We start from the raw sequence: 57245 nt of genomic DNA, 5'->3' as shown, positions 1-57245 counted from the left end.
TCCACCGGCACGCCCCAGGTCTGGGGCATGCGGCCACCGGAGGCGTTGAACAGGTCCTGCAGCGCCTGCGGCACCGAGGACGAGCCATGCATGACCAGATGCACGTTCGGCAGCCGGCTATGTATCTCCTCGATCACGTTCATGGCGAGGATGTCGCCGTCCGGCCGGCGCGAGAACTTGTAGGCGCCGTGCGAGGTGCCCATGGCGATGGCGAGGGCGTCGACCCGGGTCGCGGCGACGAAGTCCACCGCCTGGCCGGGATCGGTGAGGAGCTGGTCGCGGGAGAGCTCGCCCTCCGCGCCGTGCCCGTCCTCCTGCTCGCCGCCGCCATGCTCCAGCGAGCCGAGCACGCCGAGCTCGCCCTCGACCGAGGCGCCGACCCAGTGCGCGGCGTCGACCACGCGCCGGGTGATGGCGACGTTGTAGTCGTAGTCGGCCGGGGTCTTCGCGTCCTGCATGAGCGAGCCGTCCATCATCACCGAGGTGAAGCCGTGCTGGATCGCCGAGAGGCAGGTCGCCTCGTTGTTCCCGTGGTCCTGATGCATGCAGATCGGGATCGCGGGGTACATCTCGGTGAGCGCGTCGATCATGCGTGCCAGCATGATGTCGCCGGCATAGGAGCGCGCGCCGCGGCTCGCCTGCAGGATGACCGGGGCATCGACCGCGTCGGCGGCCTCCAGGATCGCGATGCCCTGCTCCATGTTGTTGATGTTGAAGGCGGGAACGCCGTAGCCATGCTCGGCCGCGTGGTCGAGAAGCTGGCGAAGGGTGATGCGGGCCATGGACGCGTCCTCCGTCTCAGGCGCAGGTCAGGAGGTCGCAGGTCGCGTCGACCACGGCCTCGGGCGTGATGTTGAAATGCGCGTAGAGCTCGCCCGCCGGCGCCGAGGCGCCGAAGCCGGTCATGCCGACGAAGCGCCCGCGATCGCCGATCCAGCGGTCCCAGCCGAGCCGGGCGGCGGCTTCCACCGCGACCCGCGGGGCGGTGCCGAGCACGGCGCGCCGGTAGGCCTCGCTCTGCTTCTCGAACAGCTCCCAGCACGGCATGGAGACCACCGCGGCATCGACGCCGCGGGCGGCGAGGAGATCGACCGCCTTGAAGGCGATCTCCACCTCCGAGCCGGTGGCGAGTAGCGTCACGTCCCGCCGGCGGCGCGGCTTCAGCGCGACATAGGCGCCGTAGCCCGTGAGGTTCTCCTCGCTGTAGGCGGTGCGGAAGGTCGGCAGGTTCTGCCGCGACAAGGCGAGCACCGAAGGCGTGCCCTCGCAGTGCAGCGCGAGTTGCCAGGCCTCCAGCGTCTCCACCGCGTCGGCGGGGCGGAACACGTTGATGTTCGGCGTCGCCCGCAGCATGGCGAGATGCTCGACCGGCTGGTGCGTCGGCCCGTCCTCGCCGAGGCCGATGGAATCGTGCGTCATCACATAGACGACGCGCTGGCCCATCAGCGCCGAGAGCCGCATCGCCCCGCGGGCATAGTCGGAGAACACCAGGAAGGTGCCGCCATAGGGAATGAAGCCGCGATGCAGGGCGAGCCCGTTCATCACCGCCGCCATGGCGTGCTCGCGGATGCCGTAATGCAAATAGCGCCCGCCATACGCGCCCGGCGCGACCGATCCGAGCCCCCTGGTGAGGGTCAGGTTCGAATGGGTGAGGTCGGCCGAGCCGCCAACGGTGAGCTCGCTCGCCTCGTTGACGACGCCGAGCACCATCTCGGAGGCCTTGCGGGTGGCGACCTTCGGCGCCTCCTCACCCAGCATGCGCTTGTAGGCGTCGAGCTTCTCGTCGAAATCCGCCGGCAGGTCGCCCTCGACCGCGGCCTCGAAAGCCGCGCGTTGGCCGGAGGCCGAAAGCCGCGCCTCCCAGGCCTCGCGGGCCGCCCGGCTGCGCGCGGCGACCTCGGCCCAGGCCGCGCGCAGTTCGTCCGGCACCTCGAAGGGCGGGTGGGTCCAGCCGAGCTTCTCGCGCGCGCCCTCGATCTCGGCGGCGCCGAGCGGGGCGCCGTGGGCGCTCTCTCGGCCGGCCTTGGTGGGGGCGCCGTAGCCGATGGTGGTGCGGCAGGCGATCAGCGTCGGGCGGTCGGAGCGGCGCGCCTCGGCGATGGCGTCGACCACCGCGTGATAGGCCAGCCCGTCGACCGCGATCACGTTCCAGCCGGCGGCGCGGAAGCGGGCGGGCTGATCGGTCGAGGTCGACAGCGCGGTCGAGCCGTCGATCGAGATCCCGTTGTCGTCCCACAGCACGATCAGCCGGGCGAGCTTCAGGTGGCCGGCAAGGTCGATCGCCTCGTGCGAGATGCCCTCCATCAGGCAGCCGTCGCCGGCGATGACATAGGTGTAGTGGTCGACCAGCTCGTCGCCGAAGCGCGCATTCATCATGCGCTCGGCGAGCGCCATGCCGACCGCGGTGGTCAGCCCCTGGCCGAGCGGCCCGGTCGTGGTCTCCACGCCCAACGTGTGGCCGTGCTCGGGATGGCCGGCGGTGACGGCGCCGAGCCGGCGGAACCGCTTCAGCTCTGCCGTCCCCATGTCGGCATAGCCGAGCAGGTGGTTGATCGCGTAGAGCAGCATCGAGCCGTGGCCGGCGGAGAGTATGAAGCGGTCGCGGTCGGCCCAGTCCGGCCGGCTGGGATCGATCTTCATGAAGCGCGTGAACAGCGCGGTGGCGGCGTCCGCCATGCCCATCGGCATGCCGGGATGGCCGGACTGCGCCTTCTCGACCGCGTCCATGGCGAGCGCGCGCAGCGCGTTGGCCATGCCGTCATGGGGCAGGTCGTCCGCCGTCAGGGGCGCGGGGCGGAGCGTCGGATCGGTGTGTCTCGTGAGCATGGTGTTCTCCCGGTTCACGCGGCGCGGCGCTTCTTCTCCACCAGGTGGAGGATCATCGGGGTGAGGATGAGCTGCATCGCGATGTCGAGCTTGCCGCCCGGGATCACGATGGAATTGGCGCGCGACATCCAGGAGCCCTGGATCATCGACAGCAGGTAGGGGAAGTCGATGCCGCGCGGGCTGCGGAAGCGGATGACGACGATCGATTCGTCCGCCGTCGGGATCCAGCGCGCGATGAACGGGTTCGAGGTGTCGACCGTCGGCACGCGCTGGAAGTTGATGTCGGTATAGGTGAACTGCGGGCAGATGTAGTTCACGTAGTCCGGCATGCGGCGCAGGATCGTGTCGGTCACCGCCTCGGTCGAATAGCCGCGGTGCGAGCGGTCGCGATGGATCTTCTGGATCCATTCGAGATTGATCACCGGCACCACGCCGATCTTCAGGTCCGCATAGCGCGCGACGTCGATGTTGCCGCTCACCACCGCGCCGTGCAGTCCCTCGTAGAACAGCAGGTCGGTCGGCGCCGGGATCTCCTCCCACGGCGTGAAGGTGCCCGGCTCGCCGCCATATTCGGCGGCTTCCTTGTCGTCGTGGACGTAGTGGCGGAACTTGCCCGTGCCGGTCTTGGCATAGGAGCGGAACGTCTCCTCCAGCTCCTCGAACAGGTTCGAATCGGGTCCGAAATGGCTGTAGTGGTGGTTGCCGCGCCCCGCTTCCTCGGCCATGACCTCGCGCATCGCGGCGCGGTCGTAGCGGTGGAAGGCGTCGCCCTCGATATAGGCGGCGACCACTTCCTCGCGGCGGAAGATCTGCTCGAAGATCCGCCGGACCGAGGTCGTGCCCGCTCCCGAGGAGCCGGTGACCGAGATGATGGGATGATGGATCGACATCGCCCGCTCCTCACGCGCGCAGCAGGCCGCGTCGCCCGAACAGGGGCGAGCGCTCGGGAAGGGCGGAGGCGTCGCGGTGATAGCGGGCGACCCGCTCCACCTCGCCGCGCGAGCCGAACACCAGCGGCACGCGCTGGTGCAGGCTCTCCGGCACGATGTCGAGAATGCGCTGCAGCCCGTCGGTCGCCGCGCCCTGCGCCTGCTCCATAAGGAAGGCGATCGGGTTGGCCTCGTAGACCAGCCGCAGCCGGCCCTGGCCGTAGCCGCGGCGGGCGTCGCCAGGGTAGAGATAGATGCCGCCGCGCACCAGGATGCGGTAGGCGTCGGCGACCATGGAGGCGACCCAGCGCGTGTTGAAGTCGCGGTCGCGCGGGCCCTCGCCGCCGGCGAGGCAGTCCTCGATGTAGCAGCGCACCGCGCGGTCCCAGTGGCGGGCGTTCGAGGCGTTGATCGCGTATTCGCCGGTCTCGGCCGGAACCTGGGCCTCGGCCTCGACCATGCGGAACTGGCCGAACGGGCGGTCCAGCACGAAGAGCTGCGTGCCCGCGCCGGTGGTGAGCGCCAGCGCGACATGCGGGCCGTAGAGCAGGAAGCCGGCGGCAAGCTGCTGGGTGCCCGGCTGCAGCAGCGCATCCGCCCCCGTATAGGGCAGGATGGTGAAGATGGTGCCGACGCTGAGATCGGTGTCGATGTTCGAGGAGCCGTCGAGCGGGTCGACCGCCACCGCCAGCGTGCCGGCGGGGTTCAGCTCGACCGGCTCGTCCATCTCCTCGGAGCCGAGCAGGGCGACCGGCGCGGAGGCGAGCGCATCGCGCACCAGCTCGTCCGCCACCAGGTCGAGCTCCTTCTGGCTGTCGCCGTCGGCGTGGAAGCCCCGCACCTCGGCGAGGCCGCCCGCGAGCGGACCGGCGGCCAGCAGCTCGGCGAGCGCGCGGCCGGCATCGGCAAGGGCGAGAACGGTGGTCGCGACGTCGCGACGCAACGCATCGGAACCGGCCCACCCGTCGAGGTGGTCCTGCAAGGTCCGGGATATCATGGCGTTTCCCCAGTTATGTGAGGGCTTGAGCCCTTGGCGTGTCGTTTCCGTTAGCCTTCGAGCGGGGGACCCGAAGCGGCGGACGCCTCTTGTTGTGCTTAATCTGCCTGAGTTGCTCGAATAAGGAAATTCGAATAATCTTTCTATGAAATTCAATTACATTGAAACGTAATGCCGCATGCGTAATGCCACCCTGAAGCAGCTGCGGGCGGTCGCCGCCATCGTCGAGACCGGCACGGTCACGGCGGCGGCGAAGAGGCTGAACGTCACCCCGCCCGCCGTGACCATGCAGGTGCAGCAGCTCGAGGAGCATCTCGGCCTGCCCCTGCTCGACCGCGCCGGCGACCGCTTCCAGCCCAGCGCCGCGGGCCGCGAGGTGCTGGCGGCCGTCGCCCGGATCGAGCAGGCCATGGCCGATTGCGGCGCCGCGCTCGACGCCATGCGCGGCCTCCGGGCCGGGCGCGTCGATGTCGGGCTGGTGTCGACCGCGAAATATTTCGCCCCGGCCGCGCTCGGCGCCTTCGCCCGCACCCATCCGGGCATCGACGTCTCGCTCACCGTCGGCAACCGCGAGGAGATGATCGCGGCGCTGCGCAGCGACGCCATCGACGTGGCCATCATGGGACGCCCGCCGCTCGACATCGAGGTCGACAAGACGCTGATCGGCGACCACCCGCACCTGATGATCGCGCCGGTGGACCATCCGCTGGTCGGGCGCCGGGTGGCGCCGAGCGCGCTCGCCAATGCGAGCTTCCTCAGCCGCGAGCCGGGCTCGGGCACGCGCGGGCTGATGGAGCGCTTCTTCCAGGAATCGGGCATCGAGCCGCGCATCGCCATGGAGATCGGCTCCAACGAGACCATCAAGCAGGCGGTGATGGCGGGGCTCGGCCTTGCCTTCATCTCCTCGCACACCATCGCCGCCGAGGTCGCCGACGGACGACTCGCCATACTCGACATCGAGGGCCTGCCGGTCGTGCGCCAATGGTTCGTGGTGAAGCGCACCGCCAAGCGCCTGACCCCGCCCGCCGCCGCGCTCGCCGAGTTCCTCGGCCGCCGCGGGTCGGAATTCCTGCCGGGCGTCTCGCCCGCCGCCCCCGCCCCGGCACGCGAGGCAAGCCCGATATGAGGCAGCCTCGCTCCCGCCGCGCGGGCGGCGTTTCTCGCGCGCTGGTCCTCGCCGCGCTTCTTCTCGGGATGGCGACGGGCATGCCGGGCGGCGCTTCGGCCGAGCCGGCGCTGCACCAGCCGGCCAATGTCGGCGACGCCAAGAATGCCGCGACGCGCTACCATGACGACGGAGGCTACGGGCGCGACATCGACGCGGTGACGAAGGCCGCCGGCCGCTGGATCGCACGCCGCGCCGGCGAGGTCGCCCGGCCCGCCATGGTGTTCGACATCGACGACACCGCGCTCAGCAACTGGCAGGTGATCGAGGACGACGATTACGGCCGCATCATCGGCGGCCCCTGCCCCGCCCTGCCGGAGCGCGCCTGCGGCTGGGCCGCGTGGGACCTGCGGGCCGGCACGCCGGCGATCGCGCAGACGCTGGCGCTCTACCGCGAGGCGAGGCGGCTCGGCATCGCCGTGTTCTTCATCACCGGGCGCGGGGAGAGCCAGCGCGGCGCGACGGTCCGCAACCTCGCCGCCACCGGGTTCGGCGGCTATGACGGGCTCGCCATGGTGCCGCGCGGCGCGCATTTCACCTCGGCCGCCGACTTCAAGGCGCCGCAGCGCGCGGCGATCGAAGCCAGGGGGTTCCGCATCATCGCCAATATCGGCGACCAGCCCTCCGACCTCGCGGGCGGCCATGCCGAGCGGCGCTTCCTGCTGCCGAACCCGTTCTACCGCATTCCCTGAGGCGGCTCAGCGCTGACCCGGCACCACGGTGATCGGCGTGGTGCGCGCGACGTGATGATGGTCCTGCGCCCGGTAGCGGATGACGGCGAGCGACTGCGCCAGCAGCTCGGCCTCGTCGACCAGCCCCATCTCCATCAGCAGGTCGAGCGCGGCGCGGGCCCAGCAATGATAATAGGCCTCGTCCGGATGGGCATGGAGCTCGCGGCTCAGCCGATCGGCGAAGTCGCGCCATTCGAACATGCCGCTCTTGTGCAGCTCCACCACCATGGCGAAGATCTGCGCTTCCCACGGGGCGGCGAAGGCTTCGGGCGCGTCGAGCTCGGGCAGGGCCATCGTCAGCGCTCCTCCGCGCCGGCCGGTTCGAGATAGCTGTCCCACAGGTCGATGAGCAGGCTGTCGCGGGCCGGGGCCTCCTCGCCCCACAATTCGCGCATCGTGAAGCGCACCGAGTAGCAATATTCCGGCGTGCTCTCGTCGCCGAGCGCGCGGCGGTCGGGAAGCGCGTACATGCCATGCACGCGCACGATCTCCCCGCGCTTGCCGCGGCAGTAGCGCGGCAGGCGGGTATGGGTGCGCGGATGGAGGTTGCGCGTCACCACCACCTGGCCGACCTCGTAGGGCGCGGGGTGAGGCGGCGGGTCGACGCGGGTGGTAGCGCCGACATCGAGCAGGCCGACGATCTCCTCGGGGCCGTAGGTCATGAGCGCGCCTCCGCACCCGTACCGGTACCCGCATCCATCCGCGCGATCTCGGCGCGGTATTCGGCCGGGCTGATCACGCCCTTCTCGACCATCAGCCGGGCGACCGCGAACCACCATTGCTCGTAATAGGAACGGGTGAGGTAGCGGGAGGGCTCGAGGCGCTCGCGCGACTGGCGGAAATCCTCGTCGGTGAACAGCCCGCCGACGATGGTCGCCATGAACAGCGCGCACATGCGCCGCTCCCACTCGCTCTTGAACACCGGCTCGGTGCCGTCATAGGCGTCCGGGATGATGCGCCCGAAGCCGTCGTCGCCGCCGCAGTCGTGCACCGAGTTCATGCCGCCCCTCCGGGAGTGAGGGCCTCGCTTACGCCGATCATGCTGTCGCGGGTGACGAGGGCGGCCAGCGCATCCTCGCTGAGCCCCTCCGTGCCGGGCGGGCGGCGCGGCAGGATCATGTAGCGGATCTCGGAATTGCTGTCCCAGACCCGGATTTCGGTCGTCTCGGGCAGGAAGGTGCCGAACTCCTCCAGCACCGAGCGCGGATCGCGCACCACCCGCGAGCGGTAGGGCATGCTCTTGTACCAGACCGGCGGCAGGCCCAGCACCGGCCAAGGATAGCAGGAACACAGCGTGCAGACGACGAGGTTATGGACGCTCTCGGTGTTCTCGATCACCACCATGTGCTCGCCCTGCGCGCCGCTGAAGCCGAGTTCGGCGATGGCGGCGGTGGCGTCGGTCAGCAGCCGCTGCTTGTAGGCGGGATCGGCCCAGGCCCGCGCGACCACGCGTGCGCCGTTTCGCGGGCCGACCTTGTGCTCGTAATAGTCGACCACGGCGTCCAGCGCCTGCGGGTCGATCAGCCCCTTGCGCGCCAGCAGTTCCTCCAGCGCCTTCACCCGCACGCCGATATCGACCGCGTCGATCGAGGTGAGCATCTCCTCGGCGGAGATGTCCCCCTCCGGCCCGTGATCATGATCGTGAGGGTAGTGATGGCCCGGCATGGCGTTTTCCCGTCGGTCGAGCGGCGACCCGCTCAGGTGGCTCCGGCACGGTGCCGAGGGAAACAAGATTCACGCCAATTCCGGCGCCCGGCAATGCCGCTCATAGGGAAAATTACGTAAATGTGCTGCCCTGCCAGCAGATAGGACGATTGGCCGCGCCGGCCGAAGCGCGCGACGGTATCATGTGATGTCCGCGCTGCCGGATTGCCCTAGCGACGCTCGCCGCCGGACTCGTTCCGTCTCACGCTACCCCGAGCATGAGACGGCCGTTCGGGTCAGTAGATGGGAAACCGCTCGCACAGCGCCCGCACCCGCGCGCCGATATCGGCGATCAGCGCGATGTCGGACGGTGCCCTGACGATATCGGCGATGAAGCCGCCGATCGCTTCGAATTCGGGCGCGCCGAAGCCGCGCGCCGTGCCGGCATTGCTCGACAGCCGCAGCCCGGAAGGAGCCTCCGGCGGGCGCGGATCGAACGGGATGAGGTTCTTGTTCACCGCGAGGCCGGCCTTCTCCAGCGCCTTGGAGGCGACGTCGCCGGTGACGCCGATGCCAGTCAGGTCGACCAGCATCAGCCCGCAATCGGTTCCCCCGCCGACCAGCCTCAGCCCGGCATCGGCGAGCCGCGCCGCCAGCACCCGGGCGTTCTCGAGCACGGCGCGGTTATAGGCGGCGAACTCCGGCCGCAGCGCCTCGCCGAAGCACGCCGCCTTGCCGGCCACTGCGTGCATCATCACCGAGCCCTGCACGCCGGGGAAGATGCCGTAATTGATGCGGTCCGACAGCGCCGCGTCGTTCCACAGCACGATGCCCCCGCGCGCGCCGCGCAGCGACTTGTAGGTGGTCGAGGTCACGACATGGGCATGCGGGAACGGGTGCGGGTAGAGGCCGGTCGCCACCAGCCCGGCGAAATGGGCCATGTCGACCATGAACAGCGCCTCCACCTCGTCCGCGATGGCGCGCATGCCGGCGAAGTCGAGTGCGTGCGGATAGGCCGAGCCGCCGGCGACGATCAGCCGGGGCCGGTGCGCCCGCGCCAGCTCGCGCAGCTGGTCGAGCTCGATCCGCTCGCTGGCGCGGGCGACCCCATAGCGCACGACGTGGTAGTCACGCCCGGTCAGCGTCGCGGGATGGCCGTGGCTGATATGCCCGCCCGCCGCCGTGTCCATCGACAGCAGCGTGTCGCCGAGCCCGAGCAGGCCGAGGAACACGCCGGCATTGGCGTTGGAGCCGGAATGCGGCTGGACGTTCGCAAAGGCGCAGCCGAACAGCGTCTTCGCCCGTTCCGCCGCCAGCGCCTCGATGGCGTCGGCGAATTCGGCGCCGCCATAGTAGCGGGCATGGGGCAGGCCCTCGACCGTCTTGTTGGTGAGCACCGAGCCCTGCGCCTCCAGCACGAGGCGCGAGACGATGTTTTCCGAGGCGATCAGCTCGATGCCGTGGCGCTGGCGCGCCAGCTCGCCGCCTATGGCGCGCGCGAGCTCGGGATCGGCCTCGAGGCCCTCGGTGAAATAGCCGGCATGGAGCGTCGACATGGGAAGGTCCGGACTGAAGGCCAGCGGGAGATCTCAGTCCGTCCGACCGCCGGCGGCGAATTCCGGCGCCCGATCCGCCGGCGGCGCCGGGCGCAGGGCGCGCCCTGACGCTCAGCCTCGCCGATCAGCTCTTCTTGCCGGACAGCCAGGACAGCAGCGGGTTGAGCGGGCCCTTGGACTTCGGCAGCGCGTCGACCACGATCATCTCGTCGATCTCGCCCTTCTTGAAGGCGGAGAGGAAGGTGTCGTAGTCGGCGACCGAGACGCAGCCGTTGGAATCGCCGCGCGGCCCGAGCATGTAGGTGTGCACCAGAAAGCCGTTGCGCCCGTACATCTTGCCATCGCCGACCGGAGTCATGCGCACGGCCTCGACGCCGTGGAACAGCTTCTCGCGCATGGTCAGCTTGTAGCGGTTGGGCGGCGTGGGCCCGCGCATCTTCACCGCGACGTGACGGGGATCGTCGAACTTGTCGCCATAGCCCGAATGCGCCTCGAGCTTGCGGCCGTCCGGCAGGTACACCTTGCCGGCCGAGATGTCGTAGATCGCATAGGTGTCGCCCGCGCGCGGCAGGCGGGTCGCGTCTTCCACCTCGGGCTTTGCCACATCAGGCTTGGCCGCCTGGGGCACCGGCGTGGCGAGATCGTCGGGCACCTCGTCTTCCGGCATCGGCGGCGGCAGCATGGCGACTTCGGCCGGCTGCTTGCGCTTGGGCGGGTTCGGGGCAAGGGTCAGCGTGTCCTCGGGCTCGTCGCCGGGCATGACGCGGCCGGCGAACATCGGCTTCGCCATCGGCAGCGGCACCGCGCTGACGGTCTCGACCACGGGCGCGCTCGCCGGCGGGGGCACCGGGGCGGCGGCCACCACGGCCGGCTGCGTCGGCGTGACCGAGGGATTGAACATCCAGCCGGTCGGCTGCGGAACTTCGCCGGAGGGATAGAAGTTACGGATATCGGTGACGGAGTAGACCGGCGCCGGCGGAGGAGCGTCCTTGACCTTCGCCATCACCGGCGGCGCCGCGGGCGTGAGCCGCAGCTCCGGGTCGACGCGGGCAGCGTCGGCCGGGGTGGGGAGGGACGTGGTCGAGACCCAGGCGACAGCCACCGCCATGGCGACGAAGCTGGCCGAGCCGACGAGGAACGTTCCGACGAAGCGCATGGACGTCTCTGCGTGAATCGCGATGCAGGCACGAACCGGATTCGCGGCGAAGAACCCGAACTGTACCGGCACTCACCGCATTCGAACAGGCCCTGCGCCCCGACATGATGTCGCCGGGCAACATGAGCCAACTCATACCGATTATTCCCGAATTGGGTAACATTTCCTTAATGCCGCCGCCAACCCCCGGCATGTACCTATCTTGCAAGGGCGAGAACCCTGCGGGAAGCAGGGTGGCGGCTGCCGCTTACCTTTTTCAGGCAAGCGCGGGCCGTTTCGTCGGCGGCGCCATGAAGGTCGGGGCGATGGGCCCGGGCACGTGGCGCGCGAGGATGGCGTCGATCGCCCGCTTCGCCTCGTCGTCGAGCGTCCAGCCTTCGACCTCGCCCGCCGGGTCGAGCTGGTGGGGATGGCGTGCGCCCCACAGGGCGATGGTCGGCCCCTGGTCGAGCACCCAGCGCACCGCCAGTGCCAGCACCGACCTGCCGTAGCGCTCGCGCGCCAGCGTCTTCAGCTCCTCGACGGCGGCGAGATAGTGGGCGAAGCGCTCGCCCCGGAACTTCGGGTCGACCTTGCGCAGGTCGTCGCCCTCGAAACGGGTCCCGGAATCCATGCGGCCCGACAGCAGCCCCCGGCACAGCGCACCGTAGCTCAGCACGGTGAGGGCGCTACGCGCCGCATAGGGCAGCACGTCGGCCTCGATCTCGCGCTCGAACAGATTGTAGGGCGGCTGCACGGTATCGAGCCGGGCCTCGGCGCGGAACGCATCCATCTGCGCGGGCGAATAGTTGCTCACCCCGATCGCGCGGATCTTGCCCTCGGCGCGCATCGCCTCGAGCACGCGCGCGGTCTCCTCGAACGGCGTCTCGAGGTCGGGCCAGTGCACCTGGTAGAGGTCGATCGTCTCGGTGCGCAGGCGCCGCAGCGAGTCCTCGAGCTCGAGACGCAGCCGCTCGGGCCGGCTGTCGCGCCACACCTTCCCGTCCTTCCAGGCGAGCCCGGCCTTGGTGGCGATCTGCGCCTTGTCGCGCAACCCGCCCTCGGCGAGCGCCTTGCCGACGATCTCCTCGGACCGGCCGAAGCCGTAGACCGGGGCGGTGTCGATCAGGGTGACGCCGCGCTCGACGGCGGAGCGGATGGTGGCGATGGCCTCCGCCTCGTCCGAGCCGCCCCACATCCAGCCGCCGATGGCCCATGTGCCGAGGCCGACGCGGGAGGTGCGGATGCCGGAGCTGCCGAGTTCGATCTGTTCCATGATGATGCTCCCGTTCTCGAGGGCCGCCGCACGGTCATACGCGCCGCGCTGCCGGCGACCTTGCCGGCGGCGTCCGAGCGCACATATGGGGCCGATGAGGCCGGCGACGAGAGGGACCGGCCGCCTCGCAGTTCATTGCGCGCCTCGCTCCGCCGGTCCCGGCCGGCGGAAGGCGAACGCCGACCGGCGAAGCCAGGCCGAATACGGTCCGGCTTCGTATTCGCCCGGCGGCGGTACCGGCCCGTCTGGCGTGTGGCATAAACGTCACTATATCTTGCTCGGTGGGCCCCAGGGCCTGCCCAGGAGATCCTCATGAAAAAGACTGACCCCCGCGCCTGGATGTGGTCGGAAGCGCTCGACATGCTGAACCGCGCCGAGCGCATGCACCGGCAGATGTTCCGTCCCGCCGACCTGCCCGACACGGCGCCGAGGCACCACCGCGCCCCGTGCTGGGAGCCGCCGGTCGACGTGCTGGAGACCGAGCGCGAGATCCTCGTGCTCGCCGCGCTGCCGGGCGTCGATCCCGAGCGCATGACGGTGGCGATCAAGAACGGCGTGCTCACCATTGCCGGCGAGCGCGTGCTTCCGGTCGAGTTCCACCGCGCCACCATCCATCGCATGGAGCTGCCGCAGGGCCGCTTCGAGCGTCAGCTCGCGCTGCCGCCCGGTCGCTACGAGGTCGCCCATCCGCGCGTCGTGAATGGCTGTCTGGCCATCGCGCTGCGCAAGGTTTGAAAGGGGGAGCACCATGAACCGCCCCGATGTCGAGACTTACGCGCCCCGCCGCATGGCTGATGCCGGCGGCAATGGCGGCGCGGCCACCAACGCCCCTGCCGGCGGCACCAACGGCTCCGTGCCCGAGGACCAGCTCATCATCCTGCCGGTGCGCAACTTCGTGCTGTTCCCCGGCGTCGTGATGCCGGTCGCGGTCGGCCGCCAGGTCTCCATCGCCGCCGCCCAGCAGGCGGTGCGCGAGGGCCGTCCCGTCGGCATGCTGATGCAGCGCGACCCGAGCGTCGAGGAGCCCGGCGCGCAGGATCTGCACCGCATGGGCGTGATCGCCAACATCCTGCGCTACGTCACCGCGCCGGACGGCACGCATCACCTCGTCTGCCAGGGCGAGCAGCGCTTTCATGTCGATCAGTTCGTGCGCGAGAAGCCCTTCATCACCGCCCGCGTCACGCGGGTCGAGGAGAGCGAGGAGAGCACCTCCGACATCGAGGCGCGCTTCGTCCACCTGCAGAACCAGGCCGGCGAGGTGCTGGAGCTGCTGCCGCAGGTGCCGCCCGAGCTGATGGCCGCGGTGCGCGGGGCGAACTCGCCCTCGGGCCTCGCCGACCTCGTCGCCGCCTATATGGACATCTCGCCGGACGAGAAGCAGGAGCTGCTCGAGACCGTCGACGTCGTCGCGCGCATGAACAAGGTCTCGCGCGTGCTGGCGCACCGCATCGAGGTGCTGCGCCTGTCGCAGGAGATCAGCCAGCAGACCAAGGCGTCGCTGGACGAGCGCCAGCGCGAGGTGCTGCTGCGCGAGCAGATGGCCGCGATCCAGAAGCAGCTCGGCGAGGACGAGGGCAACAGCCAGGAGATCTCCGACCTCGAAAAGGCGATCGAGGATGCCGGCATGCCGGACGACGTCGCCCAGATGGCCCGCAAGGAGCTGGGCCGGCTGCGCCGCATGTCCGAGGCGGGCCCCGAATACGGCATGATCCGCACCTATCTGGACTGGCTGATCGCCCTGCCCTGGAAGCTGCCGGACGAGGCGCCGATCGACATCGCCGAGGCGCGGCGGATCCTGGACGAGGACCATTTCGGCCTGCCCAAGATCAAGCAGCGCATCATCGAGTACCTCGCCGTGCGCAAGCTCGCGCCGAACGGCAAGGCGCCGATCCTGTGCTTCGCCGGTCCCCCGGGCGTCGGCAAGACCTCGCTCGGCCAGTCGATCGCCCGCGCGCTCGGCCGCAAGTTCGTGCGCGTGTCGCTCGGCGGCGTGCATGACGAGGCGGAGATCCGCGGCCACCGGCGCACCTATATCGGCGCGCTGCCGGGCAACATCATCCAGGGCATCCGCAAGGCGGGCACCCGCGACTGCGTGATGATGCTGGACGAGATCGACAAGATGGGCTCCGGCATCCAGGGCGACCCGTCGGCGGCGATGCTCGAGGTGCTCGATCCCGAGCAGAACGGGACGTTCCGGGACAATTATCTCGGCGTGCCGTTCGACCTCTCGCGCGTGGTGTTCATCGCCACCGCGAACATGCTCGACACCATCCCCGGGCCGCTGCGCGACCGCATGGAGATCATCAGCCTGTCCGGCTACACCGACTCGGAGAAGCTCGAGATCGCCAAGCGCTACCTGGTCCGCCGCCAGCTCGAGGCCAACGGCGTCGGCGCCGCGCAGGTCGAGGTCGAGGACGACGCCCTCAAGGCGATCATCCGCGCCTATACCCGCGAGGCCGGCGTGCGCAATCTCGAGCGCGAGATCGGCCGCGCCATCCGCCACGTCGCCGTCGGCATCGCCGAGGGCAGCGTGGAGCATGCGCGGATCGGCGTCGACGGGCTGTCCGAGCTGCTCGGCCCGCCCGTGTTCGAGGACGAGGTGGCGCTGCGCGTCTCGGTGCCGGGCGTGGCCACGGGCCTCGCCTGGACCCCGGTGGGCGGCGACATCCTCTTCATCGAGGCGACCCGGGTGCCGGGCCGTGGCGGCTTCATTCTCACCGGCCAGCTCGGCGACGTGATGAAGGAGAGCGCGCAGGCGGCGATGAGCCTCGTCAAGAGCCGCGCCGCCGAGCTCGGCATCGACCCGGAGCTGTTCGCGCGGACCGACGTGCACGTCCATGTGCCCGCCGGCGCGACGCCGAAGGACGGGCCGAGCGCGGGTGTCGCCATGTTCACCGCCCTGGTCTCGCTGCTCACCGGCCGCACGGTGCGCAAGGACACGGCAATGACCGGAGAGATCTCGCTGCGCGGCCTGGTGCTGCCGGTCGGCGGCATCAAGGAAAAGGTGGTGGCGGCCGCCCGCGCGGGGCTGACCCGCGTGATGCTGCCCGCCCGCAACCGGCGCGACTATGAGGACATTCCTCAGGACGCGCGCGACCGGCTGGAGTTCGTCTGGCTGGAGAAGGTGGACGACGCCATCGCCAACGCGCTGGAGCCGGCCACGCCGGAAACCGACGCCCCGCCGCTGCGCGCGGCGGTCTGATCGGCGCCAGCCGGGCTCGGCATTCGTCGGGCCTAGCGGCCGAAATCGGTATTGTCCTCGAGGCGGGCGGCCCGGGCTTTCCCGGTGCCGCCCGTCTCTCTTTTGCCCTTGCGTCATCTCCCCCGAACGGCGGGGGGTGACGCTGAGGCCAATCGCGGCTAGACCCTAGGGCGCTCCGGCGCGAAGCGGATTCCGTCCCGCGTCGGGAAAGCGCGTAAGAACAACGATCTGGACCATGCCCGGGGAACCCGTATTCGCCGCATGTGGCCCGGAGCCCGCCCGGCCCGGCATCCTCCGAGGCGGACGGCGATCGATCGGCGGGGGCTGGGGCTTGTTGGCGTTCGCAACGCATCTTCGGCGCGTTTCTCCCGCGCCCGCCCGGGGGGCCTGCGGGCGAGGGCTTCGCGCACCCGCCCAACGGCGGCGGCCGGCCGGCCACGAACGGGTCCGCGGCGCGTCATGAGCAGCTTCCTCGCCCATTACTGGCCGCACATCACGCTGGTGGCGAGCACCGCCATCGGCCTCGCCGCGGCGATCCATGCCGCCATGACCAAGGACGACGTGCGTGCCGCCATCGGCTGGGTCGGCGTCATCCTGCTGTCGCCGGTGGTCGGGGCGATCCTCTATCTGGTCGCCGGTATCAACCGGATCCGCCATTCGACCGCCGGCCGACGGCGCGCCAGCCAGCATCCGCGCCGGCGCCACGAGCCGCCGCCGGTCGCCATCGCGCTCTCGCCCAGCCTGTCGGCGATGAAGCGGCTCGGCGACCATCTCGGCAGCTTCCCGCTGGTCTCCGGCAATGCGGTGAACCTGCTCGACAGCGGCGACGCCGCCTATCCGCAGATGATCGCCGCCATCAACGCCGCCAAGCGCCATGTCGCGCTCTCGAGCTACATCTTCGACAACGACCCGGTCGGCGTCCTGGTGGCCGACGCGCTGGTCGCAGCGCACCGGCGCGGGGTCGCGGTGCGGGTGCTGATCGACGCCATCGGCGCGCGCTATTCGCGCCCCTCCATCGTCGGCCGGCTGCGCGAGGGCGAGGTGCCGACCCAGCTCTTCATGGGCAACCTGATCGGGCTCCGGCTGCCCTATGCGAATTTGCGCAGCCACCGCAAGATGCTGATCGTCGACGGCGCGACCGGCTTTACCGGCGGCATGAACATCCGCGCCCAGTTCACCAGCGAATACGGCAAGGACGACCCCGCGCGCGACACCCATTTCCGGATCGAGGGGCCCGCGGTCGAGCAGCTTCTCAGCGTGTTCGCGCAGGACTGGTCCTTCACCTGCGGCGAGAATCTCGACGGGCCGGCCTGGGCCGAGGCGCCGGCCGGGCCGCCGCGCGGGACGGTCGCGGTGCGCGTGGTGCCGTCCGGGCCCGACCACAACCTCGCCAACGCCCACTCGACCATCATGGGCGCGCTTTCCGTGGCGCAGAGCCGGGTGCACATCTGCTCGCCCTATTTTCTGCCCGACCAGCAGCTCATCGGCGCGCTGACGACGGCGGGACGGCGCGGGGTGGAGGTCGACATCGTCATCCCCTCCGCCAACAATCTGAAGCTGGTCGACTACGCCATGACCGCCCAGCTCGACCAGGTGATCGCCGGCAATTGCCGGGTCTGGCGGGCCGGCGGCATGTTCGACCATTCCAAGCTGATGGCGGTGGACGGGTGCTGGGCCTATGTCGGCTCGTCCAACCTCGACCCGCGCAGCCTGCGGCTGAATTTCGAGCTCGACCTCGAGCTCTACGACCCGGCCGTCGCGCTCGAGGTCGAGGCCCGCATCGCCCAGATGGCGCATGCGGGAAGCGCCGAGACGCTGGCGACGCTCGGCGCCCGGCCGTTCCTGCGGCGGCTGCGCAACCGCGCGATCTGGCTCGCCTCGCCCTATCTCTGAGCCGCCTGACGGGCCGCGAGAGTCGCTCCGCAAGGTGGTCCCGCCGGATGAGGCGCCGCGCGTGCGGGGAGCGTCGACAGCGTGGGTCACCCGGTCGCGCCCCCGGGGCCCTCTACCGAATCCCTTATTCGGGGCATGTCACGGCCGAGGATGCGGCACGCACTTGGCTCGCGCCACCACGACAGCGCAAAAACAAAAAGCCAGCCCCTCGCGGGGCTGGCTCAGGGAGACGCCGTTCAGCGGCCGTCTCGGGAGTGCGGAGCGGCGGAACGATCCACCGCCGGATCAGGCCGCAGCGGAAGCCGAGGTCGGAACTTCCGAGATCGTCTTCAGTACCTGCGAAGCGATGGCATAGGGGTCGCCCTGGGAGTTCGGGCGGCGATCCTCGAGGTAGCCCTTGTAGTCGTTCTTGATGAACGAGTGCGGGACGCGGATCGAGGCGCCGCGGTCGGCCACGCCGTAGCTGAACTTGTTCCAGGGCGCAGTCTCATGCTTGCCGGTGAGGCGCATGTGGTTGTCCGGGCCGTAGACGGCGATGTGGTCGTCGAGGTTCTTCTCGAAGGCCGCCATCAGGCCCTCGAAATACTCCTTGCCGCCGACTTCGCGCATGTACTTGGTCGAGAAGTTGCAGTGCATGCCCGAGCCGTTCCAGTCGGTGTCGCCGAGCGGCTTGCAGTGGAACTCGATGTCCACGCCGTACTTCTCGGTCAGGCGGAGCAGCAGGTAGCGGGCCATCCACACTTCGTCGGCCGCCTTCTTCGAGCCCTTCCCGAAGATCTGGAATTCCCACTGGCCCTTCGCGACTTCCGCGTTGATGCCCTCGTGGTTGATGCCGGCCTCGAGGCACTGCTCGAGGTGCTCCTCGACGATCTCGCGGGCGACGTTACCGACGTTCTTGAAGCCTACGCCGGTGTAGTACGGGCCCTGCGGGGCCGGATAGCCATGCTCGGGGAAGCCGAGCGGACGGCCGTCCTTGTAGAAGAAGTATTCCTGCTCGAAGCCGAACCAGGCGCCCTCGTCATCGAGGATGGTGGCGCGCGCATTGGTCGAGTGCGGGGTGACGCCGTCCGGCATCATCACTTCGCACATCACCAGGACGCCGTTCTTGCGGGCCGGGTCGGGATAGACCGCGACGGGCTTGAGCACGCAATCCGAGCTCCGGCCTTCCGCCTGCATGGTCGAGGAACCGTCGAAGCCCCACAGCGGCAGGTCCTCGAGCGAGGGGAAGCGATCGAACTCCTTGATCTGCGTCTTGCCGCGCAGATTCGGGACCGGCGTATAACCGTCGAGCCAAATATACTCGAGTTTGTACTTCGTCATTGCGTATCTCTCATAGCTTAATGACCGGGCGCCGAGGACCCTGTCGCTTTGCCGGCCGTGCGAGAAATGGTCGACCGCCAACGGCTGGCGATACACGCAAGCACGTAGCGTGCCAAAATTCATTACGAAATGCCGGCAATCCCGCGCGCGGGCCGCGAAGCGGCCGGCGGCCGGCCTCGGCGAGCCCTTGCGAACAGGTGATTCGCCAGCGATCCGGGACGTTTGACGGCGCCACAGTGCCCCGTCGGCGCTGCGGCGTTGCAGCACGCCATGCAACCAAAGGGCACCGCCGACCATTGCCGGACATCATGCGCCCGACGCCTTTGGCACTGCACAAAAACTGGACTGATTGTGATCCTAAAATAGGCATATTGCGCAAACGCCATGCAGGCTGTGCTATATTGCTTTTATTGCCTGACGCAGGAACGCGCAGGATGAGAGGAGTGACGAGGTATGAACACGAGCCATGAACGTGAGAGCGCGAAGATTTTCGCGTTCCCGGCCGGCGGCCGTGCCGGTCTCGCCGCGCGGCGCATAGAGAGCCGTCCGACCGCCGAGATCGCCCCCCGTGCCGACATCGCCTGGGGTGGAAGCTGGTATCACGAGGAAGCGGTACGCGACGAGCGCTCGCCCAAGCGCTGACGCGCATCGAAGCACAGGGTCCGGGAGCATCCGCTCCCGGCGTGACGAGGATCCGCGCACGGATCGCTGCCGAGGTCGGGTGAGAGCCCGGCCTTTCGTGTCTCTGGGGTCCGCCGCGTCCGCCCCGCCGAAATTGCCCCCGGCTCAGCCCCCGAACACCGACCAGCCCAGCCGCTGGGTCAGCGCCTCCAGCGCCAGCCGGCCGAGATGGGAGTTGCCGCTGGCGTCGAGCCCGGGCGACCACACCGCGATCGAGGCCCGGCCCGGCGCGATCGCCAGGATGCCGCCGCCCACCCCGCTCTTGCCCGGCAGGCCGACGCGATAGGCGAACTCGCCCGAGCCGTCATAGTGGCCGCAGGTGAGCATCACCGCATTGATCCGCCGCGCCCGCTCCGGCGACACCACCGACAGGCCGCTCTCGGGGTTGCGCCCGTTATGGGCGAGGAAGCGCCCGGCCATGGCGAGCTGGCGGCAGGACATGGCGATGGCGCAGTGGTGGAAATAGACGCCGAGCGTGTGGTCGACCGGATTTTCCAGGACACCGAACGACTTCATGTAGTTGGCGAGCGCGCGATTGCGAAAGCCCGTGCGCTGCTCGGACGCCGCCACCGCCTCGTCAATGAAGATCGAGGCGTCGTCGGCCAGGAACTGCATGAAGCGCACGATCTCGCCCAGCGCCTCGCGCGGCTGGTGGCCCGACAGGATGATGTCGGTCACCGCGATCGCCCCGGCATTGATGAAGGGATTGCGCGGGATGCCCTGCTCGGCCTCGAGCTGGACGATCGAGTTGAACGGACTGCCGGAGGGCTCGCGCCCGACCCGGCGCCACAGCCGGTCGCCGACCTTGCCGAGCGCCAGCGTCAGCGTGAACACCTTCGACACGCTCTGGATCGAGAACGGCAGGTCGCAGTCGCCGGCGGCCGCCACCTCGCCATCCGCGCCCACCACGGCTATGCCGAAGCTCGCGGGATCGGCGCGGGCCAGCTCGGGGATGTAGGTGGCGACGTCGCCGCGGTCGGGACGCGCGCGCATCTCCTCGGCGATTTCCTGGACGACACGTTGAAGATCGGGCACGGGCGGCACCTGCGGCTGCGGACGGGACGTCGATAGAGACGGTGCTGCAATAAAGCATGCGGGGTCCCAGCCGCCAGTGGTGCGGGCGAGATTGGCCCGGAGGGGTTGGGGCCCGATGGCTATTAGGTCGGCGGCTCAGGCCGTGGCGGGCGCCGCCGCCTCGGGCGCGCCAACGGGCCGGATCGCCAGCACCGCCTCGATGTCCGGCTCGTCGATCTGGTCCAGCCGCAGATGGCGCTCCGCATAGTCGCGCCACAGGCCGGAGGCGAGGAACAGGTCGAGCAGGTCGGGGTCGAGGTGATTGTCCCGCTTCATCGCCCCCATGATGCGGATCGCCTCGCTCAGCGTCTTCGCCTTGCGGTAGGGCCGGTCGGCGGCGGTCAGCGCCTCGAACACGTCGGCGATCGCCATCATCCGCGCCACCTCGCTCATCTGGTCGCGCCTCAGCGAGCGCGGATAGCCGGTGCCGTCCATGTGCTCGTGATGGGCGGCGGCATATTCGGGCACCCGGGTCAGCGGGCCGGAGAAGGGCAGCGCCTCCAGCATCACGATGGTGCGGGTGATGTGGCGGTTGATCTCGTAGCGCTCCTCGGCCGTCAGCGTGCCGCGGGCGATGGAGAGATTGTAGATCTCGCCGAGATTGAGCCGGTTCTCCGGCCGCGCCAGGGTGAAGCCGTGGCCGCGCTCCAGCGCGTCGAGCTGGTTCGGGAAATGGGCGATGACGTGGTGCGGCGCGTCGGACAGCAGCGGCTCCTCGGTCGGCAGGGACGGCTCGGGCCCGCGCGCGCGTCGCCCGCGCTCGACCGCCGACACGCCGAGCCGGTCGTCCAGCGTGCGCCGCCAGCGCCGCCCGGCGATGCGCTTCAGCCGCTCGATCTTCTCCGCCTCCATGAACTCGCCGCCCATGTTGCACTCGGCGACGAAGGCGAACTCCTCGTCGAGCTCGCGCCAGGTCCGGTCGCGCTCGGCGCGCAGGGCCGGTTCGTCGCCGCCCTCGGCGAGCCCCTTCCAGTAGGCGGTCTCGGCGGCGGATTTCAGCAGCTCGAACCGCATGCGGATCTCGTGGATGCGGTCGGTGATGGTCTCGAGCTTGGTCGCCTTGTCGATGACGTATTCGGCCGTGGTCAGCTTGCCGCAATCGTGCAGCCAGCTCGCGACATCCACCGCCTCCCACTCCTCGGGCGAGAGCGCGAAGCCGGCGAACGGCCCCTCGCGCGTCTCGCAGGCGGCGCGCACCAGGCCGAGCGTGAGCACCGGCACGCGCTGGCAGTGGCCATTGGTATAGGGCGACTTGGCGTCGATCGCCTGGGCGACCATGCGGATCACCGCGTCGAGCAGCGCCTTGCGCGACTTCAGCGCCAGCGTGGTCTCGATCGCCACCGCCGCATTGCCGGAGAGCGCGCGGGCGAGGTCGAGGCTGTCGTCCGACACCGTCTCCTCGAGCGCGGTGCGATGAAGCAGGGCGAGCCCGCCAATGGTCTCGTCGCCGCGGTCGAGCAAAGGGATGACGGAGCAGCGGAACACCTCGCCCGGCCCCAGCGTGACGCCTTCGGTGAGCTGGGCGAGCACCGGGTCGCCGCCGGTCTCCGTGGCCTCGAGATGAACCACGGTCCGGCGCGCCAGCGCATGCACCAACCGGCCGCCGAAGCCGACCGATCCCGCGCCGAACGGGCCGATGGTGGCGAAGGCGCCGAGCGGCTCGCCGCGGCGGTGGACGATGCCGATGAAGCTCTTGCAGCCATCCTCGCTGAGCAGGATCACCCCGGCCTGCGAATGGGTGAGATTGATGGTCTCCTCCAGCAGCCGCCGGACCAGCAGGTCGGGATCGCGTTCGGCCGAGAGCGCGCGGCCGATCTCGATGAAGCGCTGGATGGTGAGGCGCGCATTGCGGATGGCGCGCGAGAGCGTGTCGATCTCGGCCACCGAGGAATGGATCTCGTCCGGCGCGTCCTTGAAGTTGAAGGACTGGATCGCGTCCGCCTCATGGGCGATGGCGACCAGCGGCTGGCTCACCGCGCGCGCCGTGAGGCGGATCGCCACCACCACGAACAGGATCAGCGCCAGGCTGATCCAGCCGAGCGTCGCCACCAGGCTGCGCACGCCCGCCATCACCTCGTCATGGGGCATCGCCACCGCCATGCCGAAGGTCCAGGGGCCGACCGCGAGCGGGGCGACGTGGATCATCCAGCGCCTTCCGTGCTCGCTGAAGCTGTCGGCCTGCGTGCCTTCCAGATGCGCCCGCACCGCGGCCAGCATGAACGGCACCACCGGCGGCACCGGCCCTTCCGCCCGCCGCGCCGCCGGCCCGCTGCGCAGGCCCGAGGGCGTGGCAACGTTCGCGCTGCTCGCCGCGATCACCGCGCCGCTCTCGTCGGCGATCAGGATCTCCGAGGACGGGGTGCTCTTCATCCGCTTCAGCTCGCTCGACAGGTCGGCGAGGCTGAGGTCGATGCCGACCACGCCGCGCCCGCCGGCGAGGCGGTGGGCGATGGTCACGCCGGTCTCGGCGGTGGCGAAGAAGCGGTAGGGCTGGGTGAGGATCGGGCCCCCCTTCGCCATCGCCTCCATGTACCAGCCGCGCTGGCGCGGGTCGTAGCTGAAGCCGGGCCGGTCGAGCGTGCCGACCTTGCGCAGCGCGCCGTCGAGGAAGGTGAAGCCGGCCTCTGCCCCGCCGGGGCCGTTTGTCACGCTCTGCAGCAGATAGGCCGCGTCCGCCCGGGCGCCGAGATTGCGCCGGGCGATGTCGGAAGTCAGGTGACGCAGCAGGAGGAAGTCGCCATTGTCGTAGCCGACATAGATCGCGGATGTATAGGGCATCGTGTCCATGACGATGCGAAACCGCTCGATCAGTTCGCCGCGATCCTCGATCTCGGGCGAGCCGAGCTGCGGGTCGGCGGCGAAGAGCTGCGTCAGCAGATCGAGGCTGTTGAAGCTCTTGTCGATATGCGAGCGGCTCTCGCCGGCCATGCGAGCGAACAGCGTCCCGGTGGCGTCCTCCAGTATTGCCGCGGCGCGGTTGTTGACGAGGAACACGATTCCCGCCAACGCGAGCGTCACCGTGACGCCGAACACCAGCGCGAGGTGAGTATCAAGGCGCCTCTTCACCATGACGGGCGCCCTCCCTCGGGAGCTGTTCGCCAAATGGCGACCCGATACGTTTCGAATTAACGACGACGTTCGAACCAATACAAGCGTATTTCGCTACCCGCGCCGCCGGTGGACAGGATGATCGCGCCGGCATTCGACTTCCGGCGGGGATGCGCGGGGAAGGCCGATGTGCGATTTGTATCGCGCACGATCAAACCACGGGCAGAGGTGGGGGCGTACCTGGATGAGGGCACGGCGCGGGCGCGAGCAGGCCGGAGGTCGGCCGATGCGGGGCGGGCGGTGAGCGCCGCGGCCGCAGGCGTATCGCACGGCTCCACTGCGTGCCCGGATTCCCGGACCCTCGGGCGCGACGGGCTGGGCTGCGCGCAGGCTGCGCTCGGCCGCGACCAGGAGCTGCACGGCGCCGGCTTCGCCATCTACCGCAAGGCGCATGGTGCCCTGCATGGCGCCTCGAATGGCGCCCCGCATCCGGGCGCACCGGCCGGCGGGGCGACCGGCCGGGTCGAGACGCCGGCGAGCCGGCGCGGGCTGCTCGCGGGCGTGGCGCTGGCGGCCGGGCATCGCCGCCGCATCTTCGAGGGCAATCGCTCGGCCGCGGTCCAGTTCGACGAAGGAGCCTGCTATGTGCGCTCCTTCTCCGACCCCTATCGTGCGGATGTGGAGACCGGCTTCGACTTCTTCCTGCTGGAGCTGGCCCCCGCCGCGCTCGACCGGACCTTCGCCGAGCTCGACCTGCCGGCGGCCGAGGGGCTCGCCTGCCGCCCGGGCGAGAAGGACCCGGTGTTCGCCGCGCTCGCCGGCGCGCTGCTGCCCGCGCTCGAGCGGCCGGACCACGCCGCGCCGCTCTTCGTCGAGCAGGTCGTGTGCGCCATGCAGACCCATCTCGCCGCCCGCCATCACGGCCGGCCGCCGCGCTGCGGGCACTGTCTCGCCCCGCGCCGTCTCGCCCCGCGTCAGGTCGCCCGCGCCAAGGAGATGCTGCTGGCCGGCATGGACGGCACGGTCCTGATCGCCGACATCGCCGATGCCTGCGGCGTCTCGCGCAGCCATTTCATCCGTGGCTTCCGCGAGGCGACGGGCGCGACCCCGCATCACTGGCTGGTGGTGCAGCGCGTGGCCCGTGCGCTAGCGCTGCTCGCCCATTCGCGCCTGCCGCTCGCCGAGATCGCCGTCTCGTGCGGCTTCGCCGACCAGAGCCACATGACGCGGCTGGTCGCCCGCCTGACCGGGACCACGCCCGGCGCCTGGCGGGGACGGCACTGATGCCGGCAGGCGACGCCTGCGCCGCCACGGCGCACTTTTGTTCAATACGCCCGCGCGCCCGCGCGGCACACAGGTGCCCGCGCGTCCGAGCCATCTTCAGGGGGCTCCGACCCGGCCGATCTTCGCCCGCGCGCCCCGGGGTCCCTTGCCGGGGACGGTCCGCCACGGCGCGCCACCAAACCATGCCCCGCCACGGCGGGAACTTGCCGCAGCCTTACCTGCCCGCAGTTCGTCTCACCATGTGAAGGAACGCATCATGCCCAGCATCACCACCAAGGACGGCGTCGAGATCTTCTACAAGGACTGGGGTCCGAAGGACGCCACGCCGCTGGTCTTCCACCATGGCTGGCCGCTCTCCGCCGACGACTGGGACGCCCAGCTCCTGTTCTTCCTGGCCAAGGGCTACCGCGTCGTCGCCCATGACCGGCGCGGCCATGGCCGCTCGAGCCAGGTCTGGGACGGCCACGACATGGACCACTACGCCGCCGACGTCGCCGCCGTGATCGAGCATCTCGACCTCAAGGGCACGGTGAACATCGGCCACTCGACCGGCGGGGGCGAGGCGCTCCACTACACGGTGAAGCACGGCAAGGGGCGCGTCGCCAAGCTGGTGCTGATCGGCGCCGTGCCGCCGCTGATGCTGAAGACCGAGGCTAATCCGGGCGGCCTGCCGCTCGAGGTGTTCGACGGCTTCCGCGCCGCGCTCGCCGCCAACCGTGCGCAGTTCTTCCTCGACGTGCCGGCCGGCCCGTTCTACGGCTTCAACCGCGAGGGCGCGAAGGTCTCCCAGGGGGTCATCGAGAACTGGTGGCGCCAGGGTATGATGGGCGGCGCCAAGGCGCATTACGACGGCATCAAGGCCTTCTCCGAGACCGACTTCACCGAGGACCTGAAGGCGGTCGACGTGCCGACCCTCGTGATGCATGGCGACGACGACCAGATCGTGCCCTTCGCCGATTCCGCGCCGCTGTCGGCCAAGCTCGTCGCGGGCAGCGTGCTCAAGGTCTATGAGGGCTTCCCGCACGGCATGTGCACCACCCATGCCGAGGTGATCAACGCCGACCTGCTCGCCTTCATCGAGAGCTGACCCGGCTGCGCCGGCCGCCCGCCTTTCGCGGCGCGGCCGGCACTCGGCACTGGGCGCTCAGCGCCCGGCGGCGGCTTGGCCGACCGCCCAGTCGCAGAAGGCGGCGGCCAGCGCCGCCTTCTCGCCCGCCGGCGCGTAGCCGAGCCGGTAGTCCGGCCCGTGCACCCGCAGTTCCGGGAAGGGCTCGGCGAGGTCGCCGCGCTCGACCAGATCGGCCACCACCTCGATCGGCGCGGCGATCACCCCCTGCCCGGCCAGCGCCGCCTCCAGCGCGATGTAGAAATGGCCGAAGCGCGCTGCCCCGGCCGCGAGGTCGGCCGGCAGGCCGGCGGCCACCAGCCAGCGCGCGAGCTCGCCCGGGCGGGTGACGGATTCCAGCAGCCGAACCCCCTCGCGCGCGGCCGGCGCGCCGAGCCGCTGCATGAGACCGGGCCGTGCCGCGAGGTCTGGGCGCGCCATCAGCCCGATCTCCTCGCGCAGCAGGGCGAAGCTGCGCAGATCCCCCTGCAGCGCCTCGCCCCGCCGGATCACCACGTCGAACGGAATCCCCGACCAGTCCTCGCCCGTGTGCATCGGGCGCACCCGCACGTCGACCTCGCCGGCCTTCGCCTGGAAGTCCGGCAGGCGCGGCATCAGCCAGCGCATGGCGAAGGTGGCGGGGGCGATCACCTCCAGCACCTGCGGCACGGCCTGCGGCTGGAACGCCTCCGCCGCCGAGGCGACGAGGTCGAGCGCGGCGCCGGCGGCGCGGGCGAACTGGGCCGCGGCGGGCGTCGCCACCATGCGCCGGCGGTTGTTCTCGAACAGCGGCGTGCCGAACCAGCTCTCGATCGCCGCGAGCTGCTTGCTGACCGCACTGTGGGTGACGCCGAGCTCCTCCGCCGCCTCCGTCACCGAGCCGATGCGCGCCACCGCCTCGAACGCCACGAGCGCCTTGAGCGGCGGAAGGGTACGTCGCATGTCCTGTGTTCCGAAATCTCTTCTGTTCCAAAAGCTCACATAGTGACGGAACTAATATCGCTTTACTCACGCTCGCAATACTAAATAATAAAACACATAGAATAACTCACGATGCGTCGGCAAACCGATAAGCATACGCATTGTTTGCGACAGTTTAATTACGGAATCATCAGATGGATATGGCATTGCCCGGCGCCGGCGCGCCGCGCGAGGACGAGGTCGTGCGCGAGGAGGTGGTCGTGAACGGGCGCTGCTACCGGCGGCCGGCGCGCACCACGGTCGTGATCTGCTTCGACGGCTGCGATCCCGCCTATGTCGAGGCGGCCGCGCGGGCCGGCGTGACGCCGGCGCTGGAGCGGATGCGGCGCGAGGGCGTCGACGTGCTGGCCGAGGCGGCCATGCCGACCTTCACCAATCCCAACAACGTCTCGATCGTCTGCGGCGCGCCGCCGGCGGTGCACGGTGTCGCCGGCAATTTCTACCTCGACCGCGCCACCGGCGAGACGGTGATGATGCTCGACGCGGCGCTGATGCGCGCGCCCACCATCCTCGCCGGTCTGGCCGGCATCGGCGAGAAGGTCGCGGTCGTCACCGCCAAGGACAAGCTGCGCAAGGCGCTGGCCTTCGGGCTGGAAGGCATCGCCTTCTCCGCCGAGCGGGCCGAGGGCACCAGCGAGGCCGAGCACGGCATCGCCGACGCCGCGGGGCTGGTCGGCCTCGCCCGGCCGGACCAGTACTCGGCCGAGCTGTCGCTCTACGTGCTCGACGCCGGCATCCGCCTGATCGAGACCGGCCATGCCCGGCTGCTCTATCTCTCGCTGTCCGACTACGTGCAGCACAAATACCCGCCCGCAGCGCCCGAGGCGCTGGCCTTCATGGCGGCGGTGGATTCGCGCCTCGCCCGGCTGGCCAAGCTCGGCGCGGTGGTCGCCATCACCGCCGATCACGGCATGACCGACATGGCGAGGGCCGACGGCACGCCGCGCGTGACGTATCTGGGCGACGTGCTCGACGCCGCCTTCGGCGCCGGCGCGACCCGCGTCATCTGCCCGATCACCGATCCCTTCGTGCGCCACCACGGCGCGCTCGGCGGCTTCGTGCGGGTGCATATCCTGAAGGAGGGCATCGACCCGCAGGCGGTGCGCGCGGCCATCGCCCGCCAGGAGGGGGTCGAGCTGGTGCTCTCCGGCGCCGAGGCCGCCGCCCGCTTCGAGATGCCGGCCGACCGCGAGGCCGACTTCGTGGTGACCGGCACCGAAGGCACCGCGCTCGGCGCACGGGCCGAGGACCACGATGTCGGCCAGCTCGCCGGCGAGCGGCTGCGCTCGCATGGCAGCCTGCATGAGCAGCGCGTGCCCTTCATCCTTTCGCACCCGCTGACCCAGGATGGCGACACCGCGCACCTGCGCAACTTCGACATCTTCGATGTCGCGCTGAACCGGGTGGGCTGAGCGATGCGCCGCGCCGTCATCGTCATCCTCGACGGGCTCCGCCGCGACTTCGTGGACGAGCACCGCACGCCGGCCCTCGCGGCGCTGAGGGCGCGGGCCGAATACTTTCCCGGCTATCGATCAGCCTTTCCCTCGGCGACGCGGGTGGTCTCCTCGACGCTGGCGACCGGTTGCTGGCCTGCTCGCCACGGGCTCGCCGGCAACACCATGGCGCTGATCGAGGAAGGCCGGCTGGTGCGGCACGATGCCGGCCATCCCGACTTCCTGCAGCACAAAAGGAGCGTCACCGGCGCCTCGCTCGCCGTGCCGACACTGGCCCAGCGCGTGGCCCGGCAGGGCGGGGCGAAGACCGGCGGGGCGGTGATCTTCAACAATGTCTCGCCCGGCGCCGCCTATGCCCACGACCCGGACGGGCACGGACGGGTCTATCACCGCGCCGGCTCGTTCGGCCCGGGCCGGATGCCGCTCGCCGACGGGCTCGACGTGACGCTCGACGCCGGCGGCGACCGGATCATGACCCACCGCTTCGTCAACGAGGCGCTGGTGCCCGGCGGTCCCGCGCTGGCGGTGCTGTGGCTCGGCGAGCCCGACCATGTCCAGCATTCCGCCCCGCTCGGCTCGCCCGAGCATCTCGGCGTGCTGAAGGCGGCGGACGCCAATCTCGCCCGCGTGGTGACGGCGGTCGACGCGCTGCGCGCGGCCGGCGAGGACGTGCTGCTGATCGCCGGCTCCGACCACGGCCACGAGACGGTGAGCGGCATCGTCGACATCGAGGACGAGCTGGTCGCCGCCGGTCTGAAGGCCGCCCCCGATTCCGACGACGTGGTGGTGTGCGCCAACGGCACCGCGGCGCTCGTCTATCTCCATCCCAACCATGACGGCCGGCGCGACCGGCTCGGCGACTTCCTCGCCTCGCGCCCTTGGGCTGGGGCGGTGATGGACGCCGACACGCTGCCGAGCGTCGGCCAGGTCGCCGCCGGCGGTCTCGCCTTCGCCGTCTCGATGAAGGGCGACAACCGCCCCAACGCCTTCGGCGTGCCCGGCTCCTGCCTCGCGGTGAAGCCGCAGGGCGGCAAGGCCGACCGGCTCGGCTTCGGCCAGCATGGTGGGCTGAACGCCCATGAACAGGCCCCGGTGCTGGTCGTCGACGGCCCCGGCTTCGCTGCCGGCGGCAGGCGCGACGCGCCGGTCGCCGTGGTCGACATCGCGCCGACCGTGCTCACCCATCTCGGCCTGCCCGCCGCCGGCATGGACGGCGCCGCCCTGCAGCTTCCCGCCGTGCCGCGCATCCCCGCGCCGCCCGCGTCCCTCCCCACCTTGCTCCACTGCCCGGAGATCCGCTGATGACCACGCTACGCCTCAGCCGCCGTACCTTCCTCGCCGGCACCGCCGCCGCCGGCCTTGCCGGCAGCGTCAACGGCCTGCTGCCCGCCAGCGCCCACGCCGCGAACGCGCCGGCGCGGGGCGGCGTGCTGCGCTATGCGACGCTCGGCCTCGACACCTCCGACCCGCACCGCCACACCGGCTCCATCGCCGTGCAGCAGATCTATGCCGAGGCGCTGACCTCGATCAGCGACGACGGCTCGGTGAAGCCGTTCCTCGCCGAGAGCTTCGACATCTCGCCGGACGGCAAGACCTACACCTTCACGCTGCGCGAGGGCGTGAAATTCCACAATGGCGACGTGATGAACGCCGAGGACGTGGTCGCCAACGTCACCCGCGTGAAGGAAAAGGTTAAGGGCGGCTGGCTCGCCTCCGCCATGAAGCTGGTCGACGACGTCAAGGCGAGCGACGCCCGCACCGTCGTCATCACCATGCGCGAGCCCTACGCCCCGCTCGTCAACCTGATGAGCGAGCTGTGGATCCTCTCGCCCAGGTCCGAGGGCTGGGACGAGACCATCAAGACCCCGATCGGCACCGGCCCGTTCACCTTCGGCGAATGGCAGCCCAAGGTGAAGCTGACCGCGCCCGCCCACACCGCCTACTGGCAGAAGGGCATGCCCTACCTCGCCGCGATCGAGGCGGACCTGCGCGACGACGCCGACCGCCAGCTCGCCCTGCGCGCCGGCGAGATCGACATCGCCAGCGTGCCGGCCGACATCGCCAAGCAGCTCGCCAGCGACCCGAACCTGCGTGTCTCGCAGCTCAAGGATGCCGGCTGGTACTTCGTCGCCTTCAACAACCGCAAGCCCCGCGCGCCCTTCGACGACGTGCGCGTGCGCAAGGCGATCAGCTACGCGATCGACAAGGCGGCCTTCATCAACTTCGCCTCGGCCGGCACCGGCGTCGTCTCCAACCAGATGGTCGGCCCCGGCAACCTCTATTTCGACGAGGCGCTGTTCAAGGCCGACCCGCACGCCAAGGCCGACCTCGACAAGGCGAAGGCGCTGCTGAAGGAGGCCGGCGTCGACCCGTCCAAGGAGACCATCGAGTTCGTCTCCTGGCAGGAGAGCTACCCGCAGGTCGTGGTGCAGATGGTGCGCAAGCTCGGCTTCAAGGTGAACCATGTCGCGCTCGACGACATTGGCGCCCAGAAACGGCTCGGCCAGTACGACTGGGACATGAACTGCATGAGCTCGGGCCCGCGCGCCGACGTGTTCCTGCGCTATGTCCGCATGATGAGCGACGGCCCGAACCCGGTGCTGTGGGGCGGCGTGCAGGACGCGGACTACGACGCGCTGGTGAAGAAGGCGGTCGCCGAGACCGACCTCGCCACCCGCCGCCAGCTCTATCTCGACGCCTGGAAGATCGTGATGGACAAGTACTACGTCGTCGCGCTCGGCCTCGACGCCGACCAGATCGTCATCCGCAAGGACGTGCAGGGCTACGAGCCGGGCTTCACCTGGTCGCCGAACCGGGTGGATGGCGGCGTAGCCCAGACCTGGCTCGCGGGCAGGTCGTGACCCTCGCGCTGCCCTCCGAGGCACGCGGCACGGTGCGCCGGGGGATCTCCCCGCGCACCGCGCTCGCCGCGCTCGCGCTGGCGCTGATCGTCGCGCTGGCGCTCGCCGCGCCGCTGATCGCGCCGTTCGACCCGCTGGACCAGGACCTGCTGGCGCTGAACATGCCGCCGGGGCCGGCGCACTGGCTCGGCACCGACCATATGGGGCGCGACGTGTTCTCCCGCCTCGTCATGGGCGCGCGCACGACGCTGATCGTGGGTTTCGGCGGCGCGCTGGTCGCCTTCGCGCTCGGGGCCGGGTTCGGGCTCGTCGCGCTCTCCTTCGGGCGCTGGGCGGAAGCGGCGATGTTCGCCGTCATCGACCTTGTGCGCGCCCTGCCGGACGTGCTGCTGGCGCTGCTGCTCATCGTCGCGCTGGGGGCGGGCGCGGGGCCGGTGGTGATCGCGCTCGGCATCGCCTTCGCCCCCTTCTTCGCCTATGTCGCGCGGGCGACCTTCCACCGCGAGAGCGTGAAGGACTACGTGGCGGCGGCGAGGCTGTTCGGCGGCGGCCGGCTGCATGTGCTGCGCCTGCACCTCGCGCCGAACCTCGCCGGCGGCCTCGTCACCCAGGCGGCGATCCTGCTGCCGCGCTGCGTGGTGACGGAATCGGTGCTGAGCTTCCTCGGCCTTGGCTCCTCGCCGGACGCGCCGACCTGGGGCCGCATGGTGGCCGATGCCAGCCGCTACATCGAGGTGTCGCCGCACGCGATCCTCGCCCCGGTGATCGCCATCATCGTGCTCACCCTCTCGCTGTCCATCCTCGGCGAGGCGGTCCGGCGCGGGCTCGATCCGCTGCGCGAGATGCGGGGAGGCAAGTGATGACCGCCGTCACGCTTTCCCGTGCACTTCCCCGCCTTCTCGCCCGCCTGCTGCCGGTCGGACTCGCGCTGGCGCGCATGGCGGCGCAGGCGGTGGGGATCGTGGCGATCGTGTTCCTGCTCGCCCGCCTCATCCCGGGCGATGCGGTCGACGTTAAGGGGCTGGAGGGAGACCTGACCGCCGCCCAGCAGAGCGAGCTGCGCCACCAGTTCGGCCTCGACCGGCCGGTCGCCGAGCAGATGGCGGCCTGGAGCTGGCGCGCGCTGCACGGCGACTTCGGCGATTCCATCCGCTTCGGCCGGCCGGTCTCCGGCATGCTGGCGACCGCGGTGCCGGAGACGCTGCTGTTCACCGGGCTCAGCTTCGCCTTCGGGCTGCTGCTCGCGGCCGGGGTCGCGATCGGCGCGGTGACCACCGGCAACCCGGTGCTGCGGGGCCTGGTGAACTTCTTCAACGTCTGGTCGGTGGCGCTGCCCACCTTCTGCGTCGGCGTGGTCGGCATCCTCGTCTTCTCGATCTGGCTGAACTGGCTGCCGGTGTTCGGCTCGCTGGTGCTGCCGGTGATCATCATCGGCATCGACAGCGCCGGGCTGATCGTGAAGCCGCTCTACGAGGAACTCGCCGAGGCGGCGACCTCCGCCCATGTGCGCACCGCCCGCGCCAAGGGGCTGCCGGGCTGGCGCGTCACGCTGCGCCACCTGCTGCCCACCGCCGTGCCGGTGACGCTGGCGCTCTCCGGCCTCGTGCTCACCAGCCTCGTCGCCGGCACCATCACCATGGAGGTGCTGTTCGGCCTGCCGGGCATCGGCAGCCTGATGCTGAACGCCATCCACGGCCGCGACTACCCGGTGATCCAGGCCACCATCGTCGTCGTCGCGGTGGCGCTGGTGGCGGTCAACGCCGCGACCGACCTGCTGCATCGCCTGATCGATCCCCGCATGTCCTCGTGAGGAGGCGGCCATGAACGTCCAAGTCAGCCTGAACACGCCCGCCAAGAAGGCCACCCCGGCCCCCGCGCCGCTGCTCTCGCTGCGCAACCTCGTGATCGCCAAGGCCGGGCGCCGGCTGGTGGACGGCGTCTCGCTGGAGATCGCCGCCGGGCGCACCCTGGCGGTGATCGGTGAATCGGGCTCGGGCAAGTCGCTGACCGCGCTCACCCTGCTCGGCCTGCTGCCCGAGGGGCTCGACATCGACGAGGCGACCCGCATCGCCGTCGACGGGCGCGAGATCGGCCCGCGCGACGAGCGCGACTGGCGGGCGCTGCGCGGGCGGCGCATCGCCATGGTGTTCCAGGACCCGATGGCCTGCCTCAACCCGTTCATGCGGGTCGGCGAGCAGATCGACGAGGCGCTGAGGCGGGCCGGCGTCGCCTCCCGCACCGAGCGCCGGCAGCGCATGGCCGAGCGCCTCGCCGAGGTCGAGCTGCCCGCGCCGGACACGCTGGCGCGGCGTTACCCGCACGAGCTTTCCGGCGGCCAGCAGCAGCGGGTGATGATCGCCATGGCGCTCGCCGGCGCGCCCGACCTGCTGATCGCCGACGAGCCGACCAGCGCCCTCGACGCCAGCGTGCAGGCGGAAATCGTGGCGCTGCTCGCGCGGCTGCAGGCGCGCCGCGGGCTCGCCCTGCTGATCATCACCCACGACCTCTCGGTCGCGGGCGCGCTGGCGCACGAGGTGGTGGTGATGCAGCGCGGGCGGATCGTCGAGGCGGGGCCGGCGGCCGAGGTGCTCGTCCGGCCGCGCGATCCCTATACGGCGCGCCTCGTCGGCGCGCGCCGGCGCCTCGACGAGGTCGCCCCCCACCGCCCCGACGCCGGCCGCGCGATCGTCGAGGCCGAGGGCCTGTGCGTGGACTATGCCGCGCGGCGCCTGTTCGGCGCGCCGCACCGGGCGGTGCACGAGGCCGCGCTCTCTCTCGTGCCCGGCCGCACGGTCGGCCTGCTCGGCGAATCCGGCTCCGGCAAGAGCACGCTCGCGGCGGCGCTTGCCGGTCTGCGCCCGCTCAGCGCCGGACAGGTGCGCCTGCTCGGCCACGAGGTGGTGCCCGGCGGCCGGCCGCTGCCCCGCGCGCTACGGCGCCAGTGCCAGATGGTGTTCCAGAATCCCTATGGCGCGCTCAATCCGCGCCTGACCATCGGCCGGGCGCTGGCCGAGCCGCTGGCGCTGATGGGCGTGCCGGCCCGCGAACGCGAGGCTCGCATCGCCCTCGCGCTGAAGGAGGTCGGACTGGAGCACGAGCATGCCGCCCGCTTTCCCCACCAGCTCTCCGGCGGCCAGCGCCAGCGCGCCTGCATCGCCCGGGCGCTGCTGTGCGAGCCGCGTGTGCTGATCTGCGACGAGGTGATCTCCGCCCTCGACATGAGCGTGAAGGTGCAGATCCTCGACCTGCTGCGGCGGCTGCAGCAGGAGCGCGGCTTCGCCATGCTGTTCGTCGGACACGACATCGAGGCGGTGCGCTGGATCGCCGACGAGGTGCTGGTGATGAACCGTGGCCGGATCGTCGAGCGCTGCGCCGCCGACGCGCTCGACGAGGCGCATGTGCGCGACCCCTATACGCGGCGCCTGCTGGCCTCCCGGCTGCTGCCGCGCGCGGCGTGACGCGGCGCCGCGCGCCACCCGGCACCGGATACCTTCCGGACGGGGTCAGTGCATGACTTGGCCATGGAAGCCGTGCCGCCGGGAAGATGAGGACGGCCGCGCCGGCGCCCAAATAAAGTTGTACTGCGTATCCTGATACAACTTGCAGGCTACTTCTTGCCGTTCCGGGCCGATCTCTACGTCACATCCGGCGTTCGCCAACCGCGCGTACCGTGAACGCCCGTGCATGTCCTTGCGAATATGGATGGTCTTTTCGTAACGGCCGTGCTCTGACTTACAGCCCTCCCGACGCACAGCTGGCGGCGGTGGGCCGCGAGAAGCCGGCGGCCGGCCTGACGGGGGCGGAGGAATATTGGCTTCGTCATTCGGACTGGCGTCCGCCTGTAACGGGAGGCAATTCATGCTCAGGATCATCACCATCGCCGCGCTCGGCATCGCGCTCGCCGGCTGCACCACCACCGAGCGCCGCGCCGGCACCGGCGCGCTGATCGGCGGCGGCGCCGGCGCCATCATCGGCGGCATCGCCGGCGGCGGCTCGGGTGCGGCCATCGGCGCGGGCGTGGGCGCCGCGACCGGCGCGGTGGTCGGTGCCGCGACGGCGCCGCGCGAGTGCTGGAGCCGCGACCGCTGGGGCAACCCGATCCGCGTGCGCTGCTGACCGTCTCGCCGGGGCCTGTCCCCGGCGGATCGTTCCTGACCGATCCCATAGCCGCGATGGCCCGACCGGCCGTCGCGGCTTTTGCTTTAGGGCCGTGCCCCAAGGGCGGACCGCCGGCGCGACCTAGTGGCCGATGCCGTCGGCGATGCGCTCGATCATGTAGGGGAAGAACGGGTTCGACGACATGCGCACCAGCGCGTCGAGATTGACGATCAGCGCCCCGCGCTCGCCCCGCACCGCCATCGCGCCGAGCTCCAGCCCGTAATTCTGCGTCGGGTCGGGGTCCGAGCCGTAGAGCGAATCGTCCGGCGGGAAGGGCAGCGCGACGTGGGACAGCGAATAGACGTCGCGCGGATAGGTAAGCCCCAGCGGGCGCGAGGTCTCCTGCGTCTGGCCCGCCTCGACCGTGCGCTCCACCACCTGGTCGGTGGCGGCGTCCTCATTGGTGACTACGGTGCTGCGGAAAGCGCGCGGCGCGGTTGGCAGGGTGCGCAGCAGCGCCGAATAGGAGGTGGCGCGCAGCAACGGCCCGAGCTTGGTGTTGCGGTTGATGTCGAACAGCACCAGCTCGCTGCCATTGGCCGGCAGGCGGGAATAAAAGGCGTCGACGATCGCCCGGGTGGAGACGGTGAAGTCCATCACCGACTGGAAGGTGAGCGCGGGCGGCAGCTCGCCCAGCCGGCCGGACGCCGCATGGGCAGCGATCGCGCCCTGCAGCGCCTGTGTGAGCTGATAGGACTGCACCGCCCCGTTCACCGGGAAGGAATTGTACTTGAACGGGTTGAACTCGGGGATGATGCCGAGCCACGCCGCCTTGGCGAAGGCCGGCAGCAGCGCGGGCAGCCCGGCGAACCCGGCAAAACGCGCGAAGCGCGTGATGCCGATCATGGGCGAGATCAGCACCAGCCGCGAGGGCCGCGCCATCGCGGCATCGTCCAGCGCGTCGAGCGCGTATTTCAGCGCCAGCGCGCCGCCATTCGAGAAGCCGACGATCTCCAGCGGCTTGCCCGGCGCGCGGGCGGCGGCCTCGCGCACGGCGAGGCGCGTCGCCGCCAGCCAGTCCTCCCACTCGACCTCGGCGAGGCCCGCCGGCACCGTGCCGTGCCCGGGCAGGCGCGGCGCCACCACCACGAAGCCGGCGTCGCGGTAGACCCGGCCGACATGGCGCAGGCTGTAGGGTGAATCGGTCAGCCCGTGCAGCAGCACCACCGCGCCCTTGGGCTCGCCCTCGGGCACCAGCTCGTAGGAGCGGTTCCAGTCGTGCGAGAGGTGCGGGGGATAGACCGCGCTGCCCTCGAAATAGCGGTTGGAGGGAACGCGCTCGTCCTCGGGCAGCTTCTGAACCACCTCGCGGCGGACTTCCTCGAAGATCCCGTCCTCGCGCGCGAGATAGGCGGCCCAGTCGCCTTGGTCCATCTCCTCGACGGTGAGTTCCTGCGGGATGAAGGTGTGCCACGGCTCGAGCGGGGCGCCGCTGCTCGCGAACCAGATGCGCGCCCCGAGGAAGCCGATCCCCAGCAGCACCACGCCGAAGATCGCCCAGCGGGCGAGACGGCGCATGCCGCGGCCGAGACGACGAAACATCAGGCTTCCCCTCCGCCCGCGGCGTGGGGCACCCCTGCCCGGCAGCGCCGCCCCCTTGGCGCCCTGAAGGGGCGCCGGTCGCTATTCCGCGGCGGCGATCCCGCCGGCCTCCACCGCGTCCTCGATCGCCTTGAGCGCGTCGGGATGCGGCATGGAGATGATGTTGTAGCCGGAATCGACGAAGTGCACCTCGCCGGTGACGCCGGAGGAGAGATCGGACAGCAGGTAGAGCGCGGCCCCGCCCACCTCGTCGATGCTCACCGTGCGGCGCAGCGGGGCGTGGCGCTTCTGATAGTTGAACATCAGCCGCGCATCGCCGATGCCGGCGCCGGCGAGGGTGCGGATCGGGCCGGCCGAGATGGCGTTGACGCGGATGCCCTGCGGCCCGTAATCGGCCGCGAGATAGCGCATGCTCGCCTCCAGCGCCGCCTTGGCGACCCCCATCACGTTGTAGTTCGGCATGACCCGGGTCGAGCCGCCATAGGTGAGGGTGATGAGCGAGCCGCCGGCGGGCATCAGCGCCGAGGCACGCTTGGCGAGCTCGGTGAAGGAGAAGCAGGAGATCACCATGGTGCGCGTGAAGTTGGCGCGGCTGGTGTCGGCGTAGCGGCCCTTGAGCTCGTTCTTGTCGGAGAATCCGATGGCGTGGACCAGGAAGTCCAGCGTGCCCCACTTCTCCTTCAGCGCGGCGAACACGGCGTCGACCGAGGCGAGATCCTCGACGTCGCAGGCGAGCACGGTGTCGCTGCCGAGGCTCTCCGCCAGCGGCTTGACCCGCCGGCCCAGCGCCTCGCCCTGATAGGTGAAGGCGAGCTCGGCGCCCTGCGCCGCCAGAGCCCTGGCGATGCCCCAGGCAATGGAATGGTCGTTCGCGACACCCATAACCAGGCCGCGCTTGCCCTTCATCAGGCTCATGCCGCTGTTCCTTTCGCCGCGTCGACGGGCTCACGCATCCGGATGCTGGAGCACGAGGACCGCGTTGGCACCACCGAAGCCGAAGCCGTTCGACAGCACCCGGCCGAGCTTCGCATTGTCGATGCGCTCGCGCGGGATCGGCATGTCGGCGAAGGCCGGATCGAGTTCCTCGATATGCGCGCTGGCGGCGATGAAGCCGTTCTGCATCATCAGGATGGAGTAGATCGCCTCGTGCACCCCGGTCGCGCCCTGCGAGTGGCCGGTCAGCGCCTTGGTGGCGGAAATGGGCGGGCACTTGTCGCCGAACACGTCGCGGATCGCCTCGATCTCCTTGAGATCGCCGATCGGTGTCGAGGTGGCGTGCGGGTTGATGTAGTCGATCGGCCCCTTCACCGAGGCGAGCGCCTGGCGCATCGCCCGCGCCCCGCCCTCGCCCGAGGGGGCGACCATGTCGGCGCCGTCCGAGGTGGTGCCGTAGCCGACGATCTCGGCATAGATGCGCGCCCCGCGCGCCCGCGCGTGCTCCAGTTCCTCGAGCACCAGCACGCCGGCGCCGCCGGAGATCACGAAGCCGTCGCGGTTCTTGTCGTAGGGGCGGGAGGCGACGGCCGGGCGGTCGTTGAAGTCCGAGGACATCGCGCCCATGGCGTCGAACAGGCAGGACAGCGTCCAGTCGAGATCCTCGCAGCCGCCGGCGAACATGATGTCCTGCTTGCCGTACTGGATCATCTCGGCGGCGTTGCCGATGCAGATGTTGGTGGTCGCGCAGGCGGCCGAGACGGAATAGCTCGCGCCCTTGATCTTGAACCAGGTCGACAGCGTCGCCGAGGCGGTCGAGCCCATCGCCTTGGGCACCGCGAACGGGCCGACCTTCTTCGGGCTGCCCGTGCGCCGCGTGGTGTCCGCGGCCTCGACGATGGTGCGGGTCGAGGAGCCGCCCGAGCCCATGACGAGGCCGGTGCGCTCGTTCGAGATCTCGTGCGCCTCAAGGCCGGCGTCGCGGATCGCCTGGTCCATCGCGACGTGGTTCCACGCCGTGCCGCCGCCGTGGAAGCGCATGGCCCGGCGGTCGACGATGGCGCTGGCGTCGAGCTGCGGCGCGCCGTGGACCTGGCTGCGGAAACCATGCTCGACATAGCTGTCGGACCGGCTGATCCCGCTCTTGCCTTCGTGCAGCGAGGCCAGGACCTCCTGGGTGGAGTTGCCGATCGACGAGACGATGCCCATTCCGGTGACGACGACGCGGCGCATAGGCTTCCTTTCCTTCAAAGCCCGCGAGATGGCCTCGCAGGCGGCACTTCGCAAGGGCGACACGAGAGCGGCAGATGCCCGGTGGCGGCCCGGTCAGGTCTGGAACAGGCCGACCTTCAGGTCGCCCGCGCGGTAGATCACCTCGCCATCGGCTTCCAGCCAGCCGTCGGCGATGCCGAGCACCAGCTTGGAGCGCATGATGCGCTTGAAGTCGATGCCGTAGATGACCTTCTTCACCGTCGGCAGCACCTGGCCGGAGAACTTGATCTCCCCCGCGCCGAGCGCGCGCCCGCGCCCCGGCGCGCCGAGCCAGCCGAGGTGGAAGCCCACGAGCTGCCACAGCGCGTCGAGCCCGAGGCAGCCCGGCATCACCGGATCGCCGATGAAGTGGCAGGCGAAGAACCAGAGGTCCGGCTTGATGTCGAGCTCGGCGCGCACATGGCCCTTGCCGCTCGGACCGCCATCCTCGGAAATCTCGGTGATGCGGTCGAACATCAGCATGGGCGGCGCGGGAAGCTGCGCATTGCCCGGCCCGAAGAGTTCGCCTCGCCCGCAGGCGAGCAGTTCCTCATACGTAAAGCTCGACTGCCGCTCCACCATCGTCCCCGTACTCATCCATTTCTTGTCGCTTGAGCGGCCATGCCGCTGGAACACACGAACGGCCCCCGGCACCCGGGAGGGGCCCCGGGACCGCTCGCTCGGCGCTTCCTATCACAGCGTCCATCGCGCTCAAAGCCGCTGACCTTGCTGCGAGGGAACCCAAAATGTCACGCATGTGACGGCCCGGCCGCCCCCCGCACCTCCACGCCCGCTACGTCCGTCGCGTCCGGGCCGCCTTCGCCGCGAGGCGCGGTAGATTGGAATTATTACGATCGTTCGCCGCCATATTGCCCCAGCGGCGGGCGTGCCGATATAATGCCAGATGAAAAATGCGCCATCGTGCTGGTTCTTCGGCACGATGCGGGCGTGATGTTGGGAATGCCGGCGGGCTCGAAGGAGTGAGACGATTGCTCCGCGCGCGTCGGTCTTTATTGGTCGGAAGTCGAGACGAGATGAGCGAAGCCGTTCGTCCCCATCCTGTATCCTTCTCGCGCGTGCTGGTCGAGGACGAGCCGGTGCTGCCCGTGGCGCGGCTGCGCGAGGGCGCGGGAGCGCCGCGTACCGGATGCCCGTTCCACGACGTGCGCCACATGCTGCGCGAGGTGGGGCTGCGCCCGACCCGTCAGCGCCTGGCGCTCGGCTGGCTGCTGTTCGCCAAGGGCGACCGCCATATCTCGGCGGAAATCCTTCACGAGGAGGCGATCAAGGCGCGCTTCCCGGTCTCGCTGGCGACGGTCTACAACACGCTGCATCAGTTCACCGAGGCTGGCCTGCTGCGCGAGCTCGCCATTGACGGGTCGAAGACCTATTTCGACACCAACCCCTCGGACCACCACCACTTCTTCCTGGAAGGCGAGAACAACCTCGTCGACATCCCCAGCGCCGCCGTCGAAATGGAGCGGGTTCCCGAGCCGCCGGAAGGCTATGAGGTGGCGCGGATCGACGTGGTGGTGCGCCTGAGGCCCAAGCGCCGCGGCTGAGCGACGGGCTCACCTGATCGAGAAAGTCGAAGGCCGGTCCCCGCGACCGGCCTTTTTGTTTGTCGCCCGACGAGACGCGTCGGTCGAGAAAGCACCTCGACTCCGGGAGTCGCCGGTGGTTGGCCACCGAAGTTCAACCTGCGGCTCTGTTCATGCCTTTCTACATCCGAAAATCGGTCTCGGCCGGTCCCTTCCGTTTCAACCTGTCCTCCTCGGGCGTGGGGATGTCGGTCGGGATCAAGGGATTTCGCGTCGGCACCGGGCCTCGGGGCAATTACGTCCATATGGGCCTCGGCGGGATTTACTATCGCGCGACGCTGCCATCCGCGCACAGGCCGGCGAACGCCTTTTCCGGACCCCGCGCGCGGCCCGATCCCCCGCCCGCCCCGGACGGCCTGACCGAGATCGCCAGCGGACCGATCTCGCAGATGGCGCCCGCCAGCGCCCAGGAACTGCTGGCCCGCATCGCCGAGACCCAGGCGCGGGTCCGGCTCGTGCCGGTAGTGGTGTTCCTCGCCGGGCTCGCGGCGGGCCTCGCCCTTGTTTGGAAGATCCCTCTCCTGGTGATCGGTGCATTGATCGGCGGCGTGCTGCTCTTTGCGTGGGCGAAGCAGTTCGACGACCGGCGCAAGGCCGTGCTGCTCTACGCGCTCGATCCCGAAGCCCAACGTGCGTTCGGGCGCCTCTGCGAGGCCTTCGATGCCTTGCTCGCGGCGGAACGCATCTGGCGGATCGATGCCCAGGGGCGCACCGATGACTGGAAGCGCAATGCCGGCGCGTCCTCGCTGGTGCGCCGCAAGCCGTTGCAACCGTCCTACGCGGAGCCGCGCTCGGTCGCATCGAACCTGAGTGTTCCGTGCCTCGATGGGACGGAAGCAGCTCTTCTTCTTTCCCGACCGCGTGCTGGTCTTCGAGGGCGCGTCAGTCGGGGCGATCGAATATGCCGAATTTGGCATGGACGCAACGCCGAACCGCTTCATCGAGGAGGAGAGCGTGCCGGCCGACGCGCAAATCGTGGGCCATACGTGGCGCCTCGTGAACAAGTCGGGCGGCCCCGACAGGCGCTTCAACAATAATCGCCAGCTTCCCCTTTGCCGCTACGACAGACTCGATCTGTTCAGCACCAGCGGGCTGAACGAGAGACTGAACGTCTCGCGGGCGGGCGCCGCGATCGCCTTCGCGGCGGCAAGCTACCGATATCGCGAGGATCTGCGTGCGCTCGCAGCGGCCCAGCCAGCGTTACAGCCGGCCGCCGGCTCGAGCGAGGCGGCGCAAGCGCCCGAACTCGAGGAGATGGGGACCTCGTCTCGCCGGCGCTGGTGGCCGATCGCGGCGGCGGCCGCTGGATTGCTGCTCATCGGACTGGTCGTCTGGAGAGAACCTTCCGAGAGGTCGGCGGTCGTCGGGCAGAAAGTGGAGCAACCGGTCCCGGCCACGGTCGAGCCCGCCTCGATCAACGCGGTCGCTGCCGTTCCCGCTGCTCCTGTCCTTCCCGCGCCGTTGGCCGTGCCGCCATCGACCATCCTGCCGCCACAGGCGGAAGCAGGGTCGCCGCTGGCGGAATCACCGTCGCCATCCTCATATCCGCCGCGGCCGGCCAGGAAGCCACCGCCGCCCGCCAGCGCGATGCCCGACGTGCCCTTTCTCTCCGCCGAGCCGGGCGGAACGCCGCAATGGCAGGCTCTCTACACGACGGCGAAGGTGAATTTGCGCTCGGGACCGACCTATGCCGCCCGGCCCATGGCGGTCATCGACCGGGGCCTGCAAGTCTCGCCACTCCGGCAGCAGGGCGAATGGTACGAGGTGCGGGTCGGCGCCTTCGAGGGATGGATAAACGGCAGATATCTCGCCCCAGCTCAAGGGAGTTCGCGCGCGGCCCGCTGGTGAGAAGGCGTTTGCCGCCGCCTCAGTCCAGCTTCTCGCCGGGATAGACCCCCCACAGCTTCTCCTGCTCGATGAAGCCGTCGAAATCGTCGCCGAAGAAGCGGCACCACTTGCCGTCGCAATGCTCGACCTTGCCGAGCACGCCGGATTCGAGCCGCGCCGTCACCGCCGAATCGGCGGCGCGCGAGGCGTGCAGCGACACCGGGTCGCCCTTGCTCCACGGCGTGACCAGCGCGGTACGCCGGCCCGACAGCATGGAATGGTAGATCCACCCTTCCGAACCGTCCGAATCGCGGACCCGGCGCCAGTTCTCGAACTCCGCCGTAACCTCGACCGGCAGGCCGGCGCGGGTGAACACCCAGGCGACCGCATTGTCGCGCGAGGGCCCGGAGCGGACATTGACCTTGTCGGCCTTGATGCTGACGAAGCGCGGCACCGGCAGGCCGCTGGCGCGACCGGCCATGGCGCCGGGCTGCTCGGCCGAGGCCTGCGCATGCGCAGGCGAGCCGCCCGCCACCGTGCCCCCGACCATCGACGCCAGCACCACGCCGCCGACCACCGCCGCCCCGGCCACCAGCGCGATCAGCCGGGCACCGAGCACACGGCCGCCGTTCCGCCGGCCGGTCCGCGCGTTGCCGCGCGCAACCATCCGCGCTTTCGCCGGCGCTTCGGCAATGCGCGCTCCTGCAACATTCGCCCCCGCCCGGCGCGTGCCGGATCGTGCCGCCCTCATCGCAAGCTCGTGCTCAGCCATCGTCTCGTTCACCCCTGTCCCGCACGTCCGTCGCGCGCGTCGATCCCGCATCCCGCACCCTGTCCGGGAACGCGGCCCGGTTTTCGCCCCCGGTCCTCCAGCCGCCACCACGGGACACCGCCTGCACCGCAAATGGGTGCATTTTTGTGTTTCCCGAACCCGTCTGCTAAGGATCGCGTCGCCTACCGGCGCGAGTGTCTCCTCTCAGCGTTAACGGGAGCTTGATCGCCCGGCGCCTGTCCACACGGGGAGTAGAATGGCCCGCAAGAAGCCGCTCGTGGTCGTCACACGCAGGCTGCCCGACAAGATCGAGACGCGCATGCGCGAGCTGTTCGACGCGCGGCTCAATGTCGACGACGTGCCGATGTCCCAGGCCGAGCTCGCCGAGGCCGTGGCCACCGCCGACGTGCTGGTGCCCGCCATCTGCGACCGCATTGACGCCAAGGTGATCGAGGCGGCGGGGCCGAACCTCAAGCTGATCGCCAATTTCGGCAATGGCGTCGACCATATCGACGTCGTCGGCGCCAGCAAGCGCGGCATCACCGTCACCAACACGCCCGGCGTGCTGACGGAAGACACCGCCGACATGACTATGGCGCTGATCCTCGCCGTGCCGCGCCGGCTGACCGAGGGCGCGGCGCTGATCATCAACGAAGACGGCGTGTGGCCCGGCTGGTCGCCGACCTGGATGCTCGGCCACCGCATCTGGGGCAAGCGCCTCGGCATCATCGGCATGGGGCGGATCGGCCAGGCGGTGGCGCGCCGCGCCAAGGCCTTCGGCCTGCAGATCCACTATCACAACCGGCGCCCCCTCCCCGCCCATATCGAGGAGGAGTTGGAGGCGACCTACTGGGACAGCCTCGACCAGATGCTGGCGCGCATGGACATATTGTCCGTGAACTGCCCGCATACGCCGGCGACCTTCCACCTGCTCTCGGCCCGGCGGCTGAAGCTGGTGCGGCGCGACGCCTATATCGTCAACACCGCGCGCGGCGAGGTGATCGACGAGCACGCGCTGATCCGCATGATCGAGAGCGGCGAGATCGCCGGCGCCGGGCTCGACGTGTTCGAGCGCGAGCCGGCGGTAAGCCCGAAGCTCCTGAAGCTGGCGCGCGCCGGCAAGGTCGTGCTGCTGCCGCATATGGGCTCGGCCACGGTCGAGGCGCGCGTCGACACCGGCGAGAAGGTGATCGTCAACATCAAGGCCTTCATGGACGGGCACCGCCTGCCCGACCGCGTGCTACCTGCCATGCTCTAGGCCCGCGCGGGCCGTCCAAAGTCGCTGTCAATTCGTACACTTTTAAGTAGCAAATTCGCCCCGTTATCGCCATTATTGGTTGTATTTCGGGCTGGGAGGCTACTTATGGATACGGGCAAGGTCGGCATGGTGGGCGGCGAGGCCCGCTCGCTCATGCTTTACGAAGCCAACAAGAAGTCGCTGGGCGTCGCCTATGTGCTGTGGTTCTTCCTCGGCGGCGTCGGCGGCCACCGCTTCTATAGCGGGAGGACCGGCAGCGCGGTGGCGCAGCTTCTGCTCACCGTCGCCGGCGTCATCCTGGCCGCCGCCGGCGTCGGCCTGGTGCTGCTGGCGATCGTCGGCATCTGGGTGCTGGTCGACGCTTTCCTGATCCCCGGCTGGATCGCCGGCCACAACAATCTGCTTGCCCACCAGCTTGCGAGCTGAGCGGTCGAGGCTATCCGGACGTGGGGGCGCGCGTTCGGGGCTCCGGTCGCGGACAACCGATTCCTAGGCTCGAATTATAGGGCGGGCTGCCGCCGACGGTAAACGCCCGCCTTTCCCGCGCGAGCTTGATTCAGCCTGATCCCGGAGTCGTCCGAAGCCCGCCGGAGCAACGCCGTTCGTCGGACAGCCTCGGGCGTCCCTGCTCCGCGAGTCGGATCACGTCCCGCAAGCGGCCATCTAGCGCCGGTACGCGGACAGGTCGGTGACGGTGGGATTCGCTCCGGTGATCGGGTTGTCCGGGTCCCAGCCATAGTCCAGCGTCTCGAAGCGCATGGACAGCGTGTCGATCATCAGCAGCCGCCCCACCAGACCCTCGCCGAAGCCGACCACGGCGCGGATCGCCTCCAGCGCCACCAGCGAACCGGCGACGCCCGCCAGCGCGCCGAGAATGCCCGCTTCGGCGCAGCTCGGCACGGTGCCGGCCGGCGGCGGCTCTGGGAACAGGCAGCGATAGGTCGGGTTGGGCATGCCGTCCGGGCCCTTCTCGTGCGGGCGCAGCGTGGTGACGGTGGCATCGAACCGCCCGAGCGCCGCCGTCACCAGCGGCCGCCCGGCAAGTGCGCAGGCGTCCGAGACGAGATAGCGGGTGGCGAAATTGTCCGAGCCGTCGATCACCACGTCGACGCCGGAGACGAGTTCCATGGCGTTGTCGGCGGTGAGGCGGGCTGCCACCCCCTCGAAGGCGACATGCGGGTTGAGCGCGGCGACGAACGCAGCCGCGCTCTCGGTCTTGGGCCGGCCGACCGCGGCGGTGGCATGGATGACCTGGCGCTGCAGGTTCGACAGAGACACCTCGTCATCGTCCACCACCACCAGCCGCCCGACGCCGGCGGCAGCGAGATAGAGCAGCACCGGCGCGCCGAGGCCGCCGGCCCCGACCACCAGCATGCTGGCCTTCTTCAGCTTCTGCTGCCCGGGGCCGCCGATTTCCGGCAGCACGAGATGGCGCGCATAGCGCTCCACCTCCTCGGGCGAGAAGCGGGCACGCGCGGCGGCGGGAGGAGCGTCCGTGTTCATGCAGGCTATATAGCAACGAACCGCGCCCCCGCCATCGCCACGGTTCATCCGCCGTGGGCTCGTGCGGGGATGAGGCGGCGGAAGGGTTGCGGCGGGTGAGCCACCGAAAGAGGAGCCCCCGCCCCGGTGCGGCCGACCGTCCGATACGTGTCGCGGTCATCGGCCCTGCCGCGATACCGGAGCGGTGAACCGCGGGGCGGATGGCGACCGGCAGTCAGCCGGGCGCGGTATGGTTGGCCATGGCCGGCGTGTCGCAGCGCACGGCGTGTCACGGCCGCGATGGCGGGTGGTGGTCGGTGGACTGCCGCGTCACGGTTGGGTTGGCCGCAGGGCGCATGCCACGGCGTGGGAGAAAGCGGCGGCCTTGGGGGCCTGACAGTTTTGATGCGGCACGCCGCAGACAAGGCGTCGCATCACGGCGCGGATGCTCATTGGCCCGCGATCGATCCATCGGAGCGGCCGTCGAGCCTGTTGCCCGTACCGGCGGCTTCGACTATGAAAGCCGGGCGCCGGTCACGGCCCGACGCACCCGTAGCTCAGCTGGATAGAGCGTTGCCCTCCGAAGGCAAAGGTCGCACGTTCGAATCGTGCCGGGTGCGCCAGTTTACCGGACGAGATTCGAGCTGCGGTTACTTCGCCCGTCTGAACGCGAGGTTGTCAGCCTCTCGCCAGCAAGCCCAACCGGACGAGGCTTTCCGCCGTTGCGACAATGGCCTCTTCACGGGGCCGTGGCGTCCAGCCGAGCAGGCGTATGGCCCTTTCGCTCGTCGCATTCAGGTTGAGGCCCAACAGGGGAACCGCTCCGCGCAATGCCGGGTCCGTGAGCGCCCCCCGACGTACCGCCTCGTCAGGAACAACCTCGGTGGAGACCTTGTCGGCGGCCGCTCCCACGCGGTCCTTCAGAACTTGGGCGACGTCGGCCAGCCACATGCTTTCGCCAGCGATCGCCAGGAAGCGCTCACCCTTGGCGGCTGTGTGGGTCATCGCCCGCACGTGCAGGTCCGCCACATCCCGCACGTCTACGAAGCCGGAATTGATCCTCGGCTGTCCCGGCTGTCCGTCCAGCATGTTCTTGATCAGCCGGATGGAGTGCGAATAGTCGGCACCCAGCACCGGACCCAGCACGGCCACCGGATTGACGACGGACAGTTCCATCCCCTCTCCCTCGCGGGCAATGAAATCCCAGGCCGCCCGTTCCGAGAGGGTCTTGGATTTCTGATACGGCCAGACATTGCCGGCCGTCAGGTCGCTCCAATCAGTCTCGTTGAAGGGCCGCTCCATTGGACCGTGGCCGGCGCAGATTGCGCCAAAGGCCGAGGTCAGCACAACGCGCTTGACGCCGGCATTTCGTGCCGCCCGAAGCACCCGCAAATTGCCGTCCACCGCCGGCCTGATCCAATCCTCTTCGCTTGTCTGGCCGCCGGTCGGCGTCGGCGAGGCCCCGTGCATCGCGTAAGCGCATCCCGCGGTCGCTTCCGCCCAGCCCACGTCGGCGGTGAGATCGGCAACAATGAATGACAGTCGCTCGCCCGGCTCGGCGCCGCCCAGTTTGAGATGGCTTCGCACTTCCGCTTCGCGGGCCAGCGAGCGCACAGTGGTGCGCACGCAATAGCCGGCGTCCAGCAGCGCAAGCATGCAATACTGGGCTATGAACCCGGTTCCCCCCGTCACCAAGACCGTCTCGACCATACGCCGCTCCATTGCGCTGAAAGTCTACACGTGTAGACTTCGGATGAGAACCTATGTCTACAGGTGTAGAGTTGCAAGATGACGAGCGAGAACCGACCAAGACGGCGCGACGCCGCCGCCACGCGGGCGGCGATCCTGAGCTCTGCCCGCGAGGTGTTCGCCCGCTTGGGATATGACGGTGCCGGCTTGCGCGAGATCGCCGCGGGGGCCGGGGTCACCGCCATGCTGGTCAACCGCTATTTTGGCGGCAAGGAGCAGCTTTTCGCCGAGGCGATCGCGGCGGCCAACTCCGCGCCGATCATCGCCACGGAACGGGTATTGAAGTCGGAGCATCCAGGCGCGGCCATAGCGGAGGCGCTCGTTCAGATAACCGCGCCGGGAGCCAAACCGCTCGACGGCTTTCTGATATTGCTGAATTCAGCATCAAGCGCCCGCGCCGCGCGGATCGGTCGTGAAGTTATCGAGGTCGCCCCTCAGAAGACGGTCGCGGCCATGCTGGAAGGAGAGAACGTCGAGCAGCGCGCCGCGCTGATCCTGTCGCTTGTCGCGGGCTTCCAGATGATGCGGCAGGAGATCGGCCTCGGTGCTCTTGCCGATTCCGATCCGAAGGTCCTGGTGGATTTGCTCGCCCCGCTGTTCGAGCGCCTGGTCAAAGATGTCTGATGGGAAGTGAACCCCCGCGCGACGACCGCGCGTCGCCCCCTTCGCCCGCCCGGTGAATCGGCCCCCGGACGCTTCGGCGGGCCCGCTTTCGGCGACACGGTGCGCTGGTCGCGAAGGCGTCCGCGAGACCGCTTTCCAACCCGTCTCTCGTCTCTGACCGAACATCCTTCGCTCCCCCCCGCACCGGACGTCCCTCGGTCAGTCCCTGGGCCTAGCCGAAGGTTCGGAACCCTGGCACGGCGGCACGCGCCCGGCGCGTCGGACCGCCGACTCGCCCCTGCGCTGAACCGGCCAATCTCCATCTTCATCCCTCCCGACCGCGGCGCCCGTCGCGGCGCCCTGCGGGCCCACCGCGCCACCTCCCCCTTCGCCTTCCCCGCGCCCATCCTTCGCCGGCTCAGTGCCATCCTTCATGGCACGCGAAGGCCTGCGAATGCACAATTTCGGGTCATTCGGAACGGGCAGGGCAGCTAAACGCGAATCGCTTCTGGCTCTCGCGCCGACTCGCACGCCTAATGGGAAGCGAACTGCCCGCGCGGCGTTATCCGAGCGGCAGTGCCTGGTTCACAAACCCACATGGAGCGAGAAGATGTCCCTCATCAGCATGGAAAACGACACCCCCGCCCGTGCCGGCGCATTCGCCGACGCCACCAACCTGGCGACGGAACGAGCGGCCCGCGCGATCTGCGACAATGGCTACGACAACATCCGCCTCAGCATCGACGCCGCGAGCGCCATCTGCTGGTGCTACATGAAGCCGCTCGGCAAGCCGTCCTACACCCATGAGCTGATGGGCGACATCAGCCGGATGCAGGCGACCATCACCCGCAGCTTCGCCGAACTGCCGGGCCCCGCCGCCGCGCCGTTCTCCTGGTTCGTCATGGCCTCCGACGTGCCCGGCATCTACAATTTGGGCGGCGACCTCGGCCATTTCGCCCAGCGCATCCGCACCGGCGACCTCGACGCCATGCGCCATTACGGCCATGTCGCCGTGAAGGCCATCCACCGCAACGCCGTCGCCTTCGAGGCGCCGGTCGTCACCATGGCGCTGGTGCAGGGCGACGCGCTGGGCGGAGGGTTCGAGCACGCGCTTTCCTTCGACCTGATCGTCGCCGAGCGCAGCGCCAAGCTCGGCCTGCCGGAGATCCTGTTCAACATGTTCCCCGGCATGGGCGCCTATAGCTTCCTGAAGCGCCGCATGGGGCGCAACAGGGCCGAGGCGCTCATCCTGTCGGGCCGCGTGCACACGGCCGAGGAGCTCTTCGAGATGGGCGTCGTCGACGTTCTGGCGGAGGACGGGCAGGGCCGCCAGGCCACCATCGACTACATCGCCCGCCACAGCCGCAAGCAGAACGCGCACCAGGCGGTCTACCGGGCGCGGCGGCGGGTCGATCCGGTAACGCTGGAGGAACTGATCGACGTCGTCGACATCTGGGCCGAGGCGGCCATGAACCTGACCGAGGCCGACCTGCGCAAGATGGACCGGCTGTGCGCCGCGCAGAACCGGCGACTGGCGGGCCTGTTAACCCCAACCCCGATGTTGACGGCGGCGGAGTGATGCCTGCGTCCGGCGCACCGGCGGGCGCGGCGCCCGCCGGTGTATCTCGTCACCCGAGACCAACCATGCGCTCCGAGCAGGCGCGCATGGCTTCGCGCGTCCGGTTCAGCTCGGTCCGCGCCTGGCGCTCCAGCTCGGCGGCCCGGGCGCGCAGCTCCTCGGCGCGGAGCTCGCGCCACGGCGCGCACAGCACGCTGAGCGACAGGGCGCCGACATTGGCCGAACTGCTCTGGAGGGCGTGGGCCTCGTCGCGGAAGGCCAGGAGATCGCCGCGCCGTGCGGTCTCGACCAGCCGCGCGAGGATCATCTCCGCGTCCACCAGATAGTCCTCCATCAGCTCGGTCACGAAGCGCGGACCGCCGAGCTCACACAGGCTTTCGATCGCCCTGTCGTCGAGGCTGGGCGGACCGAACGGGTCGAGCATGGCGGGCGACAGGCGCTGCGGCAGAGATCCGGACAAAGATCCGCCCTCGCCGCCGGAGGCCAGCCGGTCCACCGCCGCCAAAAGGGTCGCCGGCTCGACCGGCTTGATCAGGCAGTCGTCCATGCCCGCCTGCTGCCAGCGCCCGTCGCGCTGTGCGCTCGCATCGGCGGTCAGCCCGACGATCGGCAGCCGCCGCTCGCCGGTCGCCATCATGCGGTAGAGCTTGGTGGCCTCCAGCCCGTCCATGTCGGGCATGTTGAAGTCCATCAGCACCAGATCGAAATCGTCCGCCTTGTCGGTGAGCACGTCGAGCGCCTGCTCGCCGCTCTCGACGATCAGCACCGAATGGTCGGCACCCTCGAGGATGCGGCGGAACACGCGCTGATTGATGCGGTTGTCGTCCGCCAGCAGAAGGCGCCGCGGCTCGCCGGGGCGCAGCGCGCGCGGCGGCTCCGCCGGGCTTGCCAGCGGGGCGACCAGCCGGCAGGCGGTGGTCATGGCGCGCTTGAGCTCGATCACCGTAGTGCCGGTGGCGAGCAGGCTCGCACAGCGCTGGCGGATCTCGAGGTCCGGCAGGCCGGGATCGGCGTCGGGCCTCAGCATCACCGCCTTGGGCGGCGCGCCGTTCGAGGCCGGCGCCAGCAAGGGCAGGTTGTGGGTGTCGGGCTCGTAGAGCAGGCGGATCGCACCGGCCGCCTCGGGCGGGAACATCCGCGCCGGGCCGAGCGCGGGATTGGCGATCAGCGGCCGGATGCCGAGCGAGGACAGCGCCGCGACCACGCCGGCGAGCGGCTTCGCGTCGCGGCAGACGAGGACGACGCCGCGCCGGCGCCACGGCTCCTCGCCGTCGAACCCCTCGTCCGGCACGGTGGCGAGCGGCACCTCGATGCGGAAGGTGCTGCCCTCGCCCGGCGCGCTCTCGACCGAGATCGAGCCTCCCATCAGCTCGATCAGCCGCCGCGTGATGGACAGGCCCAGCCCCGTGCCGCCGAAGCGGTTGAGGATGCTCGAATTGGCCTGGGTGAAATCCTCGAAGATGCGCCCCTGGTCGGCCGCAGCGATGCCGATGCCGGTATCGGTGACCTCGACCGCCAGCCGCAGCCTTCCATCCTCGCCCGGCTGCGCGTCCATGGCGAGCGTCACGCCGCCCGCATGGGTGAACTTGACCGCGTTGCCCACCAGGTTGATCAGCACCTCGTGCAGGTGCTGGCGGCTGCCGGACAGGATCAGCGGCGTGCGCGGCGTGACGTGGATGTCGAAGCTGAGGCCCCGCTCGCGGACCTGGCTCTCGACCAGCCGGCGCGCGTCGAGCAGCAGGGCGAGCACGTCGAAGGGCTCGTCGGGCACCGGCATCCGGCCGGCCTCGATGCGCGAGAGGTCGAGCAGGCTGTTGATGAGGGAGCGCAGCGAGCGGGTGGCAACGTCCACCGTCTCCACCATCTCGCGCTGCTCGCTGGCGAGCGGGGTGCCGCGCAGCAGCCCGGTCATGCCGACGATGGCGGTGAGCGGGGTGCGCAGCTCGTGGCTGACGCTGGCTAGGAACAGGCTCTTCGCCTGGCTCGCCTCCTCGGCCACCCTTGTGGCGAGCGAGAGCTTGCGTATCAGCGTGCCCGAATAGGCGGGGAGGATGACGAGGCCGATCAGCAGGCCGGCCGAGAGATGCCATTGCTGGTACCAGAACGGCGTGGTCCACACCACGACCCCGAAGCTGAGCGTGGCGATCGGAATGGCGATGGCGAGGGAGGCGAGGCCGAAGCGGAAGCCGTTGCCGAAGATCACCCACAGATAGATCGGGTAGAACAGCGAGGCGATCTCGCCGCCGAGATGAAGCTGCCAGGAGAGGAAGCAGCAGTCGAGCAGCAGCGAGAACAGACGGCGCCCACGCGAGACACCCGGAAACAGCACGATGTGGCCGAGCACGGCGAGGGCGAGTGGGATGTAGAGCGACATCACCCGCAGCGAGTCGTCCACCACGCCCGTGCTGCGATTGACCAGCAGGACGGCGACGATGATGGAGGCGAAGATGAGCCGGTTGAAGCTCATCTCGTGCTCGCTGTCGGGGCGGTTGCGCAGTCGCCCCGACAGCCGACGGAACGACGCGCCCAGCCGCCGACCGGCCCCTGACCAGGTCGACATATCTGCTTCCTGCCTAAAGCGCCCCGCAGACGCCTTCGCCACCTCGCGTGGTCAACCACTCGGCGAAGGACTCGGACGGGACCGGACGGCTGAAATAATATCCCTGAACCTCGTCGCAGCCTTCCGCCCGCAGCATGGCGAGCTGCGCTTCCTCCTCCACCCCTTCCGCGAGCACCTGGAGGTTCAGTATGTGCCCGAGATCGATGATGGTGCGCACGATGGCGAGCGCGCGCGGATCATTGGCCAGATCCTTGACGAAGGAACGGTCAATCTTGAGGCGGTGCAGAGGGAAGTTGCGAATATAGTTCAGCGACGAATAGCCGGTGCCGAAATCGTCCACCGAGAGGCTCACCCCGATCGAGCGCAGCAGCTCCATCTGGGTGACGATCTGCTCGTCATGGCTGATCAGGATGCCCTCGGTCAGTTCCAGCTCCAGCGAGGCGGGCGGCAGGCCGCTGCTGTCCAGCACGTCGCGCACCAGCTCGCTGACCTTCTGCCGCCGGAACTGGATCGGCGAGAGATTGACCGCGATGCGCAGCACGCCGAGCCCGGTCTCCTGCCAGACCACGCCCTGGCGGCAGGCCTCCCTCAGCACCCACTCGTTGATCGGCAGGATGAGGCCGGTTTCCTCGGCGAGGCCGAGGAACGCGTCGGGGGAGAGAATCCCGCGCCGGGGATGGCGCCAGCGCAGCAGCGCCTCCGCCCCGACCACGCCCCCGCTCCGCAAGTCGATCAGCGGCTGGTAGTAGAGCACGAACTCCTGGCGCTTCAGCGCGCTGCGCAGTTCCCCCTCGAGCTCCGCCTTCTGGCTCGCCCGCGGCGCCATGTCGGCGGCGAAGAACCGCCACGTGTTCCCGCCGACCGATTTGGCAAGGTACATCGCCTGGTCGGAATTGCGCAGCAGCTCGTCGGGATCGGCGCCATCCAGCGGGGCGATGGTGACGCCGATGCTGGCGCCGATCCTCGGCAGCTGCAGGTTCTCGTCTTCGGCCGTGAGCATGTCGAGGATCGCCTGCGCGAGGCGTCCGGCATCCTCGGCCCCGTCGATGTCGGGCTGAAGCACCGCGAACTCGTCGCCGCCGAGGCGGGCCACGGTGACGCCCGGACCCACGAGCTGCTCGAGCCCTTCCGCCACACTCTGCAGCAGCCTGTCGCCCCAGTGGTGGCCGCGCGCGTCGTTGACCGCCTTGAAGCGGTCGAGATCGATGAAGTGCAGGGCGAAATTCTGGTCGCCGCGGCGCCCGCGCGCCAGCTCGCGCCGCAGATGATCGCGCAGCATCAGCCGGTTCGGCAGGCCGGTGAGCGAATCGTGGCTGGCGAGATATTCGAGCCGCCTCTCCGCCTGCCGCCGCTGGGTGATGTCGATCGAGCTGGTGAGGATGCTGGTGATGCGCCCCGCGCCGTCATAGAGCGGCGCCTTGCTGGTGAGGTAGATGCGGTGCTCGCCTTCCGGCGTCGTCACCTCCTCCTCGCGCGGGGCGAGGGGTCGCTCGGTCTTCAGCACCAGCTGGTCGAGCCGGCGGTTGAGCTGGCCCCGCTCCTCGCCCAGCAGCACCTCGACCGGATGACCCACGAGGTCGGCGGGCACCTTGCCGACGAAGGCCGCCTGATGGGCGTTCACCAGCACGCAGCGCCCTTCCATGTCGACCGCGTTGATGAGCGCGGGAACGGTGTCGACCACCTGGGCGAGCGCCTCCCGGCTCTCGCGCAGCTGCATGTCCTTAGCGTTGAGGTTCATCTCCAGGAGATGCGCACGCCGGGTGATCAGCAGGTGCTGCTCGCGCAGCTTCAGCAGGTTGCGCGCCCGCGCCAGAAACTCGACATGGTCCACCGGGCTGAGCAGGAAGTCCGTCGCCCCCGCTTCCAGCGAGGAGACGCGGAAGCTGCGGTCGTCATAGGCGGTGACGACGATGATCGGCAGGTCCCGGTGCTGGGGCAGCGCCCGCACGGCGGCGATCAGCGCCGCGCCGTTCAACTGCGGCATCTTGTAGTCGGTGATGATGAGGTCCGCAGTATTCTCGGTCAGCCAGTGCAGTGCCTTTCGCGCGCTTTCGAAAGCGCGCACCCGAACATCCGGCTGCAACTGCCGCGACAACTCCGAGTAGATACGCCGGTTCGTTGAGCTATCGTCGACTATTAATATTAGGGGCATCACTGCTTGAGCCTTCGGACGCGAAACGAACCAGTTCCTGCTCACAGTACGGTGAAACAGCTTGAAGCGATACGAGGCGGCGCTGAATTTCACCTTGTCCGCGCCGGCGCCGGCGCCGGTCGCCGGCCGCGTCCCGCGTGCGAAGAACAAGGGAATGCGCGGCCGCTCGGGCCGCCTCCGGTCGGTCCGGTGGAAGCTGATATCGCTTTTTATTCAGTAGCTTGCGGAAACCCGGCGGATGGTCCGGCCCGATTCCGTCGCCCTGCCCGGCGGTATCCATTTCCTCACAGCCTCGTTCCGTCATGTGGGAAGCGCCTCCCGGATCCCTGCGGCCTCGATTCACAGCCTCGATCGGTGCCCCACTCCCCGGCGCCCCACTCCCCAGCGGCTCTGTCGTCCGGCCGACATCACCTCGCCTCGTCGCGCGCCCGAGCGGCGCGACGCCGCCTCACGGCTCATCGAACACCACCCGATTCCGGCCCTCCGCCTTGGCCCGGTAGAGCGCCCTGTCCGCGCGCTCGATCAGCGCGAGCGCGTCACGGTCCGCGCCATGGCTGGTGGTGCAGCCGATGCTCGCCGTCACCTCGACCAGAACGCTGGCGTTGGCGCCCGTGCCGGTGGCAATCGGCGCGCGAATAGTCGCCAGCAGCCGTTCGGCCAGCGTCATGGCGCTCTCCGTATCCGTCCCCGGCAGCAGGATCGCGAATTCCTCCCCGCCCATCCGCGCCATCACGTCGGAGGTCCGCAGCGCCGCGAGCCCGCGCTCGGCGAGCGCGCGCAGAACGTCGTCCCCCGCGCTGTGGCCGTAGCGGTCGTTGATCGACTTGAACCAGTCGACGTCGAGCAGCAGCAGCGAGCAGGCCGAGCCGCCGGCCGCCGCCTCCAGCAGCGCCGCCTGCGTGTCCTCGATCAGCCGGCGCCGGTTCCACAGCCCGGTCAGCGGGTCCGACACTGCGAGCTGGCGCAGTTGCTGCTCGGTCTGGCGGTGGGCTGTCACGTCCCACCACGACATGACGAAATAGTCGCCGATCCAGCGATAGCGGAACTGCACCATGCGGGTCAGCCCGTCCCGGCACAGCACCTTCCACTCGCTGGTGGCGGTGAGGCTGCGGTCGAGCCGCGTCTCCTCAGTCTTCGCCTTCCACTCCGCGAAGGCCGCGTCGCGCTCGGCCGGATCGGGGAAGCCGACCGCCCACCAGTCGTCGTGCTGGATGATGTCCTGGTCGTCATACAGGAAGAACTCGTCCGCCACCTTGTTGTAGAACAGGGCGTTGAGGTCGCGGTCGTAGAGCTCGATCGGCGCGGGAAGCTGTTCGAGGATTTCGAGGAAATCGCCCCGCAGCGACCGCGACGAGGGCTCGCCGAGCGTGAGAAGCCGGTGCTCGTCGGTCAGCGGGCTCAGCGCCGCCGCGAACCGCAGCGGCTCTCCCGACGTATCATGGAGCAAGAGCTGGACGCTGGGTTCCCGCCCCGGCGCGGCCGCGAGCGCGCGACCGAGAGCGAGGGCGTCCTCGACGCCGGCGACGTCGGCAAGCAGCGGCGGCGCCTCCTCCACGCCGTCGAGCCGCCCGCCGAATAGGGCCCGCGCGGGCGGATTGGCAGCGACGACACGGGACGAGGAAACCCCGACCACAAGGAGCGGCACGTCGACGGCGTCAATCCATCGGAACATGGGACCGCGTCATCGGAGCTTGTCCTGCGTCGACGTCGGGCAATGGCGGACGTGGTCCAACCCGAGCGGGTGGAAGGAGACGGTGCAAGCGAAAGCGTCCTTTGCCGGCATGGCCAAGTCAATGTCTAATGCGGGACCAAGCGACGCGGGGAGGAACGGAGGGATCGTTATTTGCCGGCTATGCCTTGCCCACGGACGGCGCGGCGCGGTGCTCCGGACGGAAACGGCGGCGTTCCGCGGGCGAACAATGGCCGCGACCTGGCTCGGAAGTTCTCAGGCCGTGGGCGCAGGGATGGTTGCGGACTGGCGATGGATAGCGGGAGGATATCGCGTGCTGGATGTCTGCATGCCCGGAGCATCGGCGGAGGCAGTGCGCCGGTCAGCTGCCGGGTTTCGACCGTCGGCAGATGACGGCTCCACGACGGCAGCGAACAAGCCGAGTTCGGACGTGGCGATGCCTCTTCGGCAGACAGGCGATAGCGGATTCATCACCTATTCGAACGCGGCCAAGCGCGAGTGCTCGGTGTCGCTGCCGCGACGCTCGACGCATCGCCCAATGATGGTTTGCCGACGTTAGTATAGCTTGCCGATCGTCAAACGCCGCTTGTCTCGGCGGCCGTGGCGCCAGCGTCGGCCGATGGTGCTGACGGCTGTCGTCCAGCGGCCCGGCGGCCCGGCGACCGATGGACCACGTCGGCAGTTTGCGGCGTTTCGGGTTTGCTCGGCTCGAACTGCCGACGGGCGCGTTCGTGATTTCGCGTTGCGGACCGCCCCGGCGAGTGCCGGCTACTGGCGCCCTCCCTTCCTTGCGCCCCGAACGCACAAAACCCCGCTTGTGGTTTGAGCCACGGGCGGGGTTTTGAGTGTTTGGTATCGTATGAGAAGCGCGCTGTTCTTTGCAGGCCTGGCGGCGACCTACTCTCCCAGGTCTTGAGACATAGTAC

The 57245-nt window shown here is 69.7% G+C and carries 47 protein-coding genes and 1 tRNA gene (1 of these 48 running past the window's edge); 23 read left to right on the top strand and 25 right to left on the bottom strand.

Features of this window, described 5'->3' with window-relative positions:
* From fba to NVS83_RS09975, 4 genes are all read right to left on the bottom strand, one after another.
* A protein-coding gene (gene fba / locus NVS83_RS09990; RefSeq protein ID WP_258739172.1) for a class II fructose-bisphosphate aldolase crosses the window boundary here: on the bottom strand, positions 1-782 show its 5' portion. The gene continues 304 nt to the left of window position 1, outside the view; 782 of the gene's 1086 nt are visible here — the first part of the coding sequence; it begins with the start codon at positions 780-782; its stop codon lies off the left edge, out of view.
* 16 nt (positions 783-798) lie between these two features.
* Positions 799-2754 carry a transketolase gene (tkt, locus tag NVS83_RS09985; RefSeq protein WP_374115049.1) on the bottom strand — a complete coding sequence of 652 codons (1956 nt, stop codon included), beginning with the start codon at positions 2752-2754 and terminating at the stop codon, positions 799-801.
* A gap of 86 nt (positions 2755-2840) precedes the next feature.
* Positions 2841-3716 (bottom strand): phosphoribulokinase, encoded by an 876-nt coding sequence (locus tag NVS83_RS09980; RefSeq protein ID WP_258732982.1) that lies wholly within the window; start codon positions 3714-3716, stop codon positions 2841-2843.
* A 10-nt stretch (positions 3717-3726) separates the two neighbouring features.
* Complete coding sequence (locus NVS83_RS09975) at positions 3727-4752, bottom strand: class 1 fructose-bisphosphatase (protein ID WP_258739170.1); 1026 nt, start codon at positions 4750-4752, stop codon at positions 3727-3729.
* 178 nt (positions 4753-4930) lie between these two features.
* Here NVS83_RS09975 and NVS83_RS09970 point away from each other — a divergent pair, with 178 nt between their 5' ends.
* Positions 4931-5878, top strand: coding sequence for a LysR family transcriptional regulator (locus NVS83_RS09970; RefSeq protein WP_258732984.1), 948 nt, complete (start codon positions 4931-4933; stop codon positions 5876-5878).
* Positions 5875-6609 (top strand): HAD family acid phosphatase, encoded by a 735-nt coding sequence (locus tag NVS83_RS09965; RefSeq protein WP_258739169.1) that lies wholly within the window; start codon positions 5875-5877, stop codon positions 6607-6609. The genes NVS83_RS09970 and NVS83_RS09965 overlap by 4 nt, the downstream gene beginning before the upstream one ends.
* Positions 6610-6615: 6 nt before the next feature.
* Here the strand turns inward: NVS83_RS09965 and NVS83_RS09960 are convergent, their stop codons facing one another.
* The 7 genes from NVS83_RS09960 to NVS83_RS09930 all read right to left on the bottom strand — a co-directional run bounded on the left by NVS83_RS09960 (position 6616) and on the right by NVS83_RS09930 (position 12259).
* A complete protein-coding gene (locus NVS83_RS09960; protein WP_258739168.1) occupies positions 6616-6942 on the bottom strand; it encodes a nitrile hydratase accessory protein in 327 nt (108 codons plus the stop codon).
* 2 nt (positions 6943-6944) lie between these two features.
* A complete protein-coding gene (locus NVS83_RS09955; protein WP_258739167.1) occupies positions 6945-7310 on the bottom strand; it encodes an SH3-like domain-containing protein in 366 nt (121 codons plus the stop codon).
* Positions 7307-7648: a nitrile hydratase subunit beta gene (locus NVS83_RS09950; protein WP_258739166.1), complete on the bottom strand. Its 342-nt coding sequence runs from the start codon at positions 7646-7648 to the stop codon at positions 7307-7309. The genes NVS83_RS09955 and NVS83_RS09950 overlap by 4 nt, the downstream gene beginning before the upstream one ends.
* Positions 7645-8313, bottom strand: a complete 669-nt coding sequence (nthA, locus tag NVS83_RS09945) for a nitrile hydratase subunit alpha (RefSeq protein ID WP_258739165.1) — start codon at positions 8311-8313, stop codon at positions 7645-7647. The genes NVS83_RS09950 and nthA overlap by 4 nt, the downstream gene beginning before the upstream one ends.
* Positions 8314-8588: 275 nt before the next feature.
* Positions 8589-9848: a serine hydroxymethyltransferase gene (gene glyA / locus NVS83_RS09940; RefSeq protein ID WP_258739164.1), complete on the bottom strand. Its 1260-nt coding sequence runs from the start codon at positions 9846-9848 to the stop codon at positions 8589-8591.
* Positions 9849-9972: 124 nt separating this feature from the next.
* Positions 9973-11004: a DUF2778 domain-containing protein gene (locus tag NVS83_RS09935; protein ID WP_258739163.1), complete on the bottom strand. Its 1032-nt coding sequence runs from the start codon at positions 11002-11004 to the stop codon at positions 9973-9975.
* 256 nt (positions 11005-11260) lie between these two features.
* Positions 11261-12259 carry an aldo/keto reductase gene (locus tag NVS83_RS09930; protein ID WP_258739162.1) on the bottom strand — a complete coding sequence of 333 codons (999 nt, stop codon included), beginning with the start codon at positions 12257-12259 and terminating at the stop codon, positions 11261-11263.
* A 312-nt stretch (positions 12260-12571) separates the two neighbouring features.
* Between NVS83_RS09930 and NVS83_RS09925 the strand changes: the two genes are divergently transcribed.
* From NVS83_RS09925 to NVS83_RS09915, 3 genes are all read left to right on the top strand, one after another.
* A complete protein-coding gene (locus tag NVS83_RS09925; protein WP_258732992.1) occupies positions 12572-12994 on the top strand; it encodes an Hsp20/alpha crystallin family protein in 423 nt (140 codons plus the stop codon).
* Between the two features lie 52 nt (positions 12995-13046).
* Positions 13047-15461 carry an endopeptidase La gene (gene lon, locus NVS83_RS09920; protein WP_258739736.1) on the top strand — a complete coding sequence of 805 codons (2415 nt, stop codon included), beginning with the start codon at positions 13047-13049 and terminating at the stop codon, positions 15459-15461.
* Positions 15462-15920: 459 nt separating this feature from the next.
* Complete coding sequence (locus NVS83_RS09915; protein WP_258739161.1) at positions 15921-17354, top strand: phospholipase D-like domain-containing protein; 1434 nt, start codon at positions 15921-15923, stop codon at positions 17352-17354.
* Positions 17355-17639: 285 nt separating this feature from the next.
* Here the strand turns inward: NVS83_RS09915 and NVS83_RS09910 are convergent, their stop codons facing one another.
* Positions 17640-18674 (bottom strand): glutamine synthetase beta-grasp domain-containing protein, encoded by a 1035-nt coding sequence (locus tag NVS83_RS09910; protein ID WP_258732994.1) that lies wholly within the window; start codon positions 18672-18674, stop codon positions 17640-17642.
* Between the two features lie 453 nt (positions 18675-19127).
* Between NVS83_RS09910 and NVS83_RS09905 the strand changes: the two genes are divergently transcribed.
* Positions 19128-19316, top strand: a complete 189-nt coding sequence (locus NVS83_RS09905; RefSeq protein ID WP_258732995.1) for a DUF2735 domain-containing protein — start codon at positions 19128-19130, stop codon at positions 19314-19316.
* Positions 19317-19460: 144 nt separating this feature from the next.
* On the opposite strand, the gene NVS83_RS09900 is transcribed toward NVS83_RS09905, so the two are convergent.
* Positions 19461-20390, bottom strand: coding sequence for a glutaminase (locus NVS83_RS09900; RefSeq protein ID WP_258739160.1), 930 nt, complete (start codon positions 20388-20390; stop codon positions 19461-19463).
* Between the two features lie 135 nt (positions 20391-20525).
* Positions 20526-23498 carry an HD domain-containing phosphohydrolase gene (locus NVS83_RS09895; protein WP_258739159.1) on the bottom strand — a complete coding sequence of 991 codons (2973 nt, stop codon included), beginning with the start codon at positions 23496-23498 and terminating at the stop codon, positions 20526-20528.
* Between the two features lie 279 nt (positions 23499-23777).
* Between NVS83_RS09895 and NVS83_RS09890 the strand changes: the two genes are divergently transcribed.
* Complete coding sequence (locus NVS83_RS09890; RefSeq protein WP_258739158.1) at positions 23778-24761, top strand: helix-turn-helix transcriptional regulator; 984 nt, start codon at positions 23778-23780, stop codon at positions 24759-24761.
* A 256-nt stretch (positions 24762-25017) separates the two neighbouring features.
* Positions 25018-25848 (top strand): alpha/beta fold hydrolase, encoded by an 831-nt coding sequence (locus NVS83_RS09885; RefSeq protein ID WP_258739157.1) that lies wholly within the window; start codon positions 25018-25020, stop codon positions 25846-25848.
* Between the two features lie 57 nt (positions 25849-25905).
* On the opposite strand, the gene NVS83_RS09880 is transcribed toward NVS83_RS09885, so the two are convergent.
* Positions 25906-26808, bottom strand: a complete 903-nt coding sequence (locus NVS83_RS09880; RefSeq protein WP_258739156.1) for a LysR family transcriptional regulator — start codon at positions 26806-26808, stop codon at positions 25906-25908.
* A gap of 173 nt (positions 26809-26981) precedes the next feature.
* Here NVS83_RS09880 and phnA point away from each other — a divergent pair, with 173 nt between their 5' ends.
* From phnA to NVS83_RS09845, 7 genes are all read left to right on the top strand, one after another.
* Entirely contained in the window at positions 26982-28259 is a 1278-nt protein-coding gene (phnA, locus tag NVS83_RS09875; RefSeq protein ID WP_309486185.1) for a phosphonoacetate hydrolase, read from the top strand.
* Positions 28260-28262: 3 nt separating this feature from the next.
* A complete protein-coding gene (locus tag NVS83_RS09870; protein WP_258739155.1) occupies positions 28263-29603 on the top strand; it encodes an alkaline phosphatase family protein in 1341 nt (446 codons plus the stop codon).
* The gene (locus NVS83_RS09865) at positions 29603-31162 is read left to right on the top strand and encodes an ABC transporter substrate-binding protein (protein ID WP_258739154.1); all 1560 of its coding nucleotides are present in this window, start codon (positions 29603-29605) and stop codon (positions 31160-31162) included. The genes NVS83_RS09870 and NVS83_RS09865 overlap by 1 nt, the downstream gene beginning before the upstream one ends.
* Positions 31159-32022: an ABC transporter permease gene (locus NVS83_RS09860; RefSeq protein ID WP_258739153.1), complete on the top strand. Its 864-nt coding sequence runs from the start codon at positions 31159-31161 to the stop codon at positions 32020-32022. The genes NVS83_RS09865 and NVS83_RS09860 overlap by 4 nt, the downstream gene beginning before the upstream one ends.
* Positions 32022-32972: an ABC transporter permease gene (locus NVS83_RS09855; protein ID WP_258739152.1), complete on the top strand. Its 951-nt coding sequence runs from the start codon at positions 32022-32024 to the stop codon at positions 32970-32972. The genes NVS83_RS09860 and NVS83_RS09855 overlap by 1 nt, the downstream gene beginning before the upstream one ends.
* Before the next feature lie 10 nt (positions 32973-32982).
* Entirely contained in the window at positions 32983-34620 is a 1638-nt protein-coding gene (locus tag NVS83_RS09850; protein WP_258739151.1) for a dipeptide ABC transporter ATP-binding protein, read from the top strand.
* 400 nt (positions 34621-35020) lie between these two features.
* Complete coding sequence (locus NVS83_RS09845; protein ID WP_258733006.1) at positions 35021-35278, top strand: YMGG-like glycine zipper-containing protein; 258 nt, start codon at positions 35021-35023, stop codon at positions 35276-35278.
* Between the two features lie 123 nt (positions 35279-35401).
* On the opposite strand, the gene NVS83_RS09840 is transcribed toward NVS83_RS09845, so the two are convergent.
* The 4 genes from NVS83_RS09840 to fabA all read right to left on the bottom strand — a co-directional run bounded on the left by NVS83_RS09840 (position 35402) and on the right by fabA (position 39628).
* Positions 35402-36862 carry an alpha/beta hydrolase gene (locus NVS83_RS09840; protein ID WP_258739150.1) on the bottom strand — a complete coding sequence of 487 codons (1461 nt, stop codon included), beginning with the start codon at positions 36860-36862 and terminating at the stop codon, positions 35402-35404.
* Between the two features lie 81 nt (positions 36863-36943).
* Positions 36944-37777, bottom strand: a complete 834-nt coding sequence (fabI, locus tag NVS83_RS09835) for an enoyl-ACP reductase FabI (RefSeq protein WP_258739149.1) — start codon at positions 37775-37777, stop codon at positions 36944-36946.
* A gap of 30 nt (positions 37778-37807) precedes the next feature.
* On the bottom strand, positions 37808-39028 hold the full coding sequence (fabB, locus tag NVS83_RS09830; RefSeq protein WP_258739148.1) for a beta-ketoacyl-ACP synthase I: 1221 nt from the start codon (positions 39026-39028) through the stop codon (positions 37808-37810).
* A gap of 93 nt (positions 39029-39121) precedes the next feature.
* Positions 39122-39628, bottom strand: coding sequence for a 3-hydroxyacyl-[acyl-carrier-protein] dehydratase FabA (fabA, locus tag NVS83_RS09825; RefSeq protein ID WP_258733036.1), 507 nt, complete (start codon positions 39626-39628; stop codon positions 39122-39124).
* A 452-nt stretch (positions 39629-40080) separates the two neighbouring features.
* On the opposite strand from fabA, the gene irrA reads away from it, so the two are divergent.
* From irrA to NVS83_RS23450, 3 genes are all read left to right on the top strand, one after another.
* Positions 40081-40608, top strand: coding sequence for an iron response transcriptional regulator IrrA (irrA, locus tag NVS83_RS09820; RefSeq protein WP_309486184.1), 528 nt, complete (start codon positions 40081-40083; stop codon positions 40606-40608).
* Positions 40609-40760: 152 nt separating this feature from the next.
* On the top strand, positions 40761-41684 hold the full coding sequence (locus tag NVS83_RS09815; protein ID WP_258739147.1) for a DUF4236 domain-containing protein: 924 nt from the start codon (positions 40761-40763) through the stop codon (positions 41682-41684).
* 217 nt (positions 41685-41901) lie between these two features.
* Complete coding sequence (locus NVS83_RS23450) at positions 41902-42495, top strand: SH3 domain-containing protein (protein ID WP_309486200.1); 594 nt, start codon at positions 41902-41904, stop codon at positions 42493-42495.
* A 19-nt stretch (positions 42496-42514) separates the two neighbouring features.
* On the opposite strand, the gene NVS83_RS09805 is transcribed toward NVS83_RS23450, so the two are convergent.
* Positions 42515-43024: an SH3 domain-containing protein gene (locus tag NVS83_RS09805; protein ID WP_374115048.1), complete on the bottom strand. Its 510-nt coding sequence runs from the start codon at positions 43022-43024 to the stop codon at positions 42515-42517.
* Positions 43025-43502: 478 nt separating this feature from the next.
* Between NVS83_RS09805 and NVS83_RS09800 the strand changes: the two genes are divergently transcribed.
* Both NVS83_RS09800 and NVS83_RS09795 read left to right on the top strand, forming a co-directional pair.
* The gene (locus NVS83_RS09800; RefSeq protein WP_258739145.1) at positions 43503-44504 is read left to right on the top strand and encodes a 2-hydroxyacid dehydrogenase; all 1002 of its coding nucleotides are present in this window, start codon (positions 43503-43505) and stop codon (positions 44502-44504) included.
* Positions 44505-44609: 105 nt separating this feature from the next.
* On the top strand, positions 44610-44930 hold the full coding sequence (locus tag NVS83_RS09795) for a TM2 domain-containing protein (protein ID WP_258733012.1): 321 nt from the start codon (positions 44610-44612) through the stop codon (positions 44928-44930).
* 237 nt (positions 44931-45167) lie between these two features.
* On the opposite strand, the gene NVS83_RS09790 is transcribed toward NVS83_RS09795, so the two are convergent.
* Positions 45168-46007 (bottom strand): HesA/MoeB/ThiF family protein, encoded by an 840-nt coding sequence (locus tag NVS83_RS09790; protein ID WP_258739144.1) that lies wholly within the window; start codon positions 46005-46007, stop codon positions 45168-45170.
* A 525-nt stretch (positions 46008-46532) separates the two neighbouring features.
* Between NVS83_RS09790 and NVS83_RS09785 the strand changes: the two genes are divergently transcribed.
* Positions 46533-46609 (top strand) — tRNA-Arg (locus NVS83_RS09785).
* A 55-nt stretch (positions 46610-46664) separates the two neighbouring features.
* Here the strand turns inward: NVS83_RS09785 and NVS83_RS09780 are convergent.
* Positions 46665-47696: an SDR family oxidoreductase gene (locus NVS83_RS09780; RefSeq protein ID WP_258739143.1), complete on the bottom strand. Its 1032-nt coding sequence runs from the start codon at positions 47694-47696 to the stop codon at positions 46665-46667.
* Between the two features lie 78 nt (positions 47697-47774).
* On the opposite strand from NVS83_RS09780, the gene NVS83_RS09775 reads away from it, so the two are divergent.
* Both NVS83_RS09775 and NVS83_RS09770 read left to right on the top strand, forming a co-directional pair.
* Positions 47775-48359 (top strand): TetR/AcrR family transcriptional regulator, encoded by a 585-nt coding sequence (locus tag NVS83_RS09775; protein WP_258739142.1) that lies wholly within the window; start codon positions 47775-47777, stop codon positions 48357-48359.
* A gap of 589 nt (positions 48360-48948) precedes the next feature.
* Entirely contained in the window at positions 48949-49917 is a 969-nt protein-coding gene (locus NVS83_RS09770) for a crotonase/enoyl-CoA hydratase family protein (protein WP_258739141.1), read from the top strand.
* Between the two features lie 49 nt (positions 49918-49966).
* On the opposite strand, the gene NVS83_RS09765 is transcribed toward NVS83_RS09770, so the two are convergent.
* From NVS83_RS09765 to NVS83_RS09755, 3 genes are all read right to left on the bottom strand, one after another.
* The gene (locus NVS83_RS09765) at positions 49967-52477 is read right to left on the bottom strand and encodes a hybrid sensor histidine kinase/response regulator (protein ID WP_258739140.1); all 2511 of its coding nucleotides are present in this window, start codon (positions 52475-52477) and stop codon (positions 49967-49969) included.
* 13 nt (positions 52478-52490) lie between these two features.
* Positions 52491-54629, bottom strand: coding sequence for a putative bifunctional diguanylate cyclase/phosphodiesterase (locus NVS83_RS09760; protein ID WP_258739733.1), 2139 nt, complete (start codon positions 54627-54629; stop codon positions 52491-52493).
* A 448-nt stretch (positions 54630-55077) separates the two neighbouring features.
* Complete coding sequence (locus NVS83_RS09755) at positions 55078-56301, bottom strand: GGDEF domain-containing protein (RefSeq protein WP_258739139.1); 1224 nt, start codon at positions 56299-56301, stop codon at positions 55078-55080.
* Between the last annotated feature and the right edge of the window lie 944 nt (positions 56302-57245).

The organism is Ancylobacter mangrovi (assembly GCF_024752335.1).
In the GTDB taxonomy this organism is placed as follows: domain Bacteria; phylum Pseudomonadota; class Alphaproteobacteria; order Rhizobiales; family Xanthobacteraceae; genus Ancylobacter; species Ancylobacter mangrovi.
Note: the sequence above shows the minus strand (reverse complement) of the source record. Positions and strands in the feature narration are given on the sequence as shown.

Excerpts from the sequence above, each read along its gene's own strand:
- fabB (WP_258739148.1), bottom strand. The coding sequence starts at position 39,028 with ATGCGCCGCGTCGTCGTCACCGGAATGGGCATCGTCTCGTCGATCGGC.
- NVS83_RS09970 (WP_258732984.1), top strand. The coding sequence starts at position 4,931 with ATGCGTAATGCCACCCTGAAGCAGCTGCGGGCGGTCGCCGCCATCGTC.
- NVS83_RS09880 (WP_258739156.1), bottom strand. The coding sequence starts at position 26,808 with ATGCGACGTACCCTTCCGCCGCTCAAGGCGCTCGTGGCGTTCGAGGCG.
- NVS83_RS09855 (WP_258739152.1), top strand. The coding sequence starts at position 32,022 with ATGACCGCCGTCACGCTTTCCCGTGCACTTCCCCGCCTTCTCGCCCGC.
- fabI (WP_258739149.1), bottom strand. The coding sequence starts at position 37,777 with ATGAGCCTGATGAAGGGCAAGCGCGGCCTGGTTATGGGTGTCGCGAAC.
- phnA (WP_309486185.1), top strand. The coding sequence starts at position 26,982 with ATGGATATGGCATTGCCCGGCGCCGGCGCGCCGCGCGAGGACGAGGTC.
- NVS83_RS09935 (WP_258739163.1), bottom strand. The coding sequence starts at position 11,004 with ATGCGCTTCGTCGGAACGTTCCTCGTCGGCTCGGCCAGCTTCGTCGCC.
- NVS83_RS09910 (WP_258732994.1), bottom strand. The coding sequence starts at position 18,674 with ATGACGAAGTACAAACTCGAGTATATTTGGCTCGACGGTTATACGCCG.
- NVS83_RS23450 (WP_309486200.1), top strand. The coding sequence starts at position 41,902 with ATGGGGACCTCGTCTCGCCGGCGCTGGTGGCCGATCGCGGCGGCGGCC.
- NVS83_RS09925 (WP_258732992.1), top strand. The coding sequence starts at position 12,572 with ATGAAAAAGACTGACCCCCGCGCCTGGATGTGGTCGGAAGCGCTCGAC.
- NVS83_RS09815 (WP_258739147.1), top strand. The coding sequence starts at position 40,761 with ATGCCTTTCTACATCCGAAAATCGGTCTCGGCCGGTCCCTTCCGTTTC.
- tkt (WP_374115049.1), bottom strand. The coding sequence starts at position 2,754 with ATGGCCAACGCGCTGCGCGCGCTCGCCATGGACGCGGTCGAGAAGGCG.
- NVS83_RS09800 (WP_258739145.1), top strand. The coding sequence starts at position 43,503 with ATGGCCCGCAAGAAGCCGCTCGTGGTCGTCACACGCAGGCTGCCCGAC.
- NVS83_RS09915 (WP_258739161.1), top strand. The coding sequence starts at position 15,921 with ATGAGCAGCTTCCTCGCCCATTACTGGCCGCACATCACGCTGGTGGCG.
- NVS83_RS09805 (WP_374115048.1), bottom strand. The coding sequence starts at position 43,024 with ATGGTCGGGGGCACGGTGGCGGGCGGCTCGCCTGCGCATGCGCAGGCC.
- fabA (WP_258733036.1), bottom strand. The coding sequence starts at position 39,628 with ATGGTGGAGCGGCAGTCGAGCTTTACGTATGAGGAACTGCTCGCCTGC.
- NVS83_RS09840 (WP_258739150.1), bottom strand. The coding sequence starts at position 36,862 with ATGTTTCGTCGTCTCGGCCGCGGCATGCGCCGTCTCGCCCGCTGGGCG.
- lon (WP_258739736.1), top strand. The coding sequence starts at position 13,047 with ATGGCTGATGCCGGCGGCAATGGCGGCGCGGCCACCAACGCCCCTGCC.
- NVS83_RS09850 (WP_258739151.1), top strand. The coding sequence starts at position 32,983 with ATGAACGTCCAAGTCAGCCTGAACACGCCCGCCAAGAAGGCCACCCCG.
- nthA (WP_258739165.1), bottom strand. The coding sequence starts at position 8,313 with ATGCCGGGCCATCACTACCCTCACGATCATGATCACGGGCCGGAGGGG.
- NVS83_RS09965 (WP_258739169.1), top strand. The coding sequence starts at position 5,875 with ATGAGGCAGCCTCGCTCCCGCCGCGCGGGCGGCGTTTCTCGCGCGCTG.
- NVS83_RS09980 (WP_258732982.1), bottom strand. The coding sequence starts at position 3,716 with ATGTCGATCCATCATCCCATCATCTCGGTCACCGGCTCCTCGGGAGCG.
- NVS83_RS09895 (WP_258739159.1), bottom strand. The coding sequence starts at position 23,498 with ATGGTGAAGAGGCGCCTTGATACTCACCTCGCGCTGGTGTTCGGCGTC.
- NVS83_RS09975 (WP_258739170.1), bottom strand. The coding sequence starts at position 4,752 with ATGATATCCCGGACCTTGCAGGACCACCTCGACGGGTGGGCCGGTTCC.
- NVS83_RS09790 (WP_258739144.1), bottom strand. The coding sequence starts at position 46,007 with ATGAACACGGACGCTCCTCCCGCCGCCGCGCGTGCCCGCTTCTCGCCC.
- NVS83_RS09870 (WP_258739155.1), top strand. The coding sequence starts at position 28,263 with ATGCGCCGCGCCGTCATCGTCATCCTCGACGGGCTCCGCCGCGACTTC.
- glyA (WP_258739164.1), bottom strand. The coding sequence starts at position 9,848 with ATGTCGACGCTCCATGCCGGCTATTTCACCGAGGGCCTCGAGGCCGAT.
- NVS83_RS09865 (WP_258739154.1), top strand. The coding sequence starts at position 29,603 with ATGACCACGCTACGCCTCAGCCGCCGTACCTTCCTCGCCGGCACCGCC.
- NVS83_RS09930 (WP_258739162.1), bottom strand. The coding sequence starts at position 12,259 with ATGGAACAGATCGAACTCGGCAGCTCCGGCATCCGCACCTCCCGCGTC.
- NVS83_RS09845 (WP_258733006.1), top strand. The coding sequence starts at position 35,021 with ATGCTCAGGATCATCACCATCGCCGCGCTCGGCATCGCGCTCGCCGGC.
- NVS83_RS09960 (WP_258739168.1), bottom strand. The coding sequence starts at position 6,942 with ATGGCCCTGCCCGAGCTCGACGCGCCCGAAGCCTTCGCCGCCCCGTGG.
- NVS83_RS09760 (WP_258739733.1), bottom strand. The coding sequence starts at position 54,629 with ATGCCCCTAATATTAATAGTCGACGATAGCTCAACGAACCGGCGTATC.
- NVS83_RS09795 (WP_258733012.1), top strand. The coding sequence starts at position 44,610 with ATGGATACGGGCAAGGTCGGCATGGTGGGCGGCGAGGCCCGCTCGCTC.
- NVS83_RS09770 (WP_258739141.1), top strand. The coding sequence starts at position 48,949 with ATGTCCCTCATCAGCATGGAAAACGACACCCCCGCCCGTGCCGGCGCA.
- NVS83_RS09950 (WP_258739166.1), bottom strand. The coding sequence starts at position 7,648 with ATGAACTCGGTGCACGACTGCGGCGGCGACGACGGCTTCGGGCGCATC.
- NVS83_RS09780 (WP_258739143.1), bottom strand. The coding sequence starts at position 47,696 with ATGGTCGAGACGGTCTTGGTGACGGGGGGAACCGGGTTCATAGCCCAG.
- NVS83_RS09765 (WP_258739140.1), bottom strand. The coding sequence starts at position 52,477 with ATGTCGACCTGGTCAGGGGCCGGTCGGCGGCTGGGCGCGTCGTTCCGT.
- NVS83_RS09885 (WP_258739157.1), top strand. The coding sequence starts at position 25,018 with ATGCCCAGCATCACCACCAAGGACGGCGTCGAGATCTTCTACAAGGAC.
- irrA (WP_309486184.1), top strand. The coding sequence starts at position 40,081 with ATGAGCGAAGCCGTTCGTCCCCATCCTGTATCCTTCTCGCGCGTGCTG.
- NVS83_RS09755 (WP_258739139.1), bottom strand. The coding sequence starts at position 56,301 with ATGTTCCGATGGATTGACGCCGTCGACGTGCCGCTCCTTGTGGTCGGG.
- NVS83_RS09905 (WP_258732995.1), top strand. The coding sequence starts at position 19,128 with ATGAACACGAGCCATGAACGTGAGAGCGCGAAGATTTTCGCGTTCCCG.
- NVS83_RS09955 (WP_258739167.1), bottom strand. The coding sequence starts at position 7,310 with ATGACCTACGGCCCCGAGGAGATCGTCGGCCTGCTCGATGTCGGCGCT.
- NVS83_RS09775 (WP_258739142.1), top strand. The coding sequence starts at position 47,775 with ATGACGAGCGAGAACCGACCAAGACGGCGCGACGCCGCCGCCACGCGG.